54 protein-coding genes, 1 tRNA gene and 3 rRNA genes (2 of these 58 only partly in view) are annotated in these 55,455 nt (G+C 64.4%); 43 read left to right on the top strand and 15 right to left on the bottom strand.

The genetic code is table 11. The annotated features are described in order from the left end of the window. The 6 genes from gltS to rrf all read left to right on the top strand — a co-directional run. Positions 1-1,128, top strand: the 3' portion of a protein-coding gene (gene gltS, locus JC616_RS18275) for a sodium/glutamate symporter (RefSeq protein WP_107800337.1). The gene continues 75 nt to the left of window position 1, outside the view; the window shows 1,128 of its 1,203 coding nt (coding positions 76-1,203); the start codon falls outside the window, past its left edge; the stop codon is at positions 1,126-1,128. A gap of 137 nt (positions 1,129-1,265) precedes the next feature. Next, positions 1,266-1,628 (top strand): thioredoxin, encoded by a 363-nt coding sequence (gene trxA, locus JC616_RS18270; protein WP_227104684.1) that lies wholly within the window; start codon positions 1,266-1,268, stop codon positions 1,626-1,628. Positions 1,629-1,739: 111 nt separating this feature from the next. Beyond that, positions 1,740-2,285, top strand: a complete 546-nt coding sequence (locus JC616_RS18265) for a glutathione peroxidase (RefSeq protein ID WP_107800335.1) — start codon at positions 1,740-1,742, stop codon at positions 2,283-2,285. 378 nt (positions 2,286-2,663) lie between these two features. Beyond that, positions 2,664-4,199, top strand: a 16S ribosomal RNA gene (locus JC616_RS18260). Between the two features lie 304 nt (positions 4,200-4,503). Then, positions 4,504-7,392: ribosomal RNA gene (locus JC616_RS18255) — 23S ribosomal RNA — on the top strand. Positions 7,393-7,515: 123 nt separating this feature from the next. Continuing rightward, positions 7,516-7,630 (top strand): 5S ribosomal RNA (gene rrf, locus JC616_RS18250). Together the 16S, 23S and 5S rRNA genes form the textbook arrangement of a ribosomal RNA operon. A 116-nt stretch (positions 7,631-7,746) precedes the next feature. Here rrf and JC616_RS18245 read toward each other — a convergent pair. Together JC616_RS18245 and pssA are read right to left on the bottom strand one after the other, a co-directional pair. Next, the gene (locus JC616_RS18245) at positions 7,747-9,534 is read right to left on the bottom strand and encodes a GAF domain-containing sensor histidine kinase (RefSeq protein ID WP_227104682.1); all 1,788 of its coding nucleotides are present in this window, start codon (positions 9,532-9,534) and stop codon (positions 7,747-7,749) included. Between the two features lie 94 nt (positions 9,535-9,628). Next, the gene (gene pssA / locus JC616_RS18240; protein ID WP_227104680.1) at positions 9,629-10,969 is read right to left on the bottom strand and encodes a CDP-diacylglycerol--serine O-phosphatidyltransferase; all 1,341 of its coding nucleotides are present in this window, start codon (positions 10,967-10,969) and stop codon (positions 9,629-9,631) included. A 198-nt stretch (positions 10,970-11,167) separates the two neighbouring features. On the opposite strand from pssA, the gene JC616_RS18235 reads away from it, so the two are divergent. From JC616_RS18235 to JC616_RS18225, 3 genes are all read left to right on the top strand, one after another. After that, a complete protein-coding gene (locus JC616_RS18235) occupies positions 11,168-11,695 on the top strand; it encodes an RNA pyrophosphohydrolase (RefSeq protein ID WP_019103838.1) in 528 nt (175 codons plus the stop codon). Between the two features lie 131 nt (positions 11,696-11,826). Then, positions 11,827-13,791, top strand: a complete 1,965-nt coding sequence (parE, locus tag JC616_RS18230) for a DNA topoisomerase IV subunit B (protein WP_107800332.1) — start codon at positions 11,827-11,829, stop codon at positions 13,789-13,791. 117 nt (positions 13,792-13,908) lie between these two features. Next, on the top strand, positions 13,909-14,625 hold the full coding sequence (locus JC616_RS18225; protein WP_227104678.1) for a substrate-binding periplasmic protein: 717 nt from the start codon (positions 13,909-13,911) through the stop codon (positions 14,623-14,625). Between the two features lie 64 nt (positions 14,626-14,689). Here JC616_RS18225 and JC616_RS18220 read toward each other — a convergent pair whose 3' ends face one another. Further along, positions 14,690-15,289 carry a short chain dehydrogenase gene (locus JC616_RS18220; RefSeq protein ID WP_227104676.1) on the bottom strand — a complete coding sequence of 200 codons (600 nt, stop codon included), beginning with the start codon at positions 15,287-15,289 and terminating at the stop codon, positions 14,690-14,692. A 106-nt stretch (positions 15,290-15,395) separates the two neighbouring features. Between JC616_RS18220 and JC616_RS18215 the strand changes: the two genes are divergently transcribed. The 4 genes from JC616_RS18215 to JC616_RS18200 all read left to right on the top strand — a co-directional run bounded on the left by JC616_RS18215 (position 15,396) and on the right by JC616_RS18200 (position 18,370). Then, positions 15,396-16,274 carry a LysR family transcriptional regulator gene (locus JC616_RS18215; protein ID WP_227104674.1) on the top strand — a complete coding sequence of 293 codons (879 nt, stop codon included), beginning with the start codon at positions 15,396-15,398 and terminating at the stop codon, positions 16,272-16,274. Between the two features lie 95 nt (positions 16,275-16,369). After that, complete coding sequence (locus JC616_RS18210; protein ID WP_107800329.1) at positions 16,370-16,927, top strand: chromate transporter; 558 nt, start codon at positions 16,370-16,372, stop codon at positions 16,925-16,927. After that, a complete protein-coding gene (locus JC616_RS18205; protein WP_227104672.1) occupies positions 16,924-17,439 on the top strand; it encodes a chromate transporter in 516 nt (171 codons plus the stop codon). The genes JC616_RS18210 and JC616_RS18205 overlap by 4 nt, the downstream gene beginning before the upstream one ends. Before the next feature lie 85 nt (positions 17,440-17,524). Further along, positions 17,525-18,370 (top strand): substrate-binding periplasmic protein, encoded by an 846-nt coding sequence (locus tag JC616_RS18200; RefSeq protein WP_199225917.1) that lies wholly within the window; start codon positions 17,525-17,527, stop codon positions 18,368-18,370. Here JC616_RS18200 and JC616_RS18195 read toward each other — a convergent pair. Next, positions 18,358-19,038: a Dph6-related ATP pyrophosphatase gene (locus JC616_RS18195; protein WP_107800327.1), complete on the bottom strand. Its 681-nt coding sequence runs from the start codon at positions 19,036-19,038 to the stop codon at positions 18,358-18,360. The genes JC616_RS18200 and JC616_RS18195 overlap by 13 nt on opposite strands. Positions 19,039-19,146: 108 nt before the next feature. On the opposite strand from JC616_RS18195, the gene hemE reads away from it, so the two are divergent. The 28 genes from hemE (at position 19,147) to JC616_RS18055 (ending at position 44,530) form a co-directional block, all read left to right on the top strand. Further along, complete coding sequence (hemE, locus tag JC616_RS18190) at positions 19,147-20,214, top strand: uroporphyrinogen decarboxylase (RefSeq protein WP_227104671.1); 1,068 nt, start codon at positions 19,147-19,149, stop codon at positions 20,212-20,214. 567 nt (positions 20,215-20,781) lie between these two features. Continuing rightward, a complete protein-coding gene (locus tag JC616_RS18185) occupies positions 20,782-22,956 on the top strand; it encodes a primosomal protein N' (protein ID WP_227104670.1) in 2,175 nt (724 codons plus the stop codon). 7 nt (positions 22,957-22,963) lie between these two features. Next, positions 22,964-24,355, top strand: a complete 1,392-nt coding sequence (gene dacB, locus JC616_RS18180; protein ID WP_227104669.1) for a D-alanyl-D-alanine carboxypeptidase/D-alanyl-D-alanine endopeptidase — start codon at positions 22,964-22,966, stop codon at positions 24,353-24,355. A 98-nt stretch (positions 24,356-24,453) separates the two neighbouring features. Next, a complete protein-coding gene (gene grxC, locus JC616_RS18175; protein WP_107800323.1) occupies positions 24,454-24,711 on the top strand; it encodes a glutaredoxin 3 in 258 nt (85 codons plus the stop codon). A 132-nt stretch (positions 24,712-24,843) separates the two neighbouring features. Further along, on the top strand, positions 24,844-25,296 hold the full coding sequence (secB, locus tag JC616_RS18170; RefSeq protein WP_107800322.1) for a protein-export chaperone SecB: 453 nt from the start codon (positions 24,844-24,846) through the stop codon (positions 25,294-25,296). A gap of 13 nt (positions 25,297-25,309) precedes the next feature. Further along, positions 25,310-25,753: an SH3 domain-containing protein gene (locus JC616_RS18165; protein WP_107800321.1), complete on the top strand. Its 444-nt coding sequence runs from the start codon at positions 25,310-25,312 to the stop codon at positions 25,751-25,753. 9 nt (positions 25,754-25,762) lie between these two features. Next, positions 25,763-26,767 (top strand): NAD(P)H-dependent glycerol-3-phosphate dehydrogenase, encoded by a 1,005-nt coding sequence (locus tag JC616_RS18160; RefSeq protein ID WP_227104668.1) that lies wholly within the window; start codon positions 25,763-25,765, stop codon positions 26,765-26,767. Between the two features lie 199 nt (positions 26,768-26,966). Further along, positions 26,967-27,614, top strand: a complete 648-nt coding sequence (locus JC616_RS18155; protein WP_227104667.1) for a class I SAM-dependent methyltransferase — start codon at positions 26,967-26,969, stop codon at positions 27,612-27,614. 141 nt (positions 27,615-27,755) lie between these two features. Then, the gene (locus tag JC616_RS18150) at positions 27,756-28,484 is read left to right on the top strand and encodes a beta-ketoacyl synthase chain length factor (RefSeq protein WP_166451944.1); all 729 of its coding nucleotides are present in this window, start codon (positions 27,756-27,758) and stop codon (positions 28,482-28,484) included. Next, positions 28,471-29,253: a lysophospholipid acyltransferase family protein gene (locus tag JC616_RS18145; RefSeq protein WP_227104666.1), complete on the top strand. Its 783-nt coding sequence runs from the start codon at positions 28,471-28,473 to the stop codon at positions 29,251-29,253. Before JC616_RS18150 ends, JC616_RS18145 begins: the two co-directional genes overlap by 14 nt. Then, entirely contained in the window at positions 29,250-29,510 is a 261-nt protein-coding gene (locus JC616_RS18140) for a phosphopantetheine-binding protein (protein WP_166451945.1), read from the top strand. Before JC616_RS18145 ends, JC616_RS18140 begins: the two co-directional genes overlap by 4 nt. Positions 29,511-29,512: 2 nt before the next feature. Continuing rightward, positions 29,513-29,758, top strand: coding sequence for an acyl carrier protein (locus JC616_RS18135; RefSeq protein WP_166451946.1), 246 nt, complete (start codon positions 29,513-29,515; stop codon positions 29,756-29,758). Position 29,759: 1 nt separating this feature from the next. Then, positions 29,760-30,326, top strand: a complete 567-nt coding sequence (locus tag JC616_RS18130; protein ID WP_166451947.1) for a COG4648 family protein — start codon at positions 29,760-29,762, stop codon at positions 30,324-30,326. Further along, on the top strand, positions 30,323-31,654 hold the full coding sequence (locus tag JC616_RS18125; RefSeq protein ID WP_227104665.1) for an AMP-binding protein: 1,332 nt from the start codon (positions 30,323-30,325) through the stop codon (positions 31,652-31,654). The genes JC616_RS18130 and JC616_RS18125 overlap by 4 nt, the downstream gene beginning before the upstream one ends. 19 nt (positions 31,655-31,673) lie before the next feature. Continuing rightward, positions 31,674-32,033 (top strand): 3-hydroxyacyl-ACP dehydratase FabZ family protein, encoded by a 360-nt coding sequence (locus JC616_RS18120; RefSeq protein ID WP_227104663.1) that lies wholly within the window; start codon positions 31,674-31,676, stop codon positions 32,031-32,033. Next, entirely contained in the window at positions 32,030-32,779 is a 750-nt protein-coding gene (locus tag JC616_RS18115) for a glycosyltransferase family 2 protein (protein WP_227104661.1), read from the top strand. Before JC616_RS18120 ends, JC616_RS18115 begins: the two co-directional genes overlap by 4 nt. Next, on the top strand, positions 32,776-33,684 hold the full coding sequence (locus JC616_RS18110) for an LpxL/LpxP family acyltransferase (protein ID WP_227104658.1): 909 nt from the start codon (positions 32,776-32,778) through the stop codon (positions 33,682-33,684). Before JC616_RS18115 ends, JC616_RS18110 begins: the two co-directional genes overlap by 4 nt. 48 nt (positions 33,685-33,732) lie before the next feature. Continuing rightward, positions 33,733-35,271 (top strand): HAL/PAL/TAL family ammonia-lyase, encoded by a 1,539-nt coding sequence (locus JC616_RS18105; protein ID WP_227108604.1) that lies wholly within the window; start codon positions 33,733-33,735, stop codon positions 35,269-35,271. Continuing rightward, the gene (locus JC616_RS18100; protein ID WP_227104656.1) at positions 35,271-35,717 is read left to right on the top strand and encodes an acyl-CoA thioesterase; all 447 of its coding nucleotides are present in this window, start codon (positions 35,271-35,273) and stop codon (positions 35,715-35,717) included. The genes JC616_RS18105 and JC616_RS18100 overlap by 1 nt, the downstream gene beginning before the upstream one ends. A 2-nt stretch (positions 35,718-35,719) precedes the next feature. Beyond that, entirely contained in the window at positions 35,720-36,349 is a 630-nt protein-coding gene (locus tag JC616_RS18095) for a LolA family protein (RefSeq protein ID WP_227104655.1), read from the top strand. Continuing rightward, positions 36,349-38,694: an MMPL family transporter gene (locus JC616_RS18090; RefSeq protein WP_227104653.1), complete on the top strand. Its 2,346-nt coding sequence runs from the start codon at positions 36,349-36,351 to the stop codon at positions 38,692-38,694. Before JC616_RS18095 ends, JC616_RS18090 begins: the two co-directional genes overlap by 1 nt. Then, a complete protein-coding gene (locus JC616_RS18085) occupies positions 38,688-39,239 on the top strand; it encodes a DUF3261 domain-containing protein (RefSeq protein ID WP_227104651.1) in 552 nt (183 codons plus the stop codon). Before JC616_RS18090 ends, JC616_RS18085 begins: the two co-directional genes overlap by 7 nt. Beyond that, positions 39,236-40,417: a beta-ketoacyl-[acyl-carrier-protein] synthase family protein gene (locus JC616_RS18080; protein ID WP_227104649.1), complete on the top strand. Its 1,182-nt coding sequence runs from the start codon at positions 39,236-39,238 to the stop codon at positions 40,415-40,417. Before JC616_RS18085 ends, JC616_RS18080 begins: the two co-directional genes overlap by 4 nt. Continuing rightward, positions 40,414-40,872 (top strand): ApeP family dehydratase, encoded by a 459-nt coding sequence (locus JC616_RS18075; RefSeq protein WP_227104646.1) that lies wholly within the window; start codon positions 40,414-40,416, stop codon positions 40,870-40,872. The genes JC616_RS18080 and JC616_RS18075 overlap by 4 nt, the downstream gene beginning before the upstream one ends. Next, on the top strand, positions 40,869-41,594 hold the full coding sequence (locus tag JC616_RS18070) for a 3-ketoacyl-ACP reductase FabG2 (protein WP_227104645.1): 726 nt from the start codon (positions 40,869-40,871) through the stop codon (positions 41,592-41,594). The genes JC616_RS18075 and JC616_RS18070 overlap by 4 nt, the downstream gene beginning before the upstream one ends. After that, positions 41,594-42,817 (top strand): beta-ketoacyl-ACP synthase, encoded by a 1,224-nt coding sequence (locus JC616_RS18065; protein WP_319792905.1) that lies wholly within the window; start codon positions 41,594-41,596, stop codon positions 42,815-42,817. Before JC616_RS18070 ends, JC616_RS18065 begins: the two co-directional genes overlap by 1 nt. A gap of 19 nt (positions 42,818-42,836) precedes the next feature. Beyond that, entirely contained in the window at positions 42,837-43,304 is a 468-nt protein-coding gene (locus JC616_RS18060) for a hypothetical protein (RefSeq protein ID WP_166451958.1), read from the top strand. 2 nt (positions 43,305-43,306) lie between these two features. Then, on the top strand, positions 43,307-44,530 hold the full coding sequence (locus tag JC616_RS18055; RefSeq protein WP_227104643.1) for a beta-ketoacyl synthase N-terminal-like domain-containing protein: 1,224 nt from the start codon (positions 43,307-43,309) through the stop codon (positions 44,528-44,530). Between the two features lie 15 nt (positions 44,531-44,545). Here JC616_RS18055 and JC616_RS18050 read toward each other — a convergent pair whose 3' ends face one another. Further along, positions 44,546-44,977: an excinuclease ATPase subunit gene (locus JC616_RS18050; protein WP_227104641.1), complete on the bottom strand. Its 432-nt coding sequence runs from the start codon at positions 44,975-44,977 to the stop codon at positions 44,546-44,548. Positions 44,978-45,220: 243 nt separating this feature from the next. Next, positions 45,221-45,496, bottom strand: a complete 276-nt coding sequence (locus JC616_RS18045; protein ID WP_227104639.1) for a hypothetical protein — start codon at positions 45,494-45,496, stop codon at positions 45,221-45,223. Positions 45,497-45,944: 448 nt separating this feature from the next. On the opposite strand from JC616_RS18045, the gene JC616_RS18040 reads away from it, so the two are divergent. Next, the gene (locus JC616_RS18040) at positions 45,945-46,412 is read left to right on the top strand and encodes a GNAT family N-acetyltransferase (RefSeq protein ID WP_227104637.1); all 468 of its coding nucleotides are present in this window, start codon (positions 45,945-45,947) and stop codon (positions 46,410-46,412) included. A gap of 95 nt (positions 46,413-46,507) precedes the next feature. Here the strand turns inward: JC616_RS18040 and JC616_RS18035 are convergent, their stop codons facing one another. From JC616_RS18035 to JC616_RS17995, 9 genes are all read right to left on the bottom strand, one after another. After that, positions 46,508-46,879: a hypothetical protein gene (locus tag JC616_RS18035; protein ID WP_227104636.1), complete on the bottom strand. Its 372-nt coding sequence runs from the start codon at positions 46,877-46,879 to the stop codon at positions 46,508-46,510. A 118-nt stretch (positions 46,880-46,997) separates the two neighbouring features. Continuing rightward, a tRNA-Ser gene (locus JC616_RS18030) sits at positions 46,998-47,087 on the bottom strand. 114 nt (positions 47,088-47,201) lie between these two features. Further along, positions 47,202-48,434 (bottom strand): dicarboxylate/amino acid:cation symporter, encoded by a 1,233-nt coding sequence (locus JC616_RS18025; protein ID WP_107800317.1) that lies wholly within the window; start codon positions 48,432-48,434, stop codon positions 47,202-47,204. 354 nt (positions 48,435-48,788) lie between these two features. Continuing rightward, a complete protein-coding gene (locus JC616_RS18020) occupies positions 48,789-49,067 on the bottom strand; it encodes a barstar family protein (protein WP_107800316.1) in 279 nt (92 codons plus the stop codon). Continuing rightward, a complete protein-coding gene (locus JC616_RS18015; RefSeq protein ID WP_227104634.1) occupies positions 49,058-49,510 on the bottom strand; it encodes a ribonuclease domain-containing protein in 453 nt (150 codons plus the stop codon). Before JC616_RS18015 ends, JC616_RS18020 begins: the two co-directional genes overlap by 10 nt. Beyond that, positions 49,507-50,289, bottom strand: coding sequence for a glutamate racemase (gene murI / locus JC616_RS18010; protein WP_227104632.1), 783 nt, complete (start codon positions 50,287-50,289; stop codon positions 49,507-49,509). The genes JC616_RS18015 and murI overlap by 4 nt, the downstream gene beginning before the upstream one ends. 10 nt (positions 50,290-50,299) lie before the next feature. Next, entirely contained in the window at positions 50,300-51,391 is a 1,092-nt protein-coding gene (gene apbC / locus JC616_RS18005; RefSeq protein ID WP_227104630.1) for an iron-sulfur cluster carrier protein ApbC, read from the bottom strand. Between the two features lie 149 nt (positions 51,392-51,540). Next, entirely contained in the window at positions 51,541-52,878 is a 1,338-nt protein-coding gene (locus tag JC616_RS18000; RefSeq protein ID WP_227104628.1) for a CoA-disulfide reductase, read from the bottom strand. 143 nt (positions 52,879-53,021) lie between these two features. After that, complete coding sequence (locus tag JC616_RS17995) at positions 53,022-54,416, bottom strand: L-cystine transporter (protein WP_227104626.1); 1,395 nt, start codon at positions 54,414-54,416, stop codon at positions 53,022-53,024. 576 nt (positions 54,417-54,992) lie between these two features. Here JC616_RS17995 and JC616_RS17990 point away from each other — a divergent pair. Then, positions 54,993-55,455, top strand: partial view of an MFS transporter gene (locus tag JC616_RS17990; protein WP_107800310.1) — the start only. Its footprint extends 800 nt past the window's final position; only the first 463 of its 1,263 coding nucleotides appear in the window; it begins with the start codon at positions 54,993-54,995; its stop codon lies off the right edge, out of view.

Raw genomic sequence — 55,455 nt, 5'->3', positions numbered from 1 at the left:
CATGTCGGCGCGCTGCGCACCTACAACATCCCCGAGCCGGTGGTCGGCGGCTTGCTGATCGCCGCCTTGCTGCTGCTGTTCCGCCAAGTCACCGGCAGCGAAGTCCGCTTCGACGCTTCGCTGCAAACCCCGCTGATGCTGGCCTTCTTCGCTTCCATCGGCCTCAACGCCAATTTGAAAAGCCTGAAACAGGGCGGCAAGACCGTCGGCGTCTTCCTGGCCGTGGTGGTCGGCCTGCTGCTGGTGCAGAACACCTTGGGCATCGCCTTGGCCAGCCTGCTGGGCCTGGACCCGCTGATGGGCTTGCTGGCCGGCTCCATCACCTTGTCCGGCGGTCACGGCACCGGCGCCGCCTGGGGTGGCACCTTCGCCTCCAAATACGGATTGGCCTCGGCCTCGGAACTGGCGCTGGCCTGCGCCACCTTCGGCCTGGTGCTGGGCGGCCTGATCGGCGGCCCGGTGGCGCGCTTCCTGGTCAAGAAAGTCAAAACCCCGGGCGCCGAGCACAATGCCGACGATCCGCCGCTTGCCTTCGAACAACCGGACGCCCAGCGTCTGATCACGCCGCACTCCTTCATCGAGACCCTGGCGCTGATCGCCGTCTGCTTGCTGGGCGGCACCTTTCTCGGCGGCCTGCTCAAAGGCACGCCGCTGGAACTGCCCACCTTCGTCTGCGTATTGTTCGTCGGCGTGCTGATCAGCAACGGCTTGGCGGCTTTGGGTTGGTATCAGATCTTCGAGCGCGAAGTGTCGGTGCTCGGCAATGTCAGCCTGTCGCTGTTTCTGGCCCTGGCGCTGATGTCGCTGCGCTTGTGGGATTTGGCGGCGTTGGCGCTGCCCATCTTCGTGCTGCTGCTGGCGCAAACCGCGGCGATGGCGATGTACGCGATCTTCGTCACCTTCCGGGTGATGGGCCGCAATTACGACGCGGCGGTGCTGGCCGCCGGCCATTGCGGCTTCGGCCTGGGCGCCACTCCCACCGCCATCGCCAATATGCAGGCGGTGACCGAGCGCTTCGGCCCTTCGCATCTGGCCTTTCTGGTGGTGCCCATGGTGGGCGCCTTCTTCATCGACATCGTCAACGCCATCGTAATCAAGCTCTACCTGGCGCTGCCCTTCATCGGCTAAGCCTTGCGGCAGCGGAGGCTATCGTCCGGATTGATAAATTCAACCAGGCGATAGCCTTGCAATGCTGTGGCCGCGTACCTATCTTTGCTGCAACAGCCCGCCGCTGGCGGGCGCTTCAGACAGCGAAAGACATCCCCATGGCTTACATCAATCTCAACGCCGACAACTTCAACACCCATATGAAAGAGGAAGGCTTGGTCATCCTCGACTTCTGGGCGCCGTGGTGCGGTCCGTGCAAAATGTTCGGCCCCACTTTCGAAGCCGCGTCGGAAAAACACGCCGATATCGTGTTCGGCAAGATCAATACCGAAGACGAACGCGACCTGGCCGCTCACTTCAATATCCGCTCCATTCCGGCGCTGATCGCCATCAAGGACGGCATCATGGTATTCAACCAGGCCGGCGCGATGATGGCGGCGCAATTCGAACAACTGATCCAGGGGCTGCGCGAACTGGACATGGACAAGGTGCGGGCCGACATCGCCAGCCAGCAGGAATGACAGCTGGCGCCGAGGCGCGGCGCTCAGGACAATAGATAAGGCAATGCTTCGGGCATTGCCTTATTATTTTGTCTGCCATCTATATAGGTATGGCGCAGCGAGGAGACGCGAATGAAACGATGGGGCGCAATGCTGATTTTTTGCAGTCAGGCGGTGATGGCGGCTTGCCCGGCTTTATTGAACTACACGGTGCCGGGTCTGATGGGCGGTCAGATCAATCTATGTCAGTACGCGGATCGGCCGCTGCTGGTGGTCAATACCGCGAGCCACTGCGGCTTCACGCCGCAGTTCAAGCAACTGCAATCGCTGTATCAGACCTATGGGCAGCGGGGTCTGATGGTGGTCGGCTTTCCCAGCAACGATTTCTTTCAGGAACTGGAGAGCGATAAGGAGATCGGCGCCTTCTGCGAAGCCAATTACGGCGTGACCTTCCCGATGGCTGGAAAAGGGCATGTGCGCGGCGCCGATGCGCAGCCGTTCTTCAAAGCCTTGATCAAGGCCACCGACGACGCTCCGGTATGGAACTTCCACAAATACCTGATCCTGCCCGGCGCCAGCAAGGTGGTCAGCATAGGCACGCGCACCAAGCCGGACGATCCGGAAGTCGTCAACGCCTTCCTGCCTTATCTGAAGCCGGCGGAGAGCGTGAAAAACTAGAAGATTTGCGCGCATTCCCGCAACGGGCCGGCGAAGCGCCGGCCCGTTTTTCATGGTTCGGCGGGGCGGTTGAGGCGTGTCGGCAAATACCTCTTTCGGATATTGCTTGCCACATCAATGGTTTGCCCTGTTAGGCCCGCTTTTGTTGAGGTTTTTATCGCAAAAGGTGTTGACGGGTTTAGGGGTCTGACGTATAGTTCGCCTCCTCAGCAGACAACGCAGCGGCGGAAACGAAGCGCAGCGATCTGCACCGATCTTTAACAGAACGAATAACCGATAGGTGTAAGTGCTCGGTCGATGACCAAACACTTGCACTGCAAGACGAGAAATGTCTCGATGTTTCTTTGATCTTGCGTGCCAGAAAATTTGCTTGGAATTGAACTGAAGAGTTTGATCCTGGCTCAGATTGAACGCTGGCGGCATGCTTTACACATGCAAGTCGAACGGTAACAGGGTGCTTGCACCGCTGACGAGTGGCGAACGGGTGAGTAATGCATCGGAATGTACCGTGTAATGGGGGATAGCTCGGCGAAAGCCGGATTAATACCGCATACGCCCTGAGGGGGAAAGTGGGGGACCGAAAGGCCTCACGTTATACGAGCAGCCGATGTCTGATTAGCTAGTTGGTGAGGTAAAGGCTCACCAAGGCGTCGATCAGTAGCGGGTCTGAGAGGATGATCCGCCACACTGGGACTGAGACACGGCCCAGACTCCTACGGGAGGCAGCAGTGGGGAATTTTGGACAATGGGCGCAAGCCTGATCCAGCCATGCCGCGTGTCTGAAGAAGGCCTTCGGGTTGTAAAGGACTTTTGTCCGGGAGCAAATCCTAGTGGTTAATAACCGCTGGGTCTGAGAGTACCGGAAGAATAAGCACCGGCTAACTACGTGCCAGCAGCCGCGGTAATACGTAGGGTGCAAGCGTTAATCGGAATTACTGGGCGTAAAGCGTGCGCAGGCGGTTGTGCAAGTCTGATGTGAAAGCCCCGGGCTTAACCTGGGAACGGCATTGGAGACTGCACGACTAGAGTGCGTCAGAGGGGGGTAGAATTCCGCGTGTAGCAGTGAAATGCGTAGAGATGCGGAGGAATACCGATGGCGAAGGCAGCCCCCTGGGATGACACTGACGCTCATGCACGAAAGCGTGGGGAGCAAACAGGATTAGATACCCTGGTAGTCCACGCCCTAAACGATGTCAACTAGCTGTTGGGGGTTTGAATCCTTGGTAGCGTAGCTAACGCGAGAAGTTGACCGCCTGGGGAGTACGGCCGCAAGGTTAAAACTCAAAGGAATTGACGGGGACCCGCACAAGCGGTGGATGATGTGGATTAATTCGATGCAACGCGAAAAACCTTACCTGGTCTTGACATGTAACGAACGCCGCAGAGATGTGGTGGTGCCCGAAAGGGAGCGTTAACACAGGTGCTGCATGGCTGTCGTCAGCTCGTGTCGTGAGATGTTGGGTTAAGTCCCGCAACGAGCGCAACCCTTGCCATTAGTTGCCATCATTAAGTTGGGCACTCTAATGGGACTGCCGGTGACAAACCGGAGGAAGGTGGGGATGACGTCAAGTCCTCATGGCCCTTATGACCAGGGCTTCACACGTCATACAATGGTCGGTACAGAGGGTCGCGAAGCCGCGAGGTGGAGCCAATCTCATAAAACCGATCGTAGTCCGGATCGCACTCTGCAACTCGAGTGCGTGAAGTCGGAATCGCTAGTAATCGCAGATCAGCATGCTGCGGTGAATACGTTCCCGGGTCTTGTACACACCGCCCGTCACACCATGGGAGTGAGTTTCACCAGAAGTGGGTAGGCTAACCGTAAGGAGGCCGCTTACCACGGTGGGATTCATGACTGGGGTGAAGTCGTAACAAGGTAGCCGTAGGGGAACCTGCGGCTGGATCACCTCCTTTCTAGAGAAGGTTGTTGATCGAGTACTTACAGCCTATCGGTTATTCGCGAGTTTGAGTCTCGCGATCAGAGTGCTTGGATGAGTACTGTGATCGCGTTGTTTGAACGCACTGATCTTTAACAAACTGAAGAAGCCGAATATATAAAGACGGCGAGAAGGAAGCGTAGAGTTAACTCTTTACGCGGACGGATCGTCATCTTGGGTATTTGATTGTATCTAGGCTACGTCGCCATATCAAAAGGGGCGGTGTAGTCGTCGCACAAACACACTTGTTGTTTTGGTGATCTAGGTTACTGAAATGATAGGGTCAAGCGACTAAGTGCATCTGGTGGATGCCTTGGCGATCATAGGCGAAGAAGGACGTGTAAGCCTGCGAAAAGCGCGGGGGAGCTGGCAATAGAGCTTTGATCCCGCGATGTCCGAATGGGGAAACCCCTCCGCAAGGAGATCCCAGACTGAATCCATAGGTCTGAGGAGGCGAACGCAGCGAACTGAAACATCTAAGTAGCTGCAGGAAAAGAAATCAACCGAGATTCCGTTAGTAGTGGCGAGCGAACGCGGAAGAGCCTGTACGTGTTATGGATTGTGTTAGTGGAAGGTTCATGGAAAGGACCGCCATAGTGGGTGATAGCCCCGTACACGAAAACGCATTCCAAGGACTAGGCGTACGATAAGTAGGGCGGGACACGAGAAATCCTGTCTGAAGATGGGGGGACCATCCTCCAAGGCTAAATACTCATGATCGACCGATAGTGAACCAGTACCGTGAGGGAAAGGCGAAAAGAACCCCGGGAGGGGAGTGAAATAGAACCTGAAACCGGATGCATACAAACAGTGGGAGCGGACTTGTTCCGTGACTGCGTACCTTTTGTATAATGGGTCAGCGACTTACGTTCAGTAGCGAGCTTAACCGAATAGGGGAGGCGTAGGGAAACCGAGTCCGAATAGGGCGCTTTAGTTGCTGGGCGTAGACCCGAAACCGAGTGATCTATCCATGGCCAGGATGAAGGTGCGGTAACACGCACTGGAGGTCCGAACCCACTAGTGTTGCAAAACTAGGGGATGAGCTGTGGATAGGGGTGAAAGGCTAAACAAACTCGGAGATAGCTGGTTCTCCCCGAAAACTATTTAGGTAGTGCCTCATGTATCACTTCCGGGGGTAAAGCACTGTTATGGCTAGGGGGTCATTGCGATTTACCAAACCATGGCAAACTCTGAATACCGGAAAGTGCGAGCATGGGAGACAGACGGTGGGTGCTAACGTCCATCGTCAAGAGGGAAACAACCCAGACCGCCAGCTAAGGTCCCAAATGATCAGTTAAGTGGTAAACGAGGTGGGAAGGCATAGACAGCCAGGATGTTGGCTTAGAAGCAGCCATCATTTAAAGAAAGCGTAATAGCTCACTGGTCGAGTCGTCCTGCGCGGAAGATGTAACGGGGCTCAAACTGATAACCGAAGCTGCGGATTTGCACGTAAGTGCAGATGGTAGGGGAGCGTTCTGTAGGTCTGTGAAGGTGTCTCGTAAGGGATGCTGGAGATATCAGAAGTGCGAATGCTGACATGAGTAGCGATAAAGCGGGTGAAAAGCCCGCTCGCCGAAAGCCCAAGGTTTCCTACGCAACGTTCATCGGCGTAGGGTGAGTCGGCCCCTAAGGCGAGGCTGAAAAGCGTAGTCGATGGGAAACGGGTTAAAATTCCCGTACTTTTATGCAGTGCGATGTGGGGACGGAGAAGGTTAGGTCATCAGACTGTTGGAATAGTCTGTTTAAGCCGGTAGGCTGGGGTGGTAGGCAAATCCGCCGCCCCTTAAGGCCGAGACGTGATGACGAGGGTCTACGGACCTGAAGTGACTGATACCACGCTTCCAGGAAAAGCCACTAAGCTTCAGCTGCATAAGAACCGTACCGCAAACCGACACAGGTGGGCAGGATGAGAATTCTAAGGCGCTTGAGAGAACTCAGGAGAAGGAACTCGGCAAATTGATACCGTAACTTCGGGAGAAGGTATGCCTCTTAGAGTGAATCCCCTGCGGGAGGAGCTTTGAGAGGTCGCAGAGAATCGGTGGCTGCGACTGTTTAACAAAAACACAGCACTGTGCCAACACGAAAGTGGACGTATACGGTGTGACGCCTGCCCGGTGCTGGAAGGTTAAGTGATGGGGTGCAAGCTCTTGATCGAAGCCCCAGTAAACGGCGGCCGTAACTATAACGGTCCTAAGGTAGCGAAATTCCTTGTCGGGTAAGTTCCGACCCGCACGAATGGCGTAACGATGGCCACACTGTCTCCTCCTGAGACTCAGCGAAGTTGAAGTGTTTGTGAAGATGCAATCTCCCCGCTGCTAGACGGAAAGACCCCGTGAACCTTTACTGTAGCTTTGCATTGGACTTTGAACAGACTTGTGTAGGATAGGTGGGAGGCTATGAAGTGGGAACGCTAGTTCTCATGGAGCCGTCCTTGAAATACCACCCTGGTGTGTTTGAGGTTCTAACCTTGGTCCGTGATCCGGATTGGGGACAGTGCATGGTAGGCAGTTTGACTGGGGCGGTCTCCTCCCAAAGTGTAACGGAGGAGTTCGAAGGTTACCTAGGTACGGTCGGAAATCGTGCTGATAGTGCAATGGCAAAAGGTAGCTTAACTGCGAGACCGACAAGTCGAGCAGGTGCGAAAGCAGGACATAGTGATCCGGTGGTTCTGAATGGAAGGGCCATCGCTCAACGGATAAAAGGTACTCCGGGGATAACAGGCTGATACCGCCCAAGAGTTCACATCGACGGCGGTGTTTGGCACCTCGATGTCGGCTCATCACATCCTGGGGCTGTAGCCGGTCCCAAGGGTATGGCTGTTCGCCATTTAAAGTGGTACGTGAGCTGGGTTCAAAACGTCGTGAGACAGTTTGGTCCCTATCTGCAGTGGGCGTTGGAAGTTTGACGGGGGCTGCTCCTAGTACGAGAGGACCGGAGTGGACGCACCTCTGGTGTACCGGTTGTGACGCCAGTCGCATTGCCGGGTAGCTAAGTGCGGAAGAGATAACCGCTGAAAGCATCTAAGCGGGAAACTCGCCTGAAGATGAGACTTCCCTGAGGGCTTGACCCTCCTGAAGAGTCGTTCGAGACCAGGACGTTGATAGGTCGGGTGTGGAAGCGCTGTGAGGCGTTAAGCTAACCGATACTAATTGCTCGTGAGGCTTGATCCTATCATTTGAGTGGCTTGGGAAACCGAGTGACGAGATAGTGGTTGTGCGACACAATTGAATACCGAATATATGTGGGTTGATCGAGTATCGACCTAGGCTTCTTCAAGTTTGTACCAGTTTATGTCTGGTGGCCATAGCGAGGTGGTCCCACGCCTTCCCATCCCGAACAGGACCGTGAAACGCCTTAGCGCCGATGATAGTGTGGCATTCGCCATGTGAAAGTAGGACACCGCCAGACGCCCCATTGCAAAGCCCAGCTCACTCGAGCTGGGCTTTATGCATTGCGCTGTTGAACGGCGACACGGAAGCCTCCCCCAAAGGGAGGCTTTTTTTATGGATTTTCGCCTGGTGGCCTCAGCGTTGGTTGGGCGGGAAGCGGATGGTGAAGCTAGCGCCTTGTCCTAGCGCGCTGTCCAGCCGGATGTCGCCTTTCAGGATGGTGTGCACGATGTTGTGCACCATGGCCAGCCCCAGTCCCAAGCCGCTTTGTCCCATTTGCGTGGTGAAGAAGGGGTCGAACACCTTGTGTTGCAGCTCCGGCTCGATGCCCTTGCCGTTGTCTGAATAGCAGAGCAGCAGGGCATCTTCCTGCGCTTGCAGCCGGATGTCGATATGGCCGCGATCATGCCCGTCAAAGCCGTGGGCGAGGCTGTTGGCGATCAAGTGGGACAGGAGTTGCTCTAAAGCGCCTGGATAATTCTCGATTTGCAGGTCTTGCGGCGCTTCCAGCGTCAGTCGGATGTCCGGATAGTGCTCCGGCGGCAGCAAGGCTCGCGTTAGTTGGGCGAGGGTTTGAGCGGGCTTGAAGGCGCGCTTGGGCTGCGTGAGTTGATCGGAGGCGATCAGCTTGAAGCGGCCGATCAGGTCGCCGGCCAGCTCGCTGTTTCTTTGCAGCAGTTCGCTGGTTTCGACTGTCTTGCGCAGAAAATCTTGCAGATTGCCGCGCGAGAGCTGTTTGGCTTCATCGGCGCGAATGATGGACTTGAGGTCCGCGTGCAAGACCGAGGCGCTGAGCAGGATATTTCCTATCGGGGTGTTCAATTCGTGCGCCATGCCGGCGACCATGCGGGCGAGCGCAGTCTGTTTTTCCGCGATGCTGATTTGCTGCATGGCTTGCTTGAGCTCGGCGCTGCGCTTGGCAACGCGTTCTTCCAGGTGGCTGTTGAGTTGCTGCAGCTCGGATTCCGCCTGTTTGCGCCGGCTGATGTCGGAGTAGGTGCCTATCATGCGCGAGGGCCGTCCCTGCTCGTCGCGGCCCACCACCATGCCGCGGCTCAGCAGCCATATCCAGCCGTCTTGCGAGCGGAAACGGTGTTCCGAGGTGAAAGACCCTTCCGGTTGGCGCAGGTAGCGGCTGATCGCGGCCTCTACATCGGGCAGGTCGTCGGGGTGAATGCCGGTTTGCCACAGCTTGAACGCCTCGCTGTCCCGCTCGTCCAGTCCCAGCAGTTGTCGGCAGCGGGAGGACAGAAAGACGGTGTCGCCGGAGATATTCCAGTCCCAGACGCCGTCGCCGGCGCCTTCCAGCGCGAAATGCCAGCGCTCCTCGCTTTCACGCAGCGCCTGCAGCGCTTTTTGCTCCCCGGCTCGCAAAGATTCGAACTCCCGCCTGACCCGCTCGGCCTCGTCCGCGCGCAGGATGGCGTCTTCCTGTTCCCTGGCCTGATCGTGATACACCTGGTGCAGATCGCGCTCCACCATGGCGCGGAATTGGCCGAGCAATTGTTTGTGGGTCTGGCTATAGGGATTTTCGGCCCGGTCGAGCACGCAAATGGTGCCGAACACGTCCTGATTGGGCCAGATCAGCGGCATGCCCAGGTAGGAGATCATGCCCAGCTTGATGTCGGGATTGTGATCCCAGTCCGGGTCTTTCAAGGCGTTGGGCACCAGCAGCTCTCTGCGGCTGCTCATCACGGTCTCGCAATACAGGCCGGTGTTGAGGTCGGCCAGCTCGTCTTCTTCGTAGGGGTTGCCTTGGCTATGGCTGGAGAGGAAGACCTTGATGCGCGGAGCCTGCTTTTGCATGATCAGCGCGGCGGGGATGTCGACGATTTTGGCCAGCAGATCCAGCACCTGCTGCCACTTTTCCGACAGATCGCGGCTGATGCTCAGGTTTTGGGTGTCGATCTTGATGGCCGGCATCGGGGGCTCCATGTTTTGCTAAGCGTTTTCATCTTTTTAGCATATGGGCCGATGCCGGCGGGGAACGGCGGCGTTTTAGCGCGCCTTGAACCGTTTACAGCATCAGGTTGAGCATGCGGTCGATGCGCACGCGGCTCAGACGGGTCAGCAGCTTTTTGATTTGCTCGGGATAGGTGCGCACGTCTTCCAGCTCGCGGTAGTGCAGCAGCTGCCGGCTGTGGCGCAGGATGTTTTCCTGTTCCTGTTGGTTCTGGTGCTTGAGTTCGGCCTTGGGGTCGCTGATCAGCAAGGCGTTTTCCATGTCCAGGCGGAAGGCGCGCGGATTGAGGTTGTTGCCGGTCAGCAGCATGTGCCGCTGGTCGCTGAACATGCCTTTGAGGTGATAGGTGTTGTCCCCGTCCTTCCACTGGTGCACGCGCAACTGGCCGGTGCCGATGTAATGGCGTTGGCGCTTGGCGAAGCGGCGCAAATTCATTTCGTAGAGATAGGGCAGCGCGCCGATGACGCGGAAGGGCTCGCTGGGCGGAATGTAGAAGTCGTTTGCGGTCTTGTCGCCGACGACGATGTCGATCTGCACGCCGCGGCGCAGCGCCTTGCTGATGGCGAGCACCACCGGCCGCGGAAAGTTGAAATAGGGGGTGCAGATGAACAGCGAGCTGCGGGTGTTGGCAATCAGTTCCAGAATCACCCGGTTGAGCGCGTTGCCCTTGCCGATGCCGACAATCGGGCTGACGCTGAGCTCGTCTTCCGCGCCGGCCTGGTTTTCAATCCGGTATTGGCTATGGCTGATCTTGTCGCGGAAGACGCGGATTTCCTTGCGGATGCTGCGGGTGGCCGGCGCCGGCTTGTCGAGCCGGAAGACGGCGGGGTCGTTGAAGAACTGCTCGTGCATATAGTCGGCCATGACGTCCGCCAGCGCCTGGTTGCGGATCAGGTGGTAGCGGTCGAAACGGTATTTGTCCAGCTTGTGCAAGTAGACGTTGTTGATGCTGGCGCCGCTGTACAGCACCTGATCGTCGACAATCAGGCCTTTGAGGTGCAGCACGCCGAACAACTCGCGGGTTTGCACCGGAATGCCGTAGACGGGCACGTCAACGCTGTGCCGCAGCGCCTGGGCCCGATACCAGGAGGCGTTGCAGCTGTCCTGGCTCTCGCCGATGCGCCCGCGCTGGGCGCGGTGCCAGTCCACCATCACGCGGATGTCCAGCTGGGGCTGGCGTTGTTTGGCGGCGAACAGCGCGTCCAGCACTTCCTGACCGGCCTCGTCGTGCTCCAGATAGAGCGCGGCGATATAAATGCGGTGCCGGGCCTGCGCGATCGCTTCCAGCAGGCTAAGACGGAAGTCGGCGGTCTGGTGCAGGGTGGTGATGGCGTCGGCTTGCAGGCGAAGCTTGGGCAGCTGGGCCAGCAACGATCTTTTTAGCAGAAATGCCATGTAAGCGTTGGGTTTGACGTTTAATCGTGGAATCGTAGCATCGTTTTCGCCTCTTGGGGGAGTCCGCGCCTGCGCAATCCTTGCGCCAGCGCAGTTCCGGACGAAGTCGGGCCTTTGCCGGGCCGGCGATAGAGTCCATGGCAAGGCGGGGCGAAATGTGCAAAAATTCGTTCAACTAGATGAATTGCAGGTTTTCCAATGCTGGACCGGGACGGATACCGCCCCAATGTCGGAATCATCCTCATCAACGGCAAAAATGAGGTGTTCTGGGGCAAGCGAGTGCGAGAGCATTCCTGGCAGTTTCCGCAAGGCGGAATCAAGCCAGGCGAAAGTCCGGAAGCCGCGATGTATCGCGAGCTGCTGGAAGAGGTGGGTTTGCTGCCGCAACATGTGAAAATACTGGGACGCACCCGCGACTGGATGCGCTACGAGGTGCCCACCAATTGGGTGCGTCGGGAGTGGCGCGGCAGTTACAAGGGGCAGAAGCAGATTTGGTTTCTGCTGAAGCTGGTGGGGCGCGAGTGCGATGTCTGCCTGCGCGCCAGCAGCCACCCGGAGTTTGACGGCTGGCGCTGGAACGAATACTGGGCGCCGGTGGACGCGGTGATCGAGTTCAAGCGCGAGGTGTACGAGCGCGCGCTGGCCGAGTTGTCGCGCTTCCTGCGCGGGGTGGAGAGTCGGGAGGCCTATCTGGCCCGGCTTGGCCGCGCCCAGGAGCCGCATTGACGCGCAGCCGGGCGGCGGCGTCTGCGCGCGCGGCCTCGAAGCGACACGGCGGGCTTGGCCCGCTGTCTTTTTTTGCGCCGCGGCCGTGGCCGCGGCGTTTGGCGTAATTTGCTGAGCAACAAGATTCAAACATGACGCAACAATACGATGAGTCGTCGGTACGGGTGCTGAAAGGCTTGGAGCCGGTCAAGGAACGGCCGGGGATGTATACCCGCACCACCGACCCCACCCATATTTGCCAGGAAGTGATAGACAACGCCGCCGACGAGGCGCTCGGCGGCTTTGCGCGCAAGATCGCGGTGACGGTGCATCAGGACGGCTCGCTGTCGGTGGAAGACGACGGCCGCGGCATTCCGGTTGGCCTGCATCCGCAAGAAGGCGTGCCGGTGCTGGAACTGGTGTTCACCCGCTTGCACGCCGGCGGCAAATTCAACAAGAAGGACGGCGGCGCCTACGCCTTCTCCGGCGGTTTGCACGGCGTCGGCGTATCGGTGACCAATGCGCTGTCCACCCGGCTGGAGGTGGAGGTCAAGCGCGAGGGCGGCGTGCACCGCCTGGTGTTTTCCGGCGGCGACGTCATCGAGCCGCTGGCTCGGGTGGCGGATTGCGGCCCGCGCACCAGCGGCACCCGGGTCAGGGTGTGGCCGGACGGCAAGTATTTTGAAAGCCCGCGCTACTCCTTGCCGGAGTTGGAGCGTCTGCTGCGCGCCAAGGCGGTGTTGCTGCCCGGCGTGGCGGTTACCCTGGTGGTGGAGCGCCCCAGCGGCGACGAAGTCAAGGTCTGGCAGTACCCGGAGGGCTTGAAGAGCTATCTGGCGGAACTGTGCAACGGCGACGAGCCGGTGGCGCCCTTGTTCGCCGGCGAAGCCTATATCGGCGACGATCACGAGCAGTTCGCCAAGGGCGAAGGCGCGCAGTGGGCCATGGCCTGGTTCGAAGACGGCGCCAGCGGCGAAAGCTACGTCAACCTGATTCCGACCCCGGTGGGCGGCACTCACGAGGCCGGCTTGCGCGCCGGCGTGTTCGACGCGGTGAAGAGCTTCATTGATCACCACAATCTGCTGCCGCGCGGCGTCAAGCTGATGGCCGAGGACGTGTGGAGCCGCGTGCGCTTCGTATTGTCCGCCCGCGTGCTGGACCCGCAGTTTCAGGGGCAGACCAAGGACAAGCTGACCAGCCGCGACGCCTTGAAGCTGATTTCCGGCCTGGCGCGCGATCCGGTGGAGCTGTGGCTGAACCAGAACGTGGAGTCCGGCAAGAAAATCGCCGAGCTGGCGATACGCCAGGCGCAGTCGCGCTTGAAGTCGGTGAAGAAGGTGGAAAAGAAAAAGGGCTCCGGCGTGGCGGTGCTGCCCGGCAAGCTGACCGATTGCGAGAGCGAGGACATTGATCGCAACGAGCTGTTCCTGGTGGAGGGCGATTCCGCCGGCGGTTCCGCCAAGCTGGCGCGCGACAAGGAATACCAGGCCATCCTGCCCTTGCGCGGCAAGGTGCTCAACAGCTGGGAAACCGACAAGGATCAGCTGTTTTCCAATGCCGAGATTCACGACATCTCGGTGGCCATCGGCGTGGATCCGCACGGCCCTAACGACCGTCCTGACCTGTCCGGCCAGCGTTACGGCAAGATCGCCATCCTGTCCGACGCCGACGTGGACGGTTCCCACATCCAGGTGCTGTTGCTGACGCTGTTCTTCCGCCATTTCCCGCGCTTGATCGAAAACGGCAACATCTACGTGGCCCAGCCGCCGCTGTTCCGCGTGGACGTGCCGGGGCAGGGCAAGCATCGTCCTCCGCGCAAGCTGTACGCGCTGGACGAAGGCGAGATGACGGCCATTCTGGATCGGCTGCGCAGCGAAGGCGTGCGAGAAAACGCCTGGAGCATTTCCCGCTTCAAGGGCCTGGGCGAGATGAACCCGGAGCAGTTGAAGGACACCACGATGAACCCGGACACCCGCCGGCTGTCGCAGGTGCGGGTGCGCGTCGGCGAACTGGAGCAGACCCTGTCCACTTTCGTCATGCTGATGGGCAAGGGCGAGGCGTCCAGCCGCCGCAGCTGGATGGAGGCCAACGGCAACGCGGTCGAGGCCGACATCTGAGCGGCCGCGCCGGCGGTTCCGCTTGAAGGAAAGCCCCTGCGAGCCTTGCTTGCGGGGGCTTTTTCATTGCGGGCTATAGTGAGGCTAGGCGCGGCGTCTCAACTCAAGGGGAAAGGCATGGCCAAGCAATGGCGGGGACTGTTGGCGGGCTGGCTGGCGTTGCCCGCGCTGGCGGCCGGCTACCACTCTTCCAGCCAGGACATCGGCCCCTGGGGCGACGGCGCGAGCCAGGACGGCCTGGCGCCGCGTTTCATCCGCTTCGTCGCGCGGCAGGCGGGGCTGGCGCTGACCCAAGACGTCCGGCCTCTGCCGCGGGTGATAGAAGAACTGAAACAGGGCCGCAACGCCTTGGCGCTGGTGACCGCCTCGCCGGAGCGTTCGCGTTTCGCCGTGGAGTTGTGCCGGCCGGCGTCTATCCGCATCTCCGTGCTCTATCATCGCCGCGGCCTGGTGACGCCCATCGGCCCGTCTTGGTTCCGCCAGCGCAGCCTGGGCGTTCTGCGCGGCACCCATACCCTGGACGGCTTTATCGCCCAAAGCGGCGCAGCGCCGGTGGAGGTGTCGGACATGCCGCAGGGTTTTCGCATGCTGCAAGCCGGCCGACTGGACGCGATGATGTGCGTGCGTCCCGGCTGCGGCCACGCGCTGCGGCAGATGGGCGGCAGCCTGCCCAATCTGACCGAATACGCGCAGGGCGACGAACCGATGGCGCTCTACGTGTCCAAGCGCAGCGAGCTGGCGCGCGACGCCGCGATGCTGGGCAAACTGAAGGCCGCCTGCCTGTCCGCCGCCGGCAGGCGCGAAATGGCCGAATTGCTGACGATTTACGACTAAGGCGCTGTTCAAGGCCGTAGCGCAGACGCGCTACCGACATTGAACGGTTTCTAAGGCGCCGGGCTCACCAGACGCGCAGCGTCTGACCGGTCTGCACTCCCTCCACGCTGCGCACATAGGCCAGCGCCGCGCGCGCCGCCGGCACCGCCTCGAAGCCGGGGAAGAAGTCCCGGTACTGCTCCCAGGATTCTTGCAGCACATTGGGGCTGACCACATTGATGCGACGCCCGCCGTCCAGTTCCGCCGCCGCGCCGCGGACAAAGCCCTCCAGCGCCGAGTTCACCGCGCTGGCGTTGCTGCCGAAGCGGATGGGCTGCTCGCTGACGATGCCGCTGGTCAGCGTGATGGAGCCGCCGGCGTTCAGGTAGTGCTGGCCGATCAAGGCCAGTTCCACCTGGCCCATCAGCTTGTCCTTGAGGCCGACGCGGAACTGCTCGGCGCTCATTTCCGCCAGGGGGCCGAAATGCAGTTTGCCGGTGGCGCTGATGATGGCGTCCACCTTGCCTATGCGTTCGAACAGCGCGCGAATGCTGTCGCCGTCGGTCAGGTCCACCAGCGCGTCGCCGCGGCGGCTGCCGGCCTTGATCAGCTGATGATGGGACAGCGCCTGGCTGACGGCCTGGCCCAGCGTGCCGTGGGCGCCGACGATGAGAATCTTTTTCATGGGGGATCTCCCGGACAAGTACAAGACCCGGCCATTCTGCGCCCGCGCGGCGTCTTGATTAATCCGCTAAGATGAACAAGATTGAAAACTGTGAGTTATGAATGGCATGGATCGCCTATTGAGCATGGAGCTGTTCGTGGCGGTGGTGGAACGCGGCAGCTTCACCGCGGCGGCGGAGGCGCATGGTTTGTCCCAGCCTATGGTGGGCAAGCATATCGCCAGCCTGGAGCAGCGGCTGGGCGGCCGGCTGCTGGCGCGCACCACCCGCCGTCAGCAACTGACCGAACTGGGCTCGCACTATTTCCAGCGCTGCCAGTCCATTCTGGCGGAAATCCGCGCGGCGGAAAGCGGGGCCGAACTGATCAGCGGCGCGCCGCGCGGCGTGCTGCGCGTCAACGCCTCGGTGACTTTCGGCTCTCTGCGCCTGGCCGGCCTGCTGGCCGAGTTCATGCAAACCTATCCGGACATCACCGTGGACCTGAGTTTGTCCGACGAGCTGGTCGACTTGGTGGCCGACGGCTACGACGCCGCTTTTCGCATCGGTCGGCTGCCGGACTCCGGCCTGGTGGCGCGGCCCTTGCAGCCCTATCGGATGATGGTGGCGGCGGCGCCCGCCTATCTGGCGCGCAAGGGCGTACCGCGCGCGCCGGCGGATCTGGCCGCGCATGATTGCCTGGGTTTCTCGCTGTGGCGCAAGGACGATGGCTGGGAATTGCTGGGCGCCGGCGAGTGGGCCCGCGCCAGCCGCTTTCAGTCCAATCACGGCCAGGCGCTGCGCATGGTGGCGCTGGCCGGCGGCGGCATCGTGCTGCAAGCCGAGGCCTTGCTGGGCGACGATGTGGCCGCCGGCCGGCTGGTGGAGGTGCTGCCGGGCTGTTTGCCGCCGCCCAAGCCCATGCATTTGATTTATCTGCAGGACCGCCGGCCTTTGCCCAAACTGCGAGTGTTCATAGACTTCATTCTGGAGCGCCTGGGCGCGCTGTGAGTTTTATTGACAGGGCCTGTCAGCGATTTTCGTTTGAGCTGCGGCGCGCATCGGCGTAGCGTGGACGCATGGCTGATTTGGCGAGAGGAAAGGGCATGGAAGCGGATGTGCGGACGCCCAGCCGACGTGATTTGTTCGCCGGCTTTTTCTCGATCGGGCTGACCGGTTTCGGCGGCGTGTTGCCGCAGGCGCACCGGATGATGGTGCTGCGCCGTCATTGGTTGAGCGAGGCGGATTTCGCCGTGGTGCTGGGCCTGGGGCAAGTGCTGCCGGGCCCCAATATCGTCAATGTCGCGGTGGCGGTGGGCAGCCGCTTTCACGGCGTGAGCGGAGCCTTGGCCGCCATCGCCGGCCTGTTGCTGGCGCCCATGGTCATCGTGCTGCTGCTGGCGTCCTTCTACGGCCATTATCGGCAACTGCCGCTGGTGCAGAATGTGTTGCACGGCCTGGCCTCCGCCGCCGCCGGCTTGATCGCGGCGATGGGGCTGCGGCTGCTGGCGCGCATCGAGCGCAAGTTGTGGTGCGCGCTGGTGGCGGCGCTGACTTTCTGCGCCTTGGGCGTCTTGCAACTGCCCTTGCTGTGGTCGCTGGCCTTGCTGGCGCCCGTCGCCATCGGCTTGGCCTGGCGCGACCGGCCGAAGGAGGGCGCGTGATACTGCTGACGCTGCTATGGCAGTTTTCCTTGTTGTCGCTGATGGCGGTGGGCGGCGCCAATGTGCTGATACCCGAGCTGCAACGCCTGGTGGTGGAGCAGGGCTGGATGAACGCGCGCGAGTTCGCCGCGCTGTTCGCCATCGCCCAGGCCGCGCCCGGCCCCAATGTGCTGGTGGTCAGTCTGATAGGCTGGCAGGTGGCCGGGGTGCCGGGCGCTCTGGTCAGCATGCTCGGCATTTGCGGCCCGTCGTCGGTGTTGAGTTATTACGTGGCGCGCTGGTGGCAGCGTTATCAGCAGGCGCCGCTGACCCGGGCAATCCAACGGGGACTGGCGCCGCTGACCATAGGGCTGGTGGCGGCCAGCGCCTGGCTGTTGAGCCAGGCGGCCAATGCCGACGCGGGCGCTTGGCTGCTGTGCGGCGCGGTGGCGCTGACGGCGTGGCGCACTGCGATCAATCCCTTGTGGCTATTGTCGGCCGGCGCTTTGCTGGGCGGCTTGGGCTGGCTCTAAGCAGCGGCTCAATGAAGCGCGGCTGACTTTGAACAGCGTCTAAGCGGCGGCCATAATGAACAGGGTTTTCTCGGGAGGGCGCGCATTGACGCGAATCTTGATGCTGCTGCTGTGCGTACTGGCGCTGCCGGCGCAGGGGCAAACTTTGTCTATCCGCTACGCGCTGGTGTCCGGAGAGCAAGACCCGCATCTGCCCTATATGCAGGCTTTGCTGCAACTGGCGTGCAGCGAGGCCAAACTCAGTTGCGAGCTGAGCAGCGCGCTGGACATGAATCAGGGGCGGGCGCTGGAGCAGATGGCGCACGGCGACGCCGGCGTGGATCTGTTCTGGGGCATGAGCAGCCGCGAGCGAGAACAGAAGGCCCTGCCGGTGCGGATTCCCCTGTACAAGGGCTTGATCGGCTGGCGCGTGCCGCTGGTGTCGCAAAAGCGCGCCCGGCTGTTTGAAAAGGCGTTCACGCTGGCGGATTTGAAGACGCTGAGCGCCGGGCAAGGGCAGGATTGGCCGGATACGCAGATTCTGCGCGCCGCCGGTTTGCCTGTGGTGGCCAGCCCCTTGTACCTGCCGCTGTTCGCCATGCTGCGTCAGGGGCGTTTCGACTATTTCCCGCGCAGCGTGATCGAGGTGGGCCAGGAGCTGGAGTCCGACGCCGCCAAGGGCCTGGTATTGGACCCTTACATTGTGTTGCACTATCCGGCGGCTTTTTATTTCTTCGTGTCGCCGCGCCGGCCGGAGTTGGCCCGGGCGCTGACTCAGGGCCTGGAAGCCGCAATCAAGGACGGCAGCTTCGACAAGCTGTTCCTGCGCTTCAACGGTCCGCGCCTGCGCGCCTTGAACCTGGCGCAGCGGCGCATCATCGAGCTGCCCAACCCCCTGCTGCCCAAGGAGACGCCGCTGCAGCGCAAGGAGCTGTGGTTCTATCCGCGTTGAGGGTCCAGTGGCAGCAAGTCCGTGAATACAAATCCGTCCCGCTCCACCGTCTCGCCCACCGCGTGCGGCACCGGGCGCAGGAACATCGGGCCGTCCCAGGCGAAGGAGTGGAATTCGCCGTATTCGCCGCAAGGGTCGGCGTCGGGCGGCAGCGCGTCCAGCAAGGCCTGGCCGAACTCGCGGCCGGCCAGTTCGCGCGGCAGCTTGCGCGGGTCCAGGCAGGTCAGCCTGGCCTTGAGCCCGCTGCGCAGCATGGTTTGCGCCAACTCGGCGGTGGGCAGGCCCCACAGCGGGAAGAGCGGCGCGATGCCGCTGCCGGCCAGGTTCTGCTCGCGGTAGGCGCGCACGTCCTCCAGGAACAGATCGCCAAAGGCCATATGGCTGACGCCGTCTGCGCGGCAGGCGTTGACGAAGTCGGCCATCCGGCTGGCGTAATCCTCGTTGCCGCAAGGGTAGGGGATGGCCAGCTGGCGCAGCGGCAGACCCAGCGCCGCGGCCTGCGCCTGCAGCAGTTCCACCCGCACCGCGTGCATGGCCACGCGCTGGAAAGCCTGATTGACGGTGGTGAACAGTCCGACGACTTCGACGTCGGGATCTTGGCGCAGCACATGCAAGGCCCAGGCGCTGTCCTTGCCGCTGCTCCAGGACAAGAGTACGGTTTTCTTCATGGCGCACAGCTTAGCCGCGCGGAGGCGCGCCGCCAAGCGGGGGGACTGGGCCGGGGGACTCGGGTATAATGACGCTCTATTTTTTCGTCATTCAGGACTGATTGCCGCATGACCCAGCTCAAGAACGATACCTTCCTGCGCGCGCTGCTTGGCCAGCCCGTCGAATACACCCCGATCTGGATGATGCGCCAGGCCGGCCGCTATTTGCCGGAGTACCGCGCCACCCGCAGCCGGGCCGGCAGCTTCATGGGTTTGTGCACCAGTCCCGATTACGCCACCGAAGTCACCCTGCAGCCGCTGGAGCGTTTCCCGCTGGACGCCGCCATCCTGTTTTCCGACATCCTGACCGTGCCGGACGCCATGGGCCTGGGCCTGTACTTCGCCGAAGGCGAGGGCCCCAAGTTCGAGCGTCCTTTGCGCGATGAAGCCGCCGTCCGCGCGCTGACGGTGCCGGCGCTGGACAAGCTGGGCTACGTCTTCGACGCGGTGTCCAGCATCCGCAAGGCGCTGGACGGCCGCGTGCCGCTGATCGGCTTCTCCGGCAGCCCGTTCACCCTGGCCTGCTACATGATAGAAGGCGGCGGTTCCGACGATTTCCGCCACGTCAAGGCCATGCTCTACAGCCGTCCGGAACTGCTGCACCATATCCTGGACGTGAACGCCCGCACCGTGATCGACTATCTGAACGCCCAGATCGACGCCGGCGCGCAGGCGGTGCAGATTTTCGACACCTGGGGCGGGGCGCTGACCCAGGCGGCTTATCGAGAATTCTCGCTGGCCTATATGCGTCAGATCGTCGCCGGACTGAAGCGCGAGGCCGACGGTCGCCGCGTGCCGGTGATCGTGTTCACCAAGGGCGGCGGCCAGTGGCTGGAAGAGATCGCGGCCATCGGCGCCGACTGCGTGGGCCTGGACTGGACCACGGATCTGGGCGCCGCGCGCGCCCGGGTGGGCGACAAGGTGGCCTTGCAGGGTAACTTCGATCCCAACGCGCTGTTCGCCGAGCCCGCCGCCATCGAGCGCGAAGTGGCGCGCATCCTGGCCAGCTACGGCGCCGGCAGCGGCCATGTCTTCAATCTGGGCCACGGCATCTCCCAGCACGTCAAACCGGAGCATGCCGGAGCCTTGGTGGACGCGGTGCACCGCTTGTCGCGCCCCTACCATGCCGCGGGCTGAAAAACCGCTTTTCAAGCCGGCGGCATGTTTCTGCCGTTCCGGCGCGATACCCCCCGGCGGGCGCACCAAGTTGGCGCGGGCCGGCGGGCATTAAAGCCGGCTTTATCAGTGTCTAAATCCGGCATCAAGCTGCTGTTAGCGCGGCCGGCGGAAAAGGATTTGTTTTTTCAACAGAAAATTTAACTTTTCCCCTGAGGCCGTCCGCGCGTCGTCGGGGTATCCTTACCTGTCCGGCCAATGGTTCTCCTGCGGCCGGATTGTATTTTTACACTGGGATGAACAAGGATATTGACAAGGCGAACCGTAGTCGTTCTCGGAGTTATGCACATTTGCTAGTCAGAGTTCAGGTTCTTGTCAAGCCGATTGCTCATGTTTTTTTGATCAATTTAAGTCTTTGAAAACAAAGAGAAAAATAATTGATTAATTTTTGCGCAATCTAACGGAAATGTTGATCTGGGGCCGTTTCGACCTCAAGGCGACAGCTTGTTCACAAAGTTATCCACAGCATCTGTGTACAGTGGCCGCAAAGCCTTGTCACAACAGCATTTGTCTTCGGGGGCGCGCCGGATGGGGCAGCAAAGCATCGTGCAAGTGGCCGTGGACGTGCCGCTGCCAGGTACGTTCAGTTACCTGACCCAGTTGTCTGTCATGGCCGGGCAAAGAGTGGCGGTTTCCTTCGGGCCGCGCCGGCTGTGTGGCGTGGTTGTCACGGATATACCTCAGCAGGGTATCGACCCGGCCAAGCTCAAGCCGCTGGAGTCCGTGCTGAGCGGACTGCCGCCGCTGCCGGCGGACTTCATGGCCCTGGTCCGCTTCGCCGCCGATTACTACCACCATCCGCTGGGGCAGGCGCTGTTCACCGCCTTGCCCACCGGCTTGCGCGAGCCCCGGGACATCGCCTTGCCGGATGAACGGCCGTACGCGCTGACGCCGCAAGGCGAGGCGGAAGCGCCGCCGGCCCGCCAGCGCGCCCGCTTGGCGCTGTGGCAGGCGCTGCAGGACGGCGCGTTGACGCTGGCCGCCGCCAAGGCGGTGACGCCGCAGGCGGGCAAGGTGCTGGCGGACTGGCTGGCGGACAAGAAGGTTCGCCGCGTGGAGCCGGAAGCCACGCCCTTGCGGGTGGCGGACAGTCCCGAACTGAACGAAGAACAACAGGCCGCGCTGGACGCCTTGCGCGGCCAGGCCGGCTACCAGCCCTGGCTGCTGCACGGCATTACCGGCAGCGGCAAGACCGAAGTCTATCTGCGGCTGATCGCCGACCAGTTGGCCGCCGGCCGCCAAGTGCTGGTGCTGGTGCCGGAAATCAATTTGACCCCGCAGCTGATCACACGCTTCACCCAGCGCTTTCCGGACAGCCGCATCGCGGTGCAGCACAGCCATCTGGCCGACGGCGAGCGTCTGAGGGGCTGGCTGGACGGCTGGCAGGGGCGCGCCGACGTGATGATAGGCACTCGCTTGTCGGTGTTCACGCCGCTGCCGCGCCTGGGCTTGATCGTGGTGGACGAGGAGCACGACGGCTCCTTCAAGCAGCAGGACGGCTTGCGCTACCATGCGCGCGATCTGGCGATCTGGCGCGCGCGCCAGGCCGGCGTGCCCATCCTGCTGGGCTCGGCCACGCCCAGCCTGGAAACCATGGCCAATGTCGAGGCCGGCCGCTATCGCCGGCTGTCCCTGAGCCGGCGCGCTCACGGCGCGGCGCGGCTGCCGGAGGTGAAGCTGGTCGACGTGCGCCGGCAAAAGCTGGCCGAAGGCCTGTCCGAGCCGGTGATACAGGCGCTGCGCCAACGCCTGGCGCGCGGCGAGATGAGCCTGGTGTTCATCAACCGCCGCGGCTTCGCGCCGGTGGTGGCCTGCACCGATTGCGGCTGGACCAGCGGCTGTCCGCGCTGCTCCGCCAAGCTGGTGGTTCATCTGTTGGAGCGCAAGCTGCGCTGCCACCATTGCGGTTGGGAAGAAGCGGTGCCGCGCGCCTGCCCGGATTGCGGCAATCCCGACATCAAACCCTTGGGCGAAGGCACCCAGCGGCTGGAGTCCGCGCTGACGCGCTTGTTTCCCGAGGCGCGCATCCTGCGCATAGACCGCGACACCACCAGCCGCAAGGAAGCCTGGGACGAAATCTATCGCAAGGTCCATGCAGGCGAGGTGGACATGCTGGTGGGCACCCAGATGCTGGCCAAGGGCCACGACTTCGGCACCTTGTCGCTGGTGGTGGCGCTGGGCGCGGACGGCGGTCTGTACTCCGCGGACTTCCGCGCCTCCGAGCGCTTGTTCGCGCAGCTGATGCAAGTGGCTGGCCGCGCCGGCCGCGCCGACGCTCCCGGCGAAGTGCTGATCCAGACTCAGTGGCCGGATCATGAGCTATACCAAGCGCTGACGCGCCACGATTTCGACGGCTACGCCAAGACCCTGCTGGACGAGAGACGCATCGCCGGCTTCCCGCCCTGCGCCTATCAAGCGCTGTTGCGCGCCGACAGTCCCAGTCTGGAACTGGCCACCGCCTTCCTGGCCGAAGTGCGCCGGCTGGCCGAGCCGCTGGCGGCGGAGGTGCTGATCGCCGGCCCGGCGCCGGCGCTGATGGCGCGCTTGGCCAATCGCGAACGCGCCCAGCTGGTGCTGGAAGCGCCGCAACGGCAGGCGCTGCACGCTTTTTTGAACCCATTGCTGCCGCAGGTGGAAGCGGCGGCCAAACGCCATGGACGCGGCCTGCGCTGGTCGCTGGACGTGGATCCGCAAGACATGTGATCGCCCAATGAAAGCAAAAACGAAACAAACCCTGACGGCGGCTTGTCTGCTGCTGTCGGCATGGCCGGCCTGCGCGCTGGACCTGCACGGCCTCAAGCCGGAGGAGGTGGCCGTCTGGGCCGCGCCGGTGGAAAGCGGCAAGACGCTGGCCGGCCATCGCGCCGACAGCGCGGTCAACCCGGCCTCCACCATGAAGCTGATCACCAGCTGGAGCGCGCTGAACCTGCTCAAGCCCGGTTATCGCTGGCATACCGGGCTGTGGTCCGCCGCTCCGCTGCGAGACGGCGCGCTGCAAGGCGACCTTTACTGGCTGGGCGCCGGCGACCCGCGCTTCAACAACGACAGCCTGCTCAATCTGCTGTACGGCCTGCGGTTGCGCGGCGTGCAACGGATAGATGGCAAGCTGGTGTTGGACAAGAGCGCCTTCAAGGGCGTGTCCAGCGCCCGCGACTTCGACGAAGACGCCGGCCGTGCCTTCACCGTGGAGCCGGACAGCCATCTGACCAATCTGAAAGTGGCCTGGCTCAATTTCTACGTCGACGCCGACGGCGCGCGCGTGGCGCTGGACCCGCCGCTGGCCGGCGTCAGCGTCAACGCCAAGCTGCAGGCCGGAGGCCAGAGCGGCGCGAACGATTGCTCCGACGTGCGCCGCTACGTCAGCATCGCCAACGACGTGCGCTCGGTCACCGTCAGTGGCACCTTGCCGCCCAGTTGCGACGGCGTCAAAACCTTCGTCAATGTGCTGGACCACGACGCCTTCGCTAGTCAGGATTTCGCCGCCCTGTGGCAGGCGCTGGGCGGCGCCGGGCCCAAGGGCGCGGGGCTGGGGCGGGTGCCGGCCGGCGCGCGCGAACTGGCCGGTCACGATTCCCAGCCGCTGACCGTGGCGATCAGCGACATCAACAAATACAGCAACAACACCATGGCGCGCACCTTGTTCCTGACCTTGGGCAAGGAGGGGGGCGGCGGAGAGGACACCCGCGCCAACGCCGAGCACGCGGTGCGGCGTTTGCTGGCGGCCAACGCCATTTCCGATGAAACTCTGGTGCTGGAAAACGGCTCCGGCCTGTCGCGGCGGGAGCGGGTGAGCGCGCGCCTGATGGGGCAAGTGCTGCTCAACGCCGCGCGCGGCCCCTACGCCAGCGAATTCCTGGCCAGCCTGCCCATCGCCGGCGAGGACGGCACCTTGCGCAAGCGCTTTGCCGAACAAGGGCCGCGGCTGCGGATGAAGACCGGCACCCTCAAGGACGTCAAGGCTCTGGCCGGCTACTGGCTGGGCGCGGACGGCCGCCGGCTGGCGCTGGCGGTGATCGTCAACAGCCCGCGCGCGCCGGAGATGGGCAAGGCGATGGACCAGATCGTCGCCGATCTGATCGACCGCTTCGAGGCGTCCAAGTAAGAACATGGCGGATTGACGGTTTCGGCGCGCGCGGCGGGAGTATACTATCGGGCTTTGCGCGCTCCTCGCCGGAGCGCCCGATTTCGCGAAAGCCATCGATGAAACCCGTAACCATGTATACCACCGCGGTGTGCCCCTATTGCATCCGCGCCAAGCAAATCCTCTCCGCCAAAGGCGTGGCCGAGATCAAGGAAATTCGCATCGACCTGGACCCGGTCGAGCGCGACAAGATGATGGATCTGACCGGCCGCCGCACCGTGCCGCAAATCTTCATCGGCGACGCCCACGTCGGCGGCTGCGACGACCTGGTGGCGCTGAACCAGGCCGGCAAGCTGGACTTGCTACTGGCCGATTGAGCCGGCTTGCCCGCGATCAAACCGCGCGCTTGCGGGCGGTTGGCCCTGAACCGCTTTCGTGCGATGATGCAGGCCTGTTTTAACCATTCCAAAACCGGCCGCTTGCGAGCGGCCTCCGTGTGAGACAAAGAGATGAGCGAACAACAAGAGCTGCAGCCGGCGTTTTCCATCGAGAAAATTTATGTGAAGGACATGTCCCTGGAAGTGCCTAGCGCGCCGCAGGTGTTCCTGGAGCAAGAACAGCCGGAAATCGACATGCAGCTGGCCAGCGAAGGCAAACAGCTGGACGACGGTTTCTACGAAGTGACCCTGACCGTGACCGTGACCGCCAAGCTGCCGGAAAAAACCATGTTCCTGTGCGAAGTGGGCCAGTCCGGCATCTTCCAGATCCGCAACGTGCCGGCCGAAGACATCGACCCCATCCTGGGCGTGGCTTGCCCCAACATCCTGTTCCCCTACGCGCGCGAAGCCGTGTCCAGCGTAGTGAACCGCGCAGGCTTCCCGCCGGTGCTGTTGTCCCCGATCAACTTCGAAGCCCTGTACATGCAGCAACGCGCGCAACAGGCCGAAGCCGGCAACGCCTGAGGCGACGCAAGCAATGAAACGCCTCGTATATCCGCTGGCGCTGAGCCTGGGCCTGCTGTCCCACGGCGCCGCCGCACTTGAGTTTCGCTCGGTGAAGGAAACCGGCGTGGCGCTGTACGAGGCGCCGACGCTCACCTCGAAGAAGCTGTTCGTGGTGAGCCGCTATTACCCGGTGGAAGTGCTGAGCAGCCAGAAGGAATGGTCGCGGGTGCGCGACGCCACCGGCGGCATCGCCTGGATTCCGGCCGCCGCGCTGTCCAAGCAGCGCTGGTTGCTGATCACCGCCGACAAGGCGGAAGTGCGCGCCGCGCCGGCCAACGACGGCCCGCTGGCCTACACCGTGCCCAAGGACGGCGTGGTGGAGCTGCAAGAGCCGCCCAAGGGCGGCTGGGTCAAAGTGCGCCACCGCGACGGCAGCATCGGCTATGCTCGTATTACCGACCTCTGGGGCTTGTAAGGGCTACGCATGAAACTGGCCATCCTGGGCGCTGGCGCATGGGGCACCGCCCTGGCCATCGCCTTCGCCCGTCACCATCAAGTCACGCTCTGGGCGCGCGACGCCAACCAGGTGGCCGAGCTGGCCGCCAAGCGCGTCAATCAGCGCTATCTTCCCGATTGCCCGTTTCCGGACGCGCTCAAGCTGTCCGCGGAACTGCCGCGCGCCATCCACGACGCCGAACTCATCCTCATCGTCACGCCGATGGCCGGTTTGCGGCCCACCTTGCGGGCGCTGACCGCGCTGTCTTCGCAACTGCCGCCGCTGCTGTGGGCCTGCAAGGGCTTCGAGGCCGGCTCCAGCCTGCTGCCGCACCAGGTGGTGGCCGAGGAACTGCCGGCCAACCACCGCTGCGGCGTGTTGTCCGGCCCCAGCTTCGCCCGTGAAGTGGCCCAGGGCTTGCCGGCGGCGGCGGCCGTCGCCTCCGACGACGAAGCCTTCGCCCGGCAGGTGGCGCGCGATCTGCACAGCCCCTTGCTGCGTCTGTACGCCAACGCCGATCTGGTGGGGGTGGAAGTGGGCGGCGCGGTCAAGAACGTGATGGCCATCGCCACCGGCGTGGCCGACGGCCTGGAATACGGCATGAACGCCCGCGCCGCGCTGATCACCCGCGGGCTGGCGGAAATCACCCGCCTGGCCACCGCGCTGGGCGCCAGCCAGCACACCATGATGGGCCTGGCCGGCATGGGAGATTTGATACTCACCTGCACCGGCGCGCTGTCGCGCAACCGCCAGGTGGGCCTGAAGCTGGCCGAGGGCAAGCCCTTGCAGCAAGCGCTGCAGGAGCTGGGCCATGTCGCCGAAGGCGTGGCCACCGCCCGCGAAGTGCTGACCATGGCGGAGCGGCTGGAAGTGGATATGCCGATCACCGCCGCGGTCTGCGGCCTGCTCTACCAGGGGCATGATCCGCAGCGGGTGGTGCAGGAGTTGCTGAGCCGTTCGCCCAAGTCGGAGGCGGGCGACTTGTTGCAGTAGTTCCCCCGGTTTGATTGAGTGCGACAACAGCCGCCTTGGCGGCTGTTTTTTGTCCTTGCGGCGAGCGCGCCCTTCCTTTTGCCCGAGTCGATGGGGCCTAGGGCGAGAGGCTGGCTGCTTTTGTTGGATACCTTGCTTGAATCTGAGAATGCAGAATACTTTTCCGTTTGTTGAAGAAACGCGTTTTGGCAATTGGTTCTTGAATACGGCCACCTGGAAAGTGCATGTGCTGCGGCGCGCGCTGAACGATCTGGAGCGGATGATGCCGCCGCGGCGCGCGTTTGCCCGGGTGCTGGACGTGGGGTGCGGGTTTGGACATTCCTTTGACGAACTGGCCCGCAGATTCGCGCCGGACGAGATCGTGGCGCTGGACGCGGACCCGGACATCGAGAAGCGGGCGCGTCCGGCCGCCGATCGTTGCTCGAGCGCAGTGACGCTGGCCTTCGGCAACGCTTCGCGCATGGAGTACGCCGACGAGAGCTTCGACATGGTGTATTGCCATCAAAGCTTCCATCATCTGGTGGAGCAGGAGGCGGCGATGCGGGAGTTTTTCCGGGTGCTGAAGCCGGGCGGGGTGCTGCTGTTCGCCGAATCGACCAAGCGCTACATCCACTCGCTGCCTATCCGCTTGTTGTTCCGTCATCCGATGGACATCCAGAAAACCGCGGACGAATACCTGGGCTTGTTGCGCGGAGCCGGTTTCGAGCTGCCGGCCGCGCGCGTGTCCATGCCCTATCTGTGGTGGAGCCGGCCGGACTTGGGGGCGCTGGAGTGGTTTGGCTTCAAAGTGCCGCAGAAGCGCGAGGAAACGCTGGTCAACGCGGTGGCGATCAAACCGGCCGTTTAATCCCGCGGGTGCGTTTTTGTTGCGCTTGCGACAAAATGGGACGGATTCGTAACCATTGTTTAATGCCGTATGCTTGTTTGCTTGTTGGCTGAGTGTGAACAATTTAGAATACGCTCCTTTTTTTGATTGACAGGCTTGTGGATGGCGGAAGTGACAATGAGCGGCGAACCGACGTTGGCGATACAGCGTTGGGCGGCTTGGATGCCGGGCCGCGAGTCGGCCGCCGACTGGGCGCAACGGCCGTTGCAGGCGGCCGAGGCGCCCATTGCGTATCCGGACTGCCGTTTCGTCGACGCGGCGCAGCGGCGGCGCTTGAGTCCGCTGGCGCGTATCTGTCTGCATTTGGCCCAAGCGTGCGCGGCGGACGCGCCGGCGGCGAAGCTGGTGTTCGCCTCTCGCCACGGCGAGGTCAACCGCACGCATTTGATGCTGGAAGACATCGCGGCGGACTCTCCGGTTTCCCCCACGGTGTTCGGGCTTTCCGTGCATAACGCGATTGCCGGCACGCTGTCCTTGTTGCGGCGCGACGAGTCGGCGGCGACGGCGGTGGCCGCCGGAGAACGCACATTGGGCTACGGCCTGCTGGAGGCGGCGCTGACGGCGGCGGAAGACCCCGCGCAACCGGTGCTGCTGCTGTTCGCGGATCTGCCCCTGCTTCCGTTCTATCAAGGCGCCGACGACGCACTGGACCAACCCCAGGGCTTGGCCTTGCTGCTGCGGGCCGGCGCGCCGCGCTGGAGTTTGCGGCAGGACGCGCGCGCGCGCGCGCCGGAAGGCTGGCCGCAGCCGGCCTGGCTGGCGCACGGGCTGGCCGGCGGACGGACGCAGCTGGAACTGAACGGCTGGAGGCTGAGCCGTGAGGGGGCTTAGTTACGGCTGGCGCTTGCTGATGACGGCCTTGGCCTTCTCCTTGTTCAGCGAGGGTGCTTTGCTGCTGACGCTGGTGGTGTTTCCGGCCTTGCGTCTGGTGCCCAATCGCAACGGCCGCCGCCAGCGGCTGGCGCGGGCCATCATCCAGCGCGCTTTCGCCTTGTTCATCGGCTTCATGCGCCTCAGCGGCATCATGAGGCTGAGCATGAGCGGCGAGGGGCGGCTGGAACAGGCGCGGGGCACGCTGGTGCTGGCCAATCATCCGACGCTGATCGATGTGGTGGCGATCATCGCCCGCATGCCCAACGCCAATTGCGTGGTCAAGGCCGCGCTGTGGGACAGCCCCTTTCTGGGCGGCGTGGTGCGCGCCGCCGGCTATATCCGCAACGACGATTCCGGGAGCTTGATCGCGGATTGCGCCGCCTCGCTGCGACGAGGCGACAATCTGCTCATCTTCCCGGAGGGAACGCGCACCGTGCCCGGGCGCGAACTCAAGTTTCAACGCGGCGCCGCCCATATCGCGCTGGCGGCTCAGGCTCCCATTCTGCCGGTGACGCTGAGTTGCAGCCCGTCCACGCTGACCAAGGACAAGCGTTGGCATCAGATCCCGCCGCGGCGTTTCGACTTCGGCCTGGACGCCGGCCGGCCGCTGGCCCTGGCGGAACTGTTGCCGGCCGAGACGCAGCCGTCGCTGGCCTCCCGCCGTTTGAGCGAGGCCTTGCAAGATTATTTCAGCCAAACATTGGCAAGGAAGGAAAGCTGGACATGAGTGCGCTGGAACATGAAATCAAGTTGTTGATCATTTCGGCCCTGGAACTGGAAGACATGGGCGCCGAGGATATCGACGCCGAAGCGCCGTTGTTTGGCGAAGGACTGGGCTTGGATTCCATCGACGCGCTGGAATTGGGCGTGGCATTGAAAAAGACATACAAGGTGAAGCTGGAAGCCAACGATCCCGCCACCAAGGCGCATTTCGCCTCGGTGGCCAGCCTGGCTCGCTTTGTCGCAACGCAACAGGAAGCATGAGAATGACCCGTGAGCAAATTCTGAATGAACTGAGGATCATTCTGCAGGACACTTTCGAAATCGAGCCGGAGCGCGTGACGGCGGAGGCCAATCTGTTCGTCGATCTGGAGCTGGACTCGATCGACGCGGTGGACCTGGCGATCAAGCTGCAGCAACTGACCGGCAAACGCATCAAGCCGGATGGCTTCAAAACGGTGCGGACCGTGGATGACGTGATCACCGCGGTCGAGCAGCTGCTGGCCGCCTGAGATGCCGGCGACGCGCCTGTTGGCGGCGCTGGGCGCTTGTTGTTATCCGCTCGCCGTTTTTCTGGGGCTGCAATATTTTCCGCCCCGCGCGGTGGGCGCCGCCTTGCTGCTGCTGTTCTTGCTGCGCTACCGGCGGCAAAGCCGCGCGCTGTGGCGAGACCTGGCCGCGGCCCAGCGCGGCGCCTTGCTGGGCATGATCGTCTTGTCCGCCCTGGTGGCCCTGACCGGCAGCGCCTTGCTATTGCGTTTGATGCCGGCGTTCATCAGCCTGTCCATGCTGTGGGTGTTCGCCCACTCGCTGCGTCATCCGCCCACGATGATTGAGCGCTTCGCCCGTCAGATCACGCCGGACTTGCCGCCGGAAGGCGTGGCCTACACCCGGCGCGTGACCCGCGTCTGGTGCGGGTTTTTCGTTTTCAACGCCGCGGCGGCCCTGTACACCGCCTTGCCGGCGGGGCAGGACTTCTGGCTCTGGTACAACGGCCTGGCGTCTTATCTGTTGATGGGCGCCTTGTTCGCCGTCGAATGGCTGTATCGGCGCTGGCGCTTTCCCGAGGCGCGGGCATGAGCGCGCTGGCTCTGGAGAGCGTGTTGATCGGCGGCCGCGACCCGGACAGGGTGGCGGCTTTGCGCGACGGGCGGCCCTTGACGTGGCGCGACTTCAGCGACGCGGTGGCCGGCGTGGCCGCCACGCTGGAGCCCGGCCGGCGTTATGCGCTGATCGCCGCGGACGCCTGGCTGTTCGCCGTCGCGCTGTTTGCGGTTTGGCGCGCGGACGCGGAGGCGATGGTGCCCAACAACGCCTTGCCCGCCACCTTGAGCGGGCTGGCGGAGTCTTTCGACGAGGCGCTGGACGACGCCGCGCTGCGGGCGCGGATGGCTTCGCCGGGCGCGCCCGCAGCGGCGCGCCTGCTGGACGGCGAGCGCTGTCGGCTGACCTTGTTCACTTCCGGCTCCACCGGCGAGCCCAAGTCCATCGTCAAGCGCCTGCGGCAGCTCTCGGCCGAGGTGGCGGTGCTGGAGCGCAGTTTCGGCGCGCAAGCCGGAGATGCCTGCGTGCTGGCGACGGTGCCGCATCATCATATTTACGGGCTGCTGTTCCGTCTGCTGTGGCCGTTGAGCGCCGGCCGGGTCTTCGAAGTGTCGCCGCATTTCCTGCCAGAGGATTTGCTGGAGGCCGCCGCGGGCTTGGGCGAGGTGACCCTGATCGGCAGCCCGGCGCAGCTGTCGCGGCTGCCCGAGCTGATCGATCTGCCTGCCTTGCTGTCCCGCACGCGGCTGTGCGTGTCTTCGGGCGGCCCGCTGCCGGCCGACGCCGCCGCGGCGTTTGCCGCGGCCGGGGGCCAGGCGCCGCTGGAGATCTTCGGCAGCACCGAGACCGGCGGCGTGGCCTGGCGCCGTCAAAGCGACGGCGACCGCGCCTGGACGCCGCTGCCCTCGGTGCGCTGCGCCGTCGGCGAGGAAGGCGCGTTGCGGATCGTGTCGCCCTTCCTGCCCGACGACGCGCCCTGGCTGGCGTCGGACGCCGCCGAGTTTTTGCCGGACGGCCGCTTTCTCTTGCAAGGCCGGCGCGATCGCGTGGTGAAACTGGCGGAAAAAAGGCTGTCGCTGGGCGAGCAGGAACAAAGACTGGCCGATCATCCATGGCTGGACGCCGCCGCGCTGCTGGTGCTGCCGGCGCGGCGCGACACGCTGTGCGCCGTCGTCGCGCTGTCGGCGCAGGGGAGGGCGCAACTCGTCGCCCTGGGCAAGTTGGCGACGCAGCAGGCGCTGCGGCGCTATCTGGCGGCCTGGTACGAGCCGGTGCTGTTGCCGCGTCGCTGGCGCTTTGTCGACGTTCTGCCGCAGACCGAACGCGGCAAGCCGGACCGAGCGGCGATGCCGGGATTGTTTTGAATTGGAAGGTATTGGCGCAATGACCCCCTCGCAGGCTTTCACGCCCCCTTATTCCGTGTTGGAACAGACGGAGGACGCCTGCCGCGTGTCCATCCCGCTGGCGGCGGACGCGGCCTGCTTTGACGGCCATTTTCCCGGCTTCCCGGTACTGCCCGGCGTGGTGCAGCTGCATTGGGTGGCGCGCATCGCCGCCCGGACCCTGGGCAGCGCCGGCGTTTTCGCCGGCATGGATCAGATCAAATTCACCGGCATCGTCCGGCCGGGCGACGCCTTGGAACTGGTGTTGCAACTGGACGCGGCCAATGGCCGCCTGAATTTCGTCTATGAAGTGGCGGGCCGGAAAATGTCTTCCGGCCGGCTGCGGATGCAAGCGCAATGAGCTTCCGTCCCTGTCTGATCATTCCCTGCTACAACCACGGCTCCACCATGGGCGGAGTCTTGGAGCGGCTGCGGCCTTACGGCGTGCCCGCCTGGGTGGTGGACGACGGCAGCGAGGAACCCACCCGGCAGACGCTGGAGGCGCTGGCGCGCGCGGAGCCCTGGGTGCGTCTGCTGCGTTTGCCGCGCAACGGCGGCAAGGGCGCCGCGGTCATGCATGCGATGCGGCTGGCTTACCGAGAAGGCTACAGCCATGCTTTGCAAGTGGACGCGGACGGTCAGCACGCGTTGAGCGACGTGCCGCGTTTTTTGGCGCGGGCGGCGGAGCGGCCCGACGCGGTGATCGCCGGCCGTCCCTTGTACGACGCCAGCGTGCCCAAAGCTCGTCTATACGGCCGCTATCTGACCCATTTCTGGGTCTGGATTGAAACGCTGTCCTTCGATATCGCCGACTCCATGTGCGGCTTCCGCTGCTACCCGCTGGCGGCGACGGAGGCCTTGCTGCGGCGAACCCGCATTCCGCGGCGGATGGATTTCGACATCGAGATCATCGTACGTCTGCATTGGGCCGGCGCGCCGGTGCTCAATCTGCCGACCAGGGTGACGTATCCGAGCGGCGGCCTCTCCCATTTCGACGCCCTGCGCGACAATGCCCGCATCAGCCTGATGCACACCCGGCTGGCCTTGGGCATGCTGCCGCGCGCGCCGCGCTTGCTGCGCCGTCGCTGGCGCGAGGCGCGCGCATGAGCTGGGCGGCCACCGCGGAGCGCGGCTCGCTGCTGGGCATGAAAATCCTGCTGGGCTTCTACCGCCTGCTGGGCGCGCGCTCGGTGCGGCTGCTGCTCTATCCCATCGTCGCCTATTTCTTTCTCACCGGCCGCGCCGCGCGCGCCGCCTCAAGGGATTTTCTGCGGCGCGCGCGCGCCGCCGACGGCGATCCGTCGCCCGTCCGCGCGCGGGACGTCTACCGCCATCTCTACAGCTTCGCCGAAGCCGCCGCCGACAAAATGGCGGCCTGGGCCGGAGGCCTGCCGCCGGAGGCGGTGGCGGCGCCGGGCAGCGACGATATGCGGGCGCTGTTGGCGAGCGGGCGCGGGGCGCTGCTGGTGGGCTCGCACCTGGGCAATCTGGAAATGTGCCGGGCGCTGGGACACGCGGCCGGCGCGCGCCGGGTCAACGCCGTGGTCTACACCCGGCACGCCGCGCGGTTTTCCCGTTTGCTGGCGGCGGCCAGCGGCGACTACGCCGTCAACCTGATCCAGGTGCAGGACATGGGCGTGGACACCGCCATCCTGCTCAAGGACAAGATAGACAACGGCGAGTGGGTGGTGATCGTCGGCGACCGCACCCCGGCCAGCGACAACGGACGAGTGCAGCGCGCCGAGTTCCTGGGCGGCTCCGCCGCCTTCGCGGAAGGGCCGTGGATTCTGGCCAGCCTGCTGGAGTGTCCGGTCTATTTGCTGTTCTGCCTCAAACGGCAGCGGCGTTACCACATTACGCTGGAGCCGTTCGAGGAACGGCTCCGCCTGCCGCGCCGCGAGCGCGGCGAGGCCCTGCGGCGGACGATTCAGCGTTACGCCGATCGCCTGGCCTGGCATGCGCGGCGCTCGCCGCTGCAATGGTTCAATTTTTACGATTTCTGGCGCGCTTAGCCGGAAGCGACAGCTGCCGCGTGGCGCGGCGAGAAAGAGTCCGTAGTGATGAAGAGCAAGGAGGCGCTCAGCGTGGGCGCCGGACGTTTGACGATTGAAGACGTGTGCGCGGCGGCGCAGGGACAAGTGCAAGTGGAGTTGGCCGGCGGCGCGTTTCCGGAACGCATCGAACGCGGCGCCGCCTTCCTGGCCGGCCTGCTGGCCGAGGGCGGCGAAGTCTACGGCGTCAACACCGGTTACGGCGACAACTGTACGGTGACGATTCCCGCCGCGCTGGTGGCGGAGCTGCCGCTGCATCTGACGCGCTACCACGGCTGCGGCCTGGGCGACTACCTGGATGAAGCGTCCACGCGCGCGGTGCTGCTGGCCCGGCTCAACTCCCTGTCCCAGGGCGTGTCCGGCGTACGCTGGCTATTGCTGCAAAGACTGGCCGCCTTGCTGCGGCACGATGTGCTGCCGCTGATTCCGGCCGAGGGCTCGGTGGGCGCCAGCGGCGATTTGACGCCGCTGTCCTATGTGGCCGCCGTCTTGTGCGGCGAGCGCGAAGTGCGCTACCGGGGCCAAGTGCGGCCGGCGGCGGCGGTGCTGGCCGAACTGGACCTGCCGCCGTTGACGCTGGCGCCGAAAGAAGGGCTGGCCTTGATGAACGGCACGGCGGTGATGACCGGCCTGGCCTGCCTGGCCTTCGCCCGCGCCGAATACCTGACCCGGCTGAGCGCGCGGCTGACCGCGCTGTCCTGCCTGGCCTTGAAAGGCAATCGCGGTCATTTCGCGCCGGAGCTGTTCGCGGTCAAGCCGCATGAAGGCCAGAACCAGGTGGCCGCCTGGATCTACGCCGATCTGGACGACGGCGGCGAAGCGCGCGAACAGATCCGCCTGCAAGACCGTTACTCCATCCGTTGCGCGCCGCACGTCATCGGCGTGCTGCGCGACGCCTTGCCCTGGCTGCGCCGCGACATCGAGAACGAACTGAACAGCGCCAACGACAACCCCATCATCGATCCGGACCTGGAGCGGGTGTTGCACGGCGGCCATTTCTACGGCGGCCATATCGCTTTCGCCATGGACGGCATGAAGAACGCGGTGGCCAATCTGGCCGACCTGATGGACCGGCAACTGGCGCTGCTGGTGGACACCCGCTACAACCACGGCCTGCCGCAGAATCTGTCCGGATCGCGCGGCGAACGGGCCGCGATCAACCACGGCTTCAAGGCGGTGCAGATCACCGCCTCGGCCTGCGCGGCGGAAGCCTTGAAGCTGACCATGCCGGCCTCGGTGTTCTCCCGCTCCACCGAATGCCACAACCAGGACAAGGTCAGCATGGGCACCATCGCCGCGCGCGACGCGCTGCGCGTGTTGCAGCTGACCGAACAAGTGGCGGCCTGCCTGACGCTGGCGGCGGCGCAGGGCGTGCGCTTGCGGCGGCAATCCGGCGAGCTGGATATCAGCCGGCTGCCGCCGGCGCTGGGCGATTTCGTGGCCGAACTGGAGACGCTGTCCCCCTTCCTGGACGAGGACCGCCGCCAAGACGGCGAACTGCGCCTGGCGATAGAGCGGATTCAGCAACGCGCCTGGAGCTTGTATTGATGACGGCGGACCTTAAAGCGGCCGCGTCCTTGCCGGCGGCGGAGATCGAAATCGAGATTCCCTTCCACGACGTGGACGTGCTGCACGTGGCCTGGCACGGTCATTACGTGAAGTACTTCGAACTGGCGCGCACCACGTTGCTGCGCAGCTTCGACTACGACTACCCGCAGATGCGCGATTCCGGCTACGCCTGGCCGGTGACCGAGTGCTATCTGAAATACGTGCGCCCGGCCCGCTACGGCCAGCGGGTGATCGCGCGCGCGCAACTGACGGAATACGAAAACCGCCTCAAGGTGGTTTACCAACTGCGCGACGCCCTCAGCGGCGAAAAACTGACCCAGGGCCACACCGTGCAAGTGGCCTTGGACCTGGCCGACGACATGGCGCTGCAGTTCGTCACGCCGGCGGTGTTGTGGAACAAACTGGGCATCCCATGCGAGGAATGACGATGTTGAAACCGTGGACGCGCCGCGCAGGCGGCTTGCTGGCGCTCTTGCTGGCCGGGCTTGCGCCGCTGGCGCAGGCCGAGGATTTGCTGAGCCAGATTTCCAGAAAGCTGGCGGCGAACTCGGTCTTGCACGCGGATTTCGCGCAGAGCCGGCAGATGGCCGCCTTGAAAAAGCCGCTGCAGTTGTCCGGACGCATGGTGTTGTCGCGTGAAAACGGCGTGATCTGGTCCATCGTCAAACCGTATCAACTGGGCTATGTGATGACGCCCAAGGGCGTGAGCGAACTGCTGCCCGACGGCAGCCGCCGCGAGCGGGCCAGCCGCGACATCCCCGGCATCGGCTCGGTGGAAGGCTTGTTCCGCGGCTTGCTGGCCGGGGACAGGAATTTGCTGCAACAGCACTTCGCGGTGGAGGCCAAGGGCAGTCCCGCCGCCTGGACCCTGTTGCTGAAGCCCAAGCCGGGGCCTTTGCAAAAAGGCCTGGGCGCGGTGGAGCTTTCCGGCGCCGCGCAGCTGGAACGTGTGTCGCTGACCGAGCCCGGCGGCGACAGCACGCAGATCCGCTTCAGCCGGATTGATGCGCAAAGCCCGCTGAGCGCCGAGGAAAGCCGCTTGCTGGGAGGGCGTTGATGCGCAAGCGCTTTTATGGTTGGCTGGCGCTGATGCTGCTGTGCCTGGCCTCGCTGCTGCCCTATCTGGGGCGGCCCTTGCCGGTGCAGACCAATATGCTGGCGATGCTGCCGGACGACGCGCGCCAACCCGAGGTGGAGCGCGCCTTGGCGCAACTGGCGGCCAAGGCGGGCGAGCGCCTGGTGGTGATGGTGGGGCATCGCGATCCGGCCCAGGCCAGCCGCCTGGCGGAACAGGCGGCCGCCCGGCTGCGCGCCCTGCCGGCCTTGCGCTCGGTGCAAGGGAAAATAGGCGACCTTGACCCGGCGCGCCTGTTGCGGCCTTACGCCCCTTACCGCCACGGCCTGTTGACCGACGCCGACCGCGAGGGGCTGAGGCAAAACCCGCAAGCGTATCTGGAAACCCTGTTGCTGCGTCGCTTGAGCCTGCCGGGACAGGGCGCTTTCGGCCTGCCGCTGGCGGAGGATCCCTTCGGCCTGTTCGGCAATGTGTTGGCCGCGCTGCCTATGGCCAAGTCGTCGTTGCAGATCAAGGACGGCTGGCTGGCGACGGAGCGAGACGGCGTGTCCTGGCGCTTGCTGAGCGCGCCCTTGAACGGCGACGCTTACGATCCGGCGCTGCAGCAAGTCCTGAGCCGCGAAGTGGCGGAACTGCGCACGCTGGCGGAGGCCGGCGGCGGCCAGCTGGCCGCCACCGGCGCGGTGCTGTTCGCCGGCGAGGCGCGCGGCGGCGCCGAAGCGGAAATGAACAGGATAGGCAGCGTGTCGATGGCGGCCGTCATCGGCCTGATGTTGCTGGTGTTCCGCCGGCTGCGCCATCTGGCCTTGTCCGGCGCGGTGATCGCCGCGGGCACGCTGACGGCGGTGGCCGCCACCCTGGCGGTGTACGGCCAGTTGCACTTGCTGACCCTGGTGATGGGCGCCAGCCTGATCGGCGTGGCGATAGACTACTCGACCCATCTGTTCGCCAGCCAGTTGCAAGACGGGCCGGATTGGGACGTGGAGCGAGCGCTGGCCGCCATTCATCCGGCCATCCGCATGGGGCTGCTGACCACCTTGCTGGGCTACGGCGCGCTGGCTCTGCTGCCGTTTCCGGGGCTGCGCCAGATCGCCTTCTTCTCCAGCGCCGGCCTGGTCGGCGCCTATCTGACCGTGCTGTGGTGCGTGCCTTGCTTTGTGCGTCAGGCCGCGCCGGCGTCGGCGCGGGGCATTCTGCCGCCGATAGGCCGCGCTTTCGACCGTTACTGCCAATTCATGCGCGGCCGCCGCCTGGCCGCGCTCTTGCTGGCGCTGGGCGCGCTGTCGCTGCCGGGGCTGGCCCGATTGCAGGCGGACGACGATGTGCATCAGTTGATTCGGCCCTCGGCTGAACTGCTGGCGCAGGAACACTTGATTCGAGAGCTGGCGGGGCAGGGCAATAGCCGCCAGTTCTTCCTGCTGGAAGCGCCCAGCGAAGCCGCCTTGCTGCGCCTGGGCCGGCAGTTGGACGGCCGCCTAGACGCCTTGGTGAGCGCCGGTCAGCTGCAAGGCTATCAATCCTTGTCCAGCTTGCTGCCGCCGCCGGAGCGGCAACAGGCCGACCACGCGCTGCTGCAAGACGCGATGCGACGCGCCGGCCGGCAAGTGCTGCAGGACGCCGGCGTGCGCGACGAGATCGCCGGCGGCTATCTGGCCGGCCTGGCGCGGCCGGGGCCGTCCTTGACGGCGGAAACGCTGCTGGCTCAGCCGCTGGCCGCGCCGCTGCGCCACCTGTGGCTGGGGCGGCACGACGGAGCCTGGCGCATGGCGGTGATGCCGGGCGACTTCCGCAAGCTGGACGCTTTGCGGCAAGCGGCGCAAGGGCTGGACGGCGTCACGCTGGTGGACAAGGCCGCCAGCGTGTCCGAACTGTTCCGCCAGTTTCGCGAAGCCTCCACGCTGATGTTCGCGCTGTCGCTGCTGGCCATCGTGGCGCTGATGCAGCGCCGTTACGGCTGGCGGCGCGCGCTGCTCTTGGCCGCTCCGGTCAGCCTGGCGGTGCTGTTCACCCTGGGCGCGCTGGGCTGGCTGGGCGTGAGCGCCAATCTTTTCGTCGTGCTCGGCTTCCTGATGGTGCTGGGCGTGGGCGTGGACTACGCGATCTTCGTGGAAGAGGGCCGCCGTCATCATCAGCAGGCGGCGTTGCTGGCGGTGGGGCTGTCGGCCTTGACCACCTTGCTGTCCTTCGGCTTGCTGGCCGCGAGCGCCACCCCCGCGGTCAGCAGCTTTGGTTTGACTCAATTGATAGGCGTGGGCCTGGCGGTGCTGCTGGCGCCTATGGTGACCCTGTTCAAGACCGGGGACGCGGGAAGGGCCGAGCCATGTTGAAACTGCTGCCCCTGCTGTTCTTGCTCGCCGCTTGCGCCGGCGGCGGCCATTGCGTCCGCCTGCCGCAAACCCCGGCCTACTGTCTGCGGCAACCCGCCGAGACTTATAACGCCAGCCAGTTGGTGACGGCGAGCGGCAGCGGTTTTCGCGAACTGTCCTTGCTGCAGCTGGAGGCCGATGGGCAGCGGCTGTCGCTGGCGGCCTTGTCGCCGTTGGGCCAGCCCTTGCTGAGCGCCGGCTGGGACGGCCAACGCTGGAGCGCGAGCTCGCCGTTCGGCCGCCGGGTCAGCGACCAGGGGCCGGCGATGCTGGCCCTGGCGCAATGGCTGCACCTGCCCGAGGCCGCCGTTCTGGACGGCTTCGGCCGCGCGCCCGCCTGGTGGCTGCACGCGGCGGACGGCCAGCGTCGGCTGATGAACGGCGACCAAACCTTGCTGATCGACGCGCCGACGCCCAAGGGGCGGCGCGTCCGGCTGCCGCAACTGGGCATGACGCTGGAGATCGAATCCTTGGCGGCGATGGCGCCGGAGGCGGAGGCTCAATGACGGTTTATCTGAACGAATTGGCGATGATCAACGCGCTGGGCCGCGAGCTGCCGGAGATCCACCGGCGCTTGCTGGCCGGCGACTGCGGCGGCATGTGCGAGGAGGCCGGCGCGGTGGTGGGCCGGGTGGCGGGCGCGCTGCCGGAGATCCCGGCGGAGCTGGCCCGCTACGACAGCCGAAACAACCGGCTGCTCCTGGCCGCGCTGGAGCCCTTGCGCGCTCGCGTGGAGGCGCTGGCCGCGCGCTACGGGCGTCATCGGATCGGCGTGGTGCTGGGCACCAGCACCTCGGGCATCCTGGAGACGGAGCTGGCGGTCGCCGCCGAGGCGGCCGGGCAGGCGCGGCCGGAGCGCTACGATTACGCACAGCAGGAAATGGGCAGCCCGGCCTTGTTCCTGGCCGAGCTGTTGCGGCTGGACGGCGTCGCCTATGTGGTCTCCACCGCTTGCTCTTCCAGCGCCAAGGCGGTGGCCGCCGCCGCCCGCTTGTTGTCGCAAGGGCTGTGCGACGCGGTGATTTGCGGCGGGGCGGACAGCCTGTGCCAGCTGACCCGGCAGGGCTTCGCCGCCCTGGAGTCCGTCAGTCCCGTCTTGTGCCAGCCGATGAGCGCGCGACGCCGCGGCATCAATATCGGCGAGGGCGCCGCCTTGTTCATCGCCAGCCGCGAGCCGGGCCCGGTGGCCTTGCTGGGCTACGGCGAAAGCAGCGACGCCTGGCATATGTCGTCGCCGCACCCGGAAGGCCGCGGCGCGGAGGAGGCGATGCGGCGGGCCTTGCGAATGGCCGGCGCGGAGGCGGCCCAGGTGGGGTACGTGAATCTGCACGGTACGGCCACCGTCAAGAATGATGAAATGGAAAGTCTGGCGATGCGGCGGGTGTTTCCCGACGGCGTGCCGGCCAGTTCCACCAAGCCCTTGGTCGGCCACCTGCTGGGGGCCGCCGGCGCCACCGAGCTGGGCTTCGGCTGGCTGGTGCTGAGCGACAGCCGGCGCCGGCTGCCGCCGCATGTCTGGGACGGCGCGGCGGACCCGGCCCTGCCGGCGCTGAAACTGACGCAAGCCGGCGCTGCGCTGCCCGCGGGGCGGCCGCTGGTGATGAGCAACTCTTACGCCTTTGGCGGCAATAACGTGTCGCTGTTGCTGGCGGCAACAGCGACGGACGAGAACGAACACGCATGATGTTACCGGCTATCACCGAAGTCTTGCCGCACCGCGGCGGCATGTTGCTGCTGGAGGCGGTGCAACGCTACGACAGCGCAGGCCTGGAGGCGCGCGCCACGCCGGACGCGGCGGCATGGTACGCGGACGCCGCCGGCGATATGCCGGCCTACATCGGCATCGAACTGATGGCCCAGGCGGTGGCCGCCTGGGTGGGCCTGACGGCGCGCCAGGCGGGGCTGCCGGTCAAGCAGGGCGTGCTGTTGGGCACGCGTCGTTACCAGCCGGCCTGCGCGGCGTTCGCCGCCGGGCGGCCGCTGCGGGTGACCGCCAGCCCGGTCTATCGCGACGAGTCCGGCATGGGGTCCTTCCTGTGCGAGATCGCCTGCGGCGAAGACCGGCTGGCCGAGGCCACCATCAATGTGTTCGAACCGGAAGATTTCGCCTTATTTCTGCAGGAAAGCAGCGCACAATGAAAAAAAGAATCCTGATCACCGGATCCAGCCGGGGCATAGGCCGGGCAGTGGCCTTGCAACTGGCGAGAGACGGCTTCGACGTGGCCATCCACTGTCGCAGCCGCCGTGAAGAAGCGGAGGCCGTGGCAGCGGCCGCCCGCGCGGAGGGCGCGGCGGCGACGCTGATGCAATTCGACGTCAACGACCGCGAGGCCGCGCGCGCGGCCATCGAAGCGGACATCGCCGCCAACGGCGCGTTCTGGGGCGTGGTGCTGAACGCGGGCGTGACCCGCGACAACGCCTTCCCGGCGCTGGAGGGCGAAGACTGGGACCTGGTGGTGAACACCTCGCTGGCCGGTTTCTACAATGTGACCCATCCGCTGATCATGCCCATGGTCCGCGCCCGCAGCGGCGGCCGCGTCGTCACCCTGTCCTCCGTCTCCGGCGTGATGGGCAACCGCGGGCAAGTGAATTACAGCGCGGCCAAGGCGGGCCTGATCGGCGCCACCAAGGCGCTGGCGGTGGAACTGGCCAGCCGCAAGATCACGGTGAACTGCGTGGCGCCGGGCCTGATCGACACCGATATCCTGGAGGGCGCTCCGGTGGAAGAGGCCCTGAAGATGGTGCCGATGAACCGGGTGGGGCGGCCGGAGGAAGTGGCCGCCCTGGTGGCCTTCCTGATGTCCGACGGCGCCGCCTACATCACCCGCCAGGTGATAGGCGTGAACGGAGGCATTGTCTGATGCGCCGCGTCGTGATCACCGGCATGGCGGGCATCACCAGCCTGGGCCATGACTGGCCCGCCATCGCGGCCAAGATCCGGGCCGGCCGCAACGGCGTGCGCGCCATGCCGGAGTGGGACGGCTTTCCGGATTTGAACACCCGCCTGGGCGCGCCGGTGGACGACTTCGCGCTGCCGGCCCACTATCCGCGCAAGATGTCCCGCGCGATGGGACGAGTGGCGCAAATGGCGGTGTGCGCCACCGAATGCGCCCTGCTGGACGCCGGCCTGCTGCAAGACCCCTGCATCAAGGACGGCCGCATGGGCGTGGCCTACGGCTCCTCGTCCGGCAGCGTGGCACCGATACAGGCCTTCGGCCAGATGTTGGCCACCGGCTCCATGGCCGGCGTCACCTCCACCAGCTACATCCAGATGATGAGCCACACCGCTGCGGTCAATATCGGCTTGTACTTCGGTCTGACCGGGCGGGTGATTCCCACTGCCAGCGCCTGTACTTCCGGCAGCCAGGCCTTGGGCTACGCTTACGAAACCATACGTTTCGGCCGCTGCGACATGATGATAGCCGGCGGCGCGGAGGAAATGTCGGCCGGCGGCGCGGCGGTGTTCGACACCTTGTACGCCACCAGCCAGCGCAACGACGAGCCGGCGCATACGCCGCGGCCCTTCGACCGCGACCGAGACGGCCTGGTGGTGGGCGAGGGCGCTTGCACCCTGGTGCTGGAGGAACGCGAGCACGCGCTGGCGCGCGGCGCCGCCATCTATGCCGAAATCTGCGGCTTCGGCACCAATTCCGACGGCAGCCACATCACCCAGCCGGAAGCGCCGACCATGGCGCGCGCGATGCGGCTGGCGCTGGACGACGCCGGCCTGTCCGCCGGCGCGATAGGCTACGTCAACGCCCACGGCACCGCCACCGACCGCGGCGACATCGCGGAAACCCAGGCCACCGCCGCCGTGCTGGGGCGGGCGCCGATCAGCTCGCTGAAAAGCTATTTCGGCCACACCCTGGGCGCCTGCGGCGCGCTGGAAGTGTGGCTGACGGTGGAAATGCTGCGTGAAGGCTGGCTGGCGCCCACACTGAACCTGGACCGGGTGGACCCCGCCTGCGGCGAACTGGACTACCTGACCGGGGCCATCCGCCGGGCCGATGTCGAATACGCGATGAGCAACAACTTCGCCTTCGGCGGCATCAACACATCCCTGATTTTGAAACAGGCCGGTTAAAGCGGCCAGGAGAGAAAACATGCGTCAACTACGCGCTTATATTGCAGCCCTGCTTTTGGCGATGACCGCCGTTTCCGCGCAGGCCGCGCCGGCCAGCGTGCCGGTGCGCGACGTGACCGACCAACTGGTGGCGCGCATGGACGGCAAGCCGATGACCGCGGACATGCTGCGTCGCGCCATCATCGCCGGCGCCGGCAGCAAGGGCTGGGTGGTGGTGGCCGACGGCGAAGGCAAGCTGCTGGCCAGCCTGGATGTGCGCGGCAAGCATCAGGCCAAGGTGGCCATCAGCTACGGCGCGGACCGCTACAGCGTCAAATACCTGTCCGCCAACAACCTGAACGTGGAAACCAAGAGCGAGAACAAAAACTATAGCGGCGCCGCGGAAAAAGCGCCGGTAGGCACCGTGCTGATCCACCCCAACTACAACCGCTGGGTCTCCATCATGGTGCAAGAGATCCAGGCGTCGGCCAACCAGATCGCGCCTTGAACATGAAGCGTCGCGTCGTCGTCAGCGGCTATGGTCTGGCCAGCCCCATCGGCAACGATGAGGCAACGGCGCTGACGGCCTTGCGCAACGGCCGCAGCGGCGTCGCCGCGCGGCCGGATTTCGCCGAGCTTGGCATGAGCAGCCGGGCGGCCGGCGCGCCGCGCCGCGACGACATCGCCTTGCCGCCGCGCAAGCTGCAACGCTTCATGGCGGACGCGGCCCTGTACGGCTGGCACGCCGCCCAGCAGGCGATTGCCCATGCGCGGCTGCCGGCTTCCGTCCTGCAACACCCGCGCACCGGCCTGGTCGTCGGTTCCGGTGTGGGCTCCACGGCCAAGCTGAGCGAGGCGATGGCGATTCTGGCCAGCCGCGGCATTCACCGGCTGACGCCTTATTACGTGCCGCAGATCATGGGCAACACCGTATCCGCCAATCTGGCCACCCATCTGGGCGTCCAGGGGCTCAGCCTGGGCGTGACCTCCGCCTGCGCCACCTCCGCGCACGCCATCGGCTACGCTTTCGAACAGATTCAGTTCGGCAAACAGGATGTGATGCTGGCGGGCGGAGCGGAGGAAGTGAGCTGGCAATCCGCGGTGCTGTTCGACGTGATGGGCGTGCTGGCCGACGGCGACGCGTCGACGCCGGACACCGCGTCTCGTCCTTATCACGCGGACCGCGACGGCTTCGTCATCGCCGGCGGCGCGGGCGTGCTGGTGTTGGAGGCGCTGGAACACGCGCTGGCGCGCAAAGCCCCCATCATCGCCGAACTGTCCGGTTACGCCGCCTGCAGCGATGGACACAGCATGGTGGCGCCCAGCGGCGCGGGCGCAGAGCGCTGCATGCGGCTGGCGCTGGCGGACGCCGGTCTGGAACGGGTGGACTACATCAATACCCACGCCACCGGCACGCCGCAAGGGGACCGCGTCGAAATCGAGGCCGTCCGGGCCGTGTTCGGCGCCGAGGCCGTGCCCGCCTTCTCCTCCACCAAGGGCCTGACCGGCCACGCGATCGCGGCGGCCGGCGCAATGGAAGCCATCTTCAGCTTGCAGATGATGCGCCATGGCTTTGTCGCCGCCTCGCCGCAATACGGCGAGCTGGACGATTGCCTGGCCGGCCTGCCGTTCGTTCGGCACGCTCGGCCGGCCCAGTTGGACAGCGTGCTGTGCAACAGCTTTGGTTTCGGCGGAGCCAACGCCTGTCTGGTGTTCTCTCGCGCGGGGCTTTGAGGCCCCGCTTCAGGCTTACTTGAGCACTTGCGCCTTCAGCGCCACGCCCGCCATCAAGAAGCCGCTGCCGCACATATACTCCTTGGCGTTGCTGATCTCCTCAGACTTGTAATAACTGCGGATATTGACCACGGCGGAGCCGCCTTCCTTGCGCGCGCGCTCCTGGAACTCCAGCAGCGCGGAAATGAAGGCGCGCTGGCAGGCGGCGGCGTTGTCCTTGCCGAAGCTATTGGTCTTTTTATTGCTCACCCATTCGCCCAGCACCTTGCCTTTGCCGCCGCGGGCAAAGCGAAAGGCGATGTTAGGGTCCAGCTTTTCCTTGGCCAGATCGCTGTTCAGCGCGTCTTCGATGGACAGCATCAGTTTTTCATCCGCGGCGTGGGCGACGGCGGGCAGCGCCAGCGCGCAGGCCAGCAGCAGAGGGGCGATTCGTTTGTGCAGAGTCATGGGTTTGGCGATTCGGCTGTTAAGAGGCTGATAAACGACGCCGGCGGCGCGTCTGCCGCGCCGCCGCGTCGAATCGAGGCCCCGCAGTGTACTCGCGCGCGCAGCCCATTCCAAAGACAGTATTAACATTGAAACGGCGCGTTTCCGGACGTGGCCTTACGCGCGCGCTGCCGCGGGGTCAGTCCTGCGCGGGCACTTTCAAGGCCGCGCCTGCAGCGCGTCCAGGCCGTGTTGCAAGCACTGCTACGCCGGCGCCAGCGTCAGATGCAGCACATTGCAGGGGCAGGGTTGTTCCTTGGCCTGCTCCAGCAGCGCCAATACCGCGCGCAGGCTTTCGTGTCCCTTGCGCAGGTCGCGTATGGCGCTGCGCAGACTTTGTTCGCGGGCGTACAGCCGGCTTTCCAGCCGTTTCAGCGAGGCCGGCGCCACGCTGTTGAACGGGCGCAATTCGGAGAGCAGCGTATTCAGGGGAAGAGAGGGAGACAGCAGGGCGCGATAGCGCCGGGTTTGGTGCGTCATCGGAAGGCTCCTATGGCTGGGCCTGCCTTCGCTGCTACGCGGGTACGGCAGGCGAATGACGAGGGTAGCAGACCGGCCATAGCTCCGGCAGGCGCACGAATGCGCCTCCCCGCCAGCGCCTGCCTTTGATAAGGCGGGGACTATGGCGAGGCTATGGCTTTATGAGCTGCTACACCCAAATACCGCGGAATGAGGCGGCACGCGGCGATTGTTACTGATTGGGGATGGAGGGTCAAGCCAGCGGCTGTTGGTGGCTTGGATGGATCTGGGTTAGGGTCTGGCTTGTTTGCCGAATGGGATTTGTAGGGAGCGACGCATGGCTGGGTAGGAGGCTCTGGGGTCGGTGTCTGGATGGAGCTCAGCGGTCTCGCTCGCCTTGATCTTGGCTTGGTCGGGAGAGGAATGGCCAAGACGAACAGGGAGTGGATGATTGTCAGGAGGTGGCGTGATGGAAGCTAGGGAGAGCAATCGCCTTGACGGGATACTGTTGGCGCCGGTGAGCGCCGGGGACTTTGAGGCCTTGGCCCAGATGCGCATCGCCGCGATGCGTGTCAGCCTGGAGCGTGTCGGGCGTTTTGATCCTGTTCGTGCCCTAGAGCGCTTACGTGTCGGATTTGAGCCAGAGGATACCTTTTTTATTGTCGGTGCTGAACAGCGGCTGGGTTTTGTCGTTTTTCAGGAGCGAGAGGGAGAGATGCACTTGGACCATCTCTATGTGCTGCCCGAGCATCAGGGTAAAGGAGTCGGTGCCTTGGTGCTGCGATGGGTGCTGGAGCGCGCTGCCTCGCTACGTTTGGCGGTACGTGTCACGGCCTTGCGCGATAGTGAGGCCAATTGTTTCTATCAGCGTCATGGTTTTGTCTTGATGAGCCAGGAGCCGTTCGATAACCATTACTGTTTGCCAGGGCCAGGTTAGGTGGGGAAGGCTGGCCTCGTTCAAGATTCGCCGTCTTATCGGCGGCAAGTAGGCTTCAGAGCGTGCGCGCTCAAAAGGGCTATCACTGTAGTGATTCAAACTCCGGTCTCTCCAGAGCCGTCTTGTCTGGTGCCGGTGGATGGGGCCGTACTGAAGTAGCGCCGCCAGAAAGCTTCGCGGCAGGTGCTGTTGAAGCTGATATGGCCGGGCTGGATGGCGTCGCCGGACGGCTGGCGGACGACTTCGTAACGAATCCAGCACTCGGCGCAGGCGGCCTCGGCCGGGTAATCGTCCTGTTCCGTCGTCCGCTGGATCATTGCGCCATCGTCGAAAACATAGGTGGACTGTTCCGCGACTACCGTATAACCCTGATCCGTCCAACGGTTCCGGCTTGAGCCGTCCAGGCGCGCGCGGCGCGGGGAGGGCGCGTTCAGGATGGCGTTGACGTAGTTGACCAGATGATTCATGCGGCTGCGGCTTGGACAGGTGCGGAAGGCTGTAATGGTAGGCGCAAACGGGGAGGGGGAGAAGCGGAAGAACAAAACAAAAAAGCCCTTGATTTCTCAAGGGCTCAATTGCTTGGTCTGGCGGAGAGGGAGGGATTCGAACCCTCGGTACGCTCGCACGTACGCCTGATTTCGAGTCAGGTACATTCGACCACTCTGCCACCTCTCCGACTCAGAGTGGGGCATTCTATTGGGCAAGGGATTACCTGTCAATAGCCTTGTCGCAGCTAGCCATAAAAAACGCCGCCCGGAGGGGCGGCGCGTTCAACGGAGCAGACCATGCTCAGTGTTTTTTCAGCTCGCCTTCCCACTTGGCCACCACCGCGGTGGCGATGGAGTTGCCCACCACATTGGTGGCGGAGCGGCCCATGTCCAGGAAGTGGTCGATGCCCAGCAAGAGCAGCAGGCCGGCTTCCGGAATGTTGAACTGGGCCAGGGTGGCGGCGATCACCACCAGCGAGGCGCGCGGCACGCCGGCCATGCCCTTGGAGGTGAGCATCAGGATCAGCAGCATGGAGATTTCCTGCGCCAGCGTCAGATCGATGCCGTAAGCCTGGGCGATGAAGATGACGGCGAAAGTGCAGTACATCATCGAGCCGTCCAGGTTGAAGGAGTAGCCCATCGGCAGCACGAAGCTGGCGATCTTGTTGGAGCAGCCGAAGCGCTCCAGCTGTTCCAGGGTCTTGGGGTAGGCGGCTTCGGAACTGGCGGTGGTGAAGGACAGCAGCAGCGGTTCGCGCATCATGCCCATCAGCTTGAGCACGCGCGGGCCGATGAACATCGCGCCGGCCAGGATCAGCAGGCCCCACAGGATGCCGATGGACAGGTAGAACTCCGCCATGAACTTGCCGTAGGTGGCGAGGATGCTCAGGCCTTCTTTGGCCACGGTGGCGGCGATGGCGCCGAACACGGCCAGCGGCGCGAACAGCATCACGTAGCTGGTCACTTTCAGCATCACGTGGGCCACCACGTCAATGGTGTCGATCAGCAGCTTGGCGCGGTCGCCCAAAGCGGCCATCGCGCAGCCGAAGAACACCGAGAACACCACGATCTGCAGAATCTCATTGGTGGCCATCGCTTCAAACACGCTCTTGGGAATGGCGTGGGTGACGAAGTCCTTCACCGACAGCGCGCCGGCTTGGATGCCGCTGGTGGCGTGGGTGTCCGGCAGCGGCAGGTTGAGCGCCAAGCCCGGCTTGAGCAGGTTGACCATGATCAGGCCCAGGGTCAGGGACATCAAGGACGCGCTGATGAACCAGAGCATGGTCTTGCCGCCGATGCGGCCCACGGTCTTGGCGTCGCCCATCTTGGCGATGCCAACGATCAGGGTGGACACCACCAAGGGCGCGATGATCATCTTGATCAGGCGCAGGAAGATGTCGGTCAGGATGGAGATATTGCTGGCGAAGGCTTTGATGTCGGCTTCGCTGGCGGCGTTCTCGCGATAGAGATAGCCGGTGATGATGCCCAGCACCAGGCCGATGAGGATCAGCCCTGTGAGTTTTTTCGACTGCATTGAGAAGTTCCTACCTGTATTTGAGAGCGTTTTGATAACAACACGGCAAGTTCGCAATGAAACAATGCCGGCGCCGGTCCGGTGGAGGGAGCAGCCGCTTCGTGTGTGTCAAGGTTGCCGATGTAGTGGCCTGCCTACGTTATTGTTGTTTGATTTTATTGGCATTGCTGCCAGTTGTAGGACAGTTGTTGACCTATTTAGGGGTGGGATTATAGTGAATTAGCGAACGCTTGTCTTTGTTGTATTTCGAGTCTTGAATTTCGCAGCGGAGTGTGTGTTGCGGAAACGAATGATGATGAACTTGCCATCGGGATGAAGGGCCGCCCCGGCGCCTTGCGGCGGCGGCCCGGTGTTTCAGTGGTGGATGTCCAGCGTGACGTCGCCGCGTTCCTCGGCCACGGTTTCCAGAATTTCCAGAATGGTGGCGTAAAGGTCCACGCCCAGCGCCTTGCGCGCTTCCTCGGTTTCGCGCCAGACGATCTCGAAGGGGCCCGTCACGTCTTTGGCCAGGCTGTCGTACAGCGCGTCCAGATTGCGGCCGAAGTGGGCCGGCAGGAGCAACTGGCGGCTCAGCTCGTCAAACAGCTGGTCCAGGCTCTTGATGTGGTGCAGTTCGCAAACTTTCACTGGCATGGTGGCACCTCGATGAAGCGGTTGTAGTGGTCTACGGTGACGAAACGCTGGCCGGAACCGGAGAACACGATGCGGTAAGCGCCGCGCTTGCCCCCTTTATAGTTCAGATCGGCTTCCTGCCATTGCCCCTTGGGCAGACGTTTTTCGTAATTGCCGAAACGGTCGCCGCCTATGGATTTGCCGTTGAGGCCGGGCACGCCCCACAGGCTGCGGCCGGGCTGCCAGCCGGCGTTCTTGGCCTGGCGCTTGTTGATGAATTGCGGCGGCAGCTGGCCGTTCTTGCCCAACTGGCTCAGCACCGCGCTCAGCTCGTTCTGGTTGAGCTTGTTGCCGGCTTGCTGATTGACTTGGACCGCCACCAGCGAGCATTGCGGCAAGGCCCAGGCGGCGGGGGCGGCGATCAGACAGGCCAGCGCCAACAGGCGCGATAGACGTGGAATCATTGGGCTTGCTCCAGAGGCAGGGATTCAACCGGGTGGTCGGCGCCTATCAGCAGCGGCAGGATGCGGCGCATGCCGGCGCTGTCGGCGTCGGTGGTGATGAAGCGGTAGGCCGGGGCGACGGCGGGCGCGGCGTCCGGCAGCAAGGAGGCCACGCGCCGGGCGATGGCCTCGGCCGGGTCGTACAAGGCGATGCCGTCGCCGGTCAGTTCGCGGATCAGCGGCTCCAGAAACGGGTAATGGGTGCAGCCCAGCGCGATGTGGTCGATGCGCTCGTCAAGTAGCGGCCGCACTACGGCCGCCACCAGTTCGCGCGTGCGCGGGCTGTCCAGCTCGCCGGCCTCCACTTGCTCCACCCAGCCCGTGCCCACGCGGCGCAGCACTTCAACGTGGCCGGCGTGGGTGTCCAGCAGTTTGCGCACCCGCTCGCTTTGCAGCGTGGCCTGGGTGGCCAGCACGGCGATGCGGCCGGTGCGGCTCATGGCCGCCGCCGGCTTGATCGCCGGCTCTATGCCCACCAGCGGGATGGAAAGCTCGCGGCGCATGGCGGCGATGCCGGCGGTGGTGGCGGTGTTGCAGGCCACCACCAGCAGGGTGGCGCCTTGTTCTTGCAGATAGCGGCCCATTCTGACGCTGCGCTCGGCGATGTCGCTGTGGCTGCGTTGGCCGTAGGGGCAGTAGGCCTGATCGGCCAGATAGGTGATGCCCCTGCCGGGCAGCGCGGCGCGCACGGCCTTCCATACCGAAAGGCCGCCGAGGCCGGAGTCGAACATCGCGATCATGATGCGTTTGTCAGTTGTTCTGGATGACGATCTTAGGGAATTTGCCGGAGAAGTCCTGGGCTTTCTCGCCCACCTTCACCGCCACTTTGCGGGCGATGGCCTTGTACAGTTCCGCCACCTTACCGTCCGGGTCGGCCGCCACCGTGGGGGTGCCGCCGTCCGCCGCCAGGCGGATGCCCATGTCCAGCGGCAGGGAGCCCAGCACGTCCACGCCGAAGTCCGCCGCCATCCGCGCCGCGCCGCCTTCGCCGAAGATGTGTTCGGCGTGGCCGCAGTGGGAGCAGACGTGGATGGCCATGTTCTCCACCATGCCCAGGATGGGGATGCCCACTTTCTGGAACATGGTGACGCCCTTGCGCGCGTCCAGCAGCGCGATGTCTTGCGGAGTGGTGACGATGACGGCGCCGGTGACCGGCACTTTTTGAGACAGCGTCAGCTGGATGTCGCCGGTGCCCGGCGGCATGTCGATTACCAGATAGTCCAGATTGTCCCAGCGGGTGTCGTTGAGCAGCTGTTGCAGCGCCTGGCTGACCATGGGGCCGCGCCAGACCATGGCCTGGTCCGCGTCCACCAGATAGCCGATGGACATGGTCTGCACGCCGTGGCTTTCCAGCGGCTTAAGGCTTTTGCCGTCCGGGGTTTCCGGACGCTGGCCCTGCAAGCCCATCATCAGCGGCTGGGACGGGCCGTAGATGTCGGCGTCCAGGATGCCGACGCGCGCGCCTTCCGCGGACAGCGCCAGCGCCAGGTTGGCCGCGGTGGTGGATTTGCCCACCCCGCCTTTGCCGGAGGCGACGGCGATCACGTTCTTGACGCCGGAGAGCAGCGGCACGCCGCGCTGGGCGGAGTGGCTGGTGATCAGGCTGCCCACGCGCACGCTGAGTTTGCGTTGCTCGGTCAGCGGCGCCAGCGCGGCTTCAAAGCGCAGGCGAACCGGTTCGTGCTGGCTGTTGGCCGGATAGGCCAACACCACGTCCAGCGACAGTTCGGCGTCGCTGATCTTGATGTTTTTCACCGCCTTGGCGGCGACGAAGGGTTTGCCGGTGTTGTCGTCGATCAGGCTGGACACGGCTTCCAGCACTTGAGCATCGCTGAGTGACATGCTGTTTTCGGTTCCCGGTGAGGACTGGAAAAGGCGGGTGAGCTTGGAGAGCATGGGAGGACATCCGTTGAATCTTTGGCTGTCCGGCAGTTTACCCCAACTTGCCCGCGCTGGCATCGGCGCGGGCGGGCGGGGGCTGCCGGCCTGGCTTATTTGACCACGTTGCCGGCGACGTTGAGCACGTCCCAGGTGCGGGCGAAGGGCGGCGCGTAGCAGAAGTCCATCATGCCCAGTTCGCGTGCGCTGACGCCCTTGGCGATGGCCACCGCCAGCGCATCCAGCCGGTGCACCACATCGCCATTGCGGCCTATCATCTGCGCGCCCAGCAGCCGCCGGCTGCCGGTTTCGTAGCAGAGTTTGACGTGGACTTCCGCCTGGCCCGGCACGTAGTTGGTGTGGTTCTTGTCTTTGACCAGCACGCTTTGGCAATCAAATCCGGCGGCGCGCGCCTGGGCTTCGGACAGGCCGGTGCGCGCGGCGTCCAGCGACAGCACCCGCACCGCGGCGGAGCCCAGGGTGCCCGGATAGGCCTGGCGGCCGCCGGCCAGGTTCTCGCCCACCAGCCGGCCCAGCTTGTTGGCCCCGGTGGCCAGCGCCACGTAGACCGGTTGGCCGGTCAGCTGATGCGGCGCGGCGGCGCAGTCGCCGGCGGCGTAGATGTCCGGCAGGCTGGTTTCGCCGTAGGCGTTGACCACGATGGCGCCGTTGCCCAGGCGCTGCAGGCCGGCGTCGGCGGCGAAGGCGGTGTTGGGGCGTATGCCTATGCTCAGCACCACCAGATCGGCCGGGTATTCGCCGCGTTCGGTGAGCACGCTTTGCACCGCGCCGTCGCCGCGCAGCGCGGTGACGGCCTCGGACAGGTGCAAGGCCACGCCGTGTTCGCGCAACTCCTGCTCCATCAGGTCGGTGATTTCAGCGTCGAAGGCATCCGGCATCACCCGTTCCGCCAGCTGGATCAGCCGCACGCGCTTGCCCAGGCGGACCATGGCTTCGGCCAACTCCAGGCCGATGAAGCCGGCGCCGATGATGGCGACTTCGCGCACTTCCTTGCGGGCTGCGGCCGCGCGCAGCGCCAGGCCGTCTTCCATCACCCGTAGCGTATGCACGCCCGGCAAGTCCAGGCCCGGCAGCGGCGGGCGGATTTCGCTGGCGCCGGTGGCGATCATCAGCTTGTCGTAAGCGGCGTCGAAGGCTTCGCCGTCCGCCAGCCGGCGCACGCGCACCCGTTTGGAGGCGGGGTCTATGCTCAGCGCCTGGTGGCCGGTGTGCACGCGGATATTGCGCTTGGCGAAGTCTTCCACGCTGAATTCGGCCATATAGCCGGGCTCATCGAACTCGCCGCCGACGAAGTAGGGCAGGCCGCAAGCGCCGAAGGAAATGACCTCGGACATCTCGTAGACGTCGATTTCGGCTTGAGGCGCGCTGCGGCGCGCCTTGGCCGCCGCGCTCATGCCGGCGGCTTCGCCGCCGATGATGACGATTTTCATAGTGTGTTCCCGTCCGGGTTGTTGCTGTGCCGCATTGTGGGGCAGTTGGCGGCTTTAATGGAAAAACCGCCTAGTATGCTGGATTTACAGGTTGTAAATAGGCATTCCCAGGCGGTTTTCAAGGCGGAGTCTCGCGCAGCTTGTTAAGCCATTTCTTCGTCCAGATTGATCTCGCGGTCGCTATTGAACACCTGCATATCGGTCTGGCCCAGCAGGCGGCTGGTCACGGTGCCGGCGGTGATGGAGCCGCTGACATTGAGCGCGGTGCGGCCCATGTCGATCAAGGGCTCGATCGAGATCAGCAGGCCGGCCAGCGCCACCGGGAAGTCCAGCGCGGACAGCACGATCAGCGCGGCGAAGGTGGCGCCGCCGCCAACGCCGGCCACGCCGAAGGAACTGATGGTGATGATGGCGATTAGCGGCACGATGAAGTGCAGATCCATCGGATTGACGCCCACGGTGGGGGCGATCATCACCGCCAGCATGGCCGGGTAGATGCCGGCGCAGCCGTTCTGACCGATGGTGGCGCCAAAGGAGGCCGCGAAGTTGGCGATGCCGTCCGGAATGCCCAGCAGCTTGTTCTGAGTGGCCACGTTCATCGGGATGGAGCCGGCGCTGGTGCGCGAGGTGAAGGCGAAGGTCAGCACCGGGATCACTTTTTTAGTCCAGCGCAGCGGATTGACGCCGGCCAGGCCCACCAGCAGCAGGTGCACGGCGAACATCAGCAGCATCGCGCCGTAGGAAGCCAGCACGAAGTTGATCAGGTTGACGATGTCGGCCCAGCTGGAACCGGACACCACCTTGGTCATCAGCGCGAATACGCCGTAAGGGGTCAGGCGCAGCACCAGGGTCACCATCCGCATCACGATGGCCTGGGCCACGGCGATGAAATGGCTGAAGCTGGCGAACAGCTCGGGTTTTTTGCGGGCGATGCCGGTGGCGGACAGGCCGATCAGCACCGAGAAAATCACCACCGCGATGGTGGAGGTCTTGCGCGCGCCGGTCATGTCCAGGAAGGGGTTGGCCGGCAGGAAGTCCAGCACCAGCTTGCTGAAGGACAAGTCCTCCACCGTGCTCAGGTTCTTCACCAGCGATTCGCCGCGCGCCACCTCGGCGGCGCCGGCGGTCAGGCCCTCGGCGTTGAGGCCGAACAGATTGGCCATCAGAATGCCGGCGCCGGCGGCGAGCATGGTGGTGAACAAGAGCACGCCCAGGGTGGCGGCGCTGATCTTGCCCAGCGAGGAGCCGCCTTCCAGCTTCAACAGCGCGGCGATGATGGACACCATGATCAGCGGGATTACGATCATCTGCAGCAGCTTGACGTAGCCGGAGCCGATGATTTCGCACAGTTCCAGGCAGGCGGCCAGCGCCGGCGAGCCGGGTTGGGCCAGCCATTGCAGCGCGGCGCCGAAGGCGACGCCCAGCGCCAGGCCGGTGAAGACCCGCTTGGTGAAGGAGACGTGAGTGCGTTGCTGCTGCCACAGCAGCGCCAACAAGGCCAGCGTGACGGCTAGCGTGGCGATGACGGTCAAGGTCATGGGAAACCCCTTAATCTATTGGTTTTGTCGTCAGGTTCCGCTGGCCGCCCGGGCCGGCTTGGCGTCAAAGCGCAGGGGCGGGTTTTGGGGTGGGGCGGCGAGCTGGGCTCAGCGTAGCGACGGCGCGGCGTCGGCATTTTGAGCGAGGTCAGACGAGCTTGGAATCCTGATAAAAAAGCTTCGCCCGGCGGGGCGCCGCTGGCGGGAGCCCGCGCGGCCGCGCCGGGGGAATACGGCGAAAAGCGGCGATTTTACCGATATTCCCCGCGCTTTACTCATATTAATAAGCATAAGCTTATTGATTGTTTTTCTATCAATCGCGCCGTGGCGCCGAGCCGGAGCGATCGACGATGGCTGGGCCGGCGCCTGCGCGCTCGTCTCGTCTTTGCTTGGCGGGGTGTGGGGTGTTTGGGTTGCAAATTGCTGTTTTTATTGTGTTTGTGGCAAAAATTGCTTTGCGCGCCAGGCTTTCTGCAGGTACAATTGCGCCCCTTTTTCGCTTTATTTGGCCCTTGTCCGTCCGGCCGCATGGGCAAGCGCGCCGCTTGCCGGTCTCAGAAAGGCTGCATCTCCCTAATGTCCGCTCTACACGCAAAGCTTAGCCGTTCCAATCTATTGTTTCCGCTGGCCCTGGTTCTGTTCGAATTCGCCGTCTACATCTGCAACGACATGGTGCAGCCGGCCATGTTGGCGGTCACCCGGGAATTCCTGGTCGACGCCTCCTGGGTGCCGGCGTCCATGACCGCCTTCCTGCTGGGCGGCGCGCTGCTGTCCTGGCTGACCGGCCCTCTATCCGACCGCATCGGCCGCCGGCCGGTGCTGCTGTTCGGCGTCGCCTACTTCACCGTGACCTGCCTGGCCACCTATCTGGTGAACTCCATCGAGGCCTTCATCGCGCTGCGTCTGCTGCAGGGCATTGGCCTGTGCTTCATCAACGCCGTCGGTTATGCCGCGGTGCAGGAAGCCTTTGAAGAAAAAGCCGCGGTCAAGGTCACCGCCTTGATGGCCAATGTGGCGCTGATCGCGCCGCTGGCCGGCC

The sequence above is a fragment of the Chromobacterium rhizoryzae genome (assembly GCF_020544465.1).
Lineage (GTDB): Bacteria > Pseudomonadota > Gammaproteobacteria > Burkholderiales > Chromobacteriaceae > Chromobacterium.
Note: the sequence above shows the minus strand (reverse complement) of the source record. Positions and strands in the feature narration are given on the sequence as shown.

Coding starts and splice junctions, on each gene's coding strand:
- JC616_RS18135 (WP_166451946.1), top strand. CDS start 29,513: ATGACCCGTGAGCAAATTCTGAATGAACTGAGGATCATTCTGCAGGAC.
- JC616_RS18080 (WP_227104649.1), top strand. CDS start 39,236: ATGACGGTTTATCTGAACGAATTGGCGATGATCAACGCGCTGGGCCGC.
- JC616_RS17995 (WP_227104626.1), bottom strand. CDS start 54,416: ATGACCTTGACCGTCATCGCCACGCTAGCCGTCACGCTGGCCTTGTTG.
- grxC (WP_107800323.1), top strand. CDS start 24,454: ATGAAACCCGTAACCATGTATACCACCGCGGTGTGCCCCTATTGCATC.
- JC616_RS18245 (WP_227104682.1), bottom strand. CDS start 9,534: ATGCCGGCCATCAAGATCGACACCCAAAACCTGAGCATCAGCCGCGAT.
- JC616_RS18095 (WP_227104655.1), top strand. CDS start 35,720: ATGTTGAAACCGTGGACGCGCCGCGCAGGCGGCTTGCTGGCGCTCTTG.
- JC616_RS18160 (WP_227104668.1), top strand. CDS start 25,763: ATGAAACTGGCCATCCTGGGCGCTGGCGCATGGGGCACCGCCCTGGCC.
- JC616_RS18085 (WP_227104651.1), top strand. CDS start 38,688: ATGTTGAAACTGCTGCCCCTGCTGTTCTTGCTCGCCGCTTGCGCCGGC.
- hemE (WP_227104671.1), top strand. CDS start 19,147: ATGACCCAGCTCAAGAACGATACCTTCCTGCGCGCGCTGCTTGGCCAG.
- parE (WP_107800332.1), top strand. CDS start 11,827: ATGACGCAACAATACGATGAGTCGTCGGTACGGGTGCTGAAAGGCTTG.
- JC616_RS18265 (WP_107800335.1), top strand. CDS start 1,740: ATGAAACGATGGGGCGCAATGCTGATTTTTTGCAGTCAGGCGGTGATG.
- JC616_RS18025 (WP_107800317.1), bottom strand. CDS start 48,434: ATGCAGTCGAAAAAACTCACAGGGCTGATCCTCATCGGCCTGGTGCTG.
- JC616_RS18020 (WP_107800316.1), bottom strand. CDS start 49,067: ATGCCAGTGAAAGTTTGCGAACTGCACCACATCAAGAGCCTGGACCAG.
- JC616_RS18105 (WP_227108604.1), top strand. CDS start 33,733: ATGAAGAGCAAGGAGGCGCTCAGCGTGGGCGCCGGACGTTTGACGATT.
- pssA (WP_227104680.1), bottom strand. CDS start 10,969: ATGGCATTTCTGCTAAAAAGATCGTTGCTGGCCCAGCTGCCCAAGCTT.
- JC616_RS18110 (WP_227104658.1), top strand. CDS start 32,776: ATGAGCTGGGCGGCCACCGCGGAGCGCGGCTCGCTGCTGGGCATGAAA.
- murI (WP_227104632.1), bottom strand. CDS start 50,289: ATGATCGCGATGTTCGACTCCGGCCTCGGCGGCCTTTCGGTATGGAAG.
- trxA (WP_227104684.1), top strand. CDS start 1,266: ATGGCTTACATCAATCTCAACGCCGACAACTTCAACACCCATATGAAA.
- JC616_RS18185 (WP_227104670.1), top strand. CDS start 20,782: ATGGGGCAGCAAAGCATCGTGCAAGTGGCCGTGGACGTGCCGCTGCCA.
- JC616_RS18150 (WP_166451944.1), top strand. CDS start 27,756: ATGGCGGAAGTGACAATGAGCGGCGAACCGACGTTGGCGATACAGCGT.
- JC616_RS18050 (WP_227104641.1), bottom strand. CDS start 44,977: ATGACTCTGCACAAACGAATCGCCCCTCTGCTGCTGGCCTGCGCGCTG.
- JC616_RS18100 (WP_227104656.1), top strand. CDS start 35,271: ATGACGGCGGACCTTAAAGCGGCCGCGTCCTTGCCGGCGGCGGAGATC.
- JC616_RS18000 (WP_227104628.1), bottom strand. CDS start 52,878: ATGAAAATCGTCATCATCGGCGGCGAAGCCGCCGGCATGAGCGCGGCG.
- JC616_RS18035 (WP_227104636.1), bottom strand. CDS start 46,879: ATGAATCATCTGGTCAACTACGTCAACGCCATCCTGAACGCGCCCTCC.
- JC616_RS18215 (WP_227104674.1), top strand. CDS start 15,396: ATGGATCGCCTATTGAGCATGGAGCTGTTCGTGGCGGTGGTGGAACGC.
- JC616_RS18065 (WP_319792905.1), top strand. CDS start 41,594: ATGCGCCGCGTCGTGATCACCGGCATGGCGGGCATCACCAGCCTGGGC.
- JC616_RS18225 (WP_227104678.1), top strand. CDS start 13,909: ATGGCCAAGCAATGGCGGGGACTGTTGGCGGGCTGGCTGGCGTTGCCC.
- JC616_RS18220 (WP_227104676.1), bottom strand. CDS start 15,289: ATGAAAAAGATTCTCATCGTCGGCGCCCACGGCACGCTGGGCCAGGCC.
- dacB (WP_227104669.1), top strand. CDS start 22,964: ATGAAAGCAAAAACGAAACAAACCCTGACGGCGGCTTGTCTGCTGCTG.
- JC616_RS18125 (WP_227104665.1), top strand. CDS start 30,323: ATGAGCGCGCTGGCTCTGGAGAGCGTGTTGATCGGCGGCCGCGACCCG.
- JC616_RS18070 (WP_227104645.1), top strand. CDS start 40,869: ATGAAAAAAAGAATCCTGATCACCGGATCCAGCCGGGGCATAGGCCGG.
- JC616_RS18015 (WP_227104634.1), bottom strand. CDS start 49,510: ATGATTCCACGTCTATCGCGCCTGTTGGCGCTGGCCTGTCTGATCGCC.
- JC616_RS18195 (WP_107800327.1), bottom strand. CDS start 19,038: ATGAAGAAAACCGTACTCTTGTCCTGGAGCAGCGGCAAGGACAGCGCC.
- JC616_RS18045 (WP_227104639.1), bottom strand. CDS start 45,496: ATGACGCACCAAACCCGGCGCTATCGCGCCCTGCTGTCTCCCTCTCTT.
- JC616_RS18140 (WP_166451945.1), top strand. CDS start 29,250: ATGAGTGCGCTGGAACATGAAATCAAGTTGTTGATCATTTCGGCCCTG.
- JC616_RS18130 (WP_166451947.1), top strand. CDS start 29,760: ATGCCGGCGACGCGCCTGTTGGCGGCGCTGGGCGCTTGTTGTTATCCG.
- JC616_RS18055 (WP_227104643.1), top strand. CDS start 43,307: ATGAAGCGTCGCGTCGTCGTCAGCGGCTATGGTCTGGCCAGCCCCATC.
- JC616_RS18210 (WP_107800329.1), top strand. CDS start 16,370: ATGGAAGCGGATGTGCGGACGCCCAGCCGACGTGATTTGTTCGCCGGC.
- JC616_RS18120 (WP_227104663.1), top strand. CDS start 31,674: ATGACCCCCTCGCAGGCTTTCACGCCCCCTTATTCCGTGTTGGAACAG.
- JC616_RS18090 (WP_227104653.1), top strand. CDS start 36,349: ATGCGCAAGCGCTTTTATGGTTGGCTGGCGCTGATGCTGCTGTGCCTG.
- JC616_RS18060 (WP_166451958.1), top strand. CDS start 42,837: ATGCGTCAACTACGCGCTTATATTGCAGCCCTGCTTTTGGCGATGACC.
- secB (WP_107800322.1), top strand. CDS start 24,844: ATGAGCGAACAACAAGAGCTGCAGCCGGCGTTTTCCATCGAGAAAATT.
- apbC (WP_227104630.1), bottom strand. CDS start 51,391: ATGTCACTCAGCGATGCTCAAGTGCTGGAAGCCGTGTCCAGCCTGATC.
- JC616_RS18165 (WP_107800321.1), top strand. CDS start 25,310: ATGAAACGCCTCGTATATCCGCTGGCGCTGAGCCTGGGCCTGCTGTCC.
- JC616_RS18235 (WP_019103838.1), top strand. CDS start 11,168: ATGCTGGACCGGGACGGATACCGCCCCAATGTCGGAATCATCCTCATC.
- JC616_RS18115 (WP_227104661.1), top strand. CDS start 32,030: ATGAGCTTCCGTCCCTGTCTGATCATTCCCTGCTACAACCACGGCTCC.
- JC616_RS18040 (WP_227104637.1), top strand. CDS start 45,945: ATGGAAGCTAGGGAGAGCAATCGCCTTGACGGGATACTGTTGGCGCCG.
- JC616_RS18075 (WP_227104646.1), top strand. CDS start 40,414: ATGATGTTACCGGCTATCACCGAAGTCTTGCCGCACCGCGGCGGCATG.